45 protein-coding genes, 1 tRNA gene and 1 pseudogene (1 of these 47 running past the window's edge) are annotated in these 57,671 nt (G+C 66.1%); 24 read left to right on the forward strand and 23 right to left on the reverse strand.

Going from position 1 to position 57,671, the window contains the following annotated elements; translation table 11 throughout:
• A pseudogene (locus AC5P6E_RS18200) lies at positions 1-119 on the forward strand (IS110 family transposase); the annotation flags it as partial.
• Positions 120-209: 90 nt separating this feature from the next.
• On the opposite strand, the gene AC5P6E_RS18205 reads toward AC5P6E_RS18200, so the two are convergent.
• Together AC5P6E_RS18205 and rimO are read right to left on the reverse strand one after the other, a co-directional pair.
• Positions 210-1,049 (reverse strand): DUF3025 domain-containing protein, encoded by an 840-nt coding sequence (locus tag AC5P6E_RS18205; RefSeq protein WP_019338603.1) that lies wholly within the window; start codon positions 1,047-1,049, stop codon positions 210-212.
• A complete protein-coding gene (rimO, locus tag AC5P6E_RS18210; RefSeq protein WP_019338604.1) occupies positions 1,046-2,407 on the reverse strand; it encodes a 30S ribosomal protein S12 methylthiotransferase RimO in 1,362 nt (453 codons plus the stop codon). Before rimO ends, AC5P6E_RS18205 begins: the two co-directional genes overlap by 4 nt.
• A gap of 203 nt (positions 2,408-2,610) precedes the next feature.
• Between rimO and AC5P6E_RS18215 the strand changes: the two genes are divergently transcribed.
• Genes AC5P6E_RS18215 through AC5P6E_RS18225 form a run of 3 tightly spaced genes read left to right on the forward strand, consistent with a single transcriptional unit; the run spans position 2,611 to position 3,884 of the window.
• Positions 2,611-3,282, forward strand: coding sequence for a dienelactone hydrolase family protein (locus tag AC5P6E_RS18215; protein ID WP_019338605.1), 672 nt, complete (start codon positions 2,611-2,613; stop codon positions 3,280-3,282).
• Positions 3,279-3,701 (forward strand): HIT domain-containing protein, encoded by a 423-nt coding sequence (locus AC5P6E_RS18220; protein ID WP_010483023.1) that lies wholly within the window; start codon positions 3,279-3,281, stop codon positions 3,699-3,701. Before AC5P6E_RS18215 ends, AC5P6E_RS18220 begins: the two co-directional genes overlap by 4 nt.
• Positions 3,702-3,716: 15 nt before the next feature.
• On the forward strand, positions 3,717-3,884 hold the full coding sequence (locus AC5P6E_RS18225) for a LiaI-LiaF-like domain-containing protein (RefSeq protein WP_005418011.1): 168 nt from the start codon (positions 3,717-3,719) through the stop codon (positions 3,882-3,884).
• Between the two features lie 75 nt (positions 3,885-3,959).
• Here AC5P6E_RS18225 and dcd read toward each other — a convergent pair whose 3' ends face one another.
• A complete protein-coding gene (gene dcd, locus AC5P6E_RS18230) occupies positions 3,960-4,532 on the reverse strand; it encodes a dCTP deaminase (RefSeq protein WP_010483020.1) in 573 nt (190 codons plus the stop codon).
• 77 nt (positions 4,533-4,609) lie between these two features.
• Positions 4,610-5,464 (reverse strand): iron-sulfur cluster carrier protein ApbC, encoded by an 855-nt coding sequence (gene apbC, locus AC5P6E_RS18235; RefSeq protein WP_026347084.1) that lies wholly within the window; start codon positions 5,462-5,464, stop codon positions 4,610-4,612.
• A 214-nt stretch (positions 5,465-5,678) separates the two neighbouring features.
• On the opposite strand from apbC, the gene AC5P6E_RS18240 reads away from it, so the two are divergent.
• From AC5P6E_RS18240 to AC5P6E_RS18275, 8 genes are all read left to right on the forward strand, one after another.
• Entirely contained in the window at positions 5,679-8,468 is a 2,790-nt protein-coding gene (locus AC5P6E_RS18240) for a TonB-dependent receptor plug domain-containing protein (protein ID WP_329835849.1), read from the forward strand.
• Positions 8,469-8,809: 341 nt separating this feature from the next.
• On the forward strand, positions 8,810-11,617 hold the full coding sequence (locus AC5P6E_RS18245) for a TonB-dependent receptor domain-containing protein (RefSeq protein ID WP_329835851.1): 2,808 nt from the start codon (positions 8,810-8,812) through the stop codon (positions 11,615-11,617).
• A 166-nt stretch (positions 11,618-11,783) separates the two neighbouring features.
• Positions 11,784-13,811 carry a prolyl oligopeptidase family serine peptidase gene (locus AC5P6E_RS18250; protein ID WP_019338608.1) on the forward strand — a complete coding sequence of 676 codons (2,028 nt, stop codon included), beginning with the start codon at positions 11,784-11,786 and terminating at the stop codon, positions 13,809-13,811.
• Positions 13,812-13,998: 187 nt separating this feature from the next.
• On the forward strand, positions 13,999-16,866 hold the full coding sequence (locus AC5P6E_RS18255) for a TonB-dependent receptor plug domain-containing protein (RefSeq protein WP_019338609.1): 2,868 nt from the start codon (positions 13,999-14,001) through the stop codon (positions 16,864-16,866).
• A gap of 189 nt (positions 16,867-17,055) precedes the next feature.
• Positions 17,056-19,158 carry a M13 family metallopeptidase gene (locus AC5P6E_RS18260; RefSeq protein ID WP_019338610.1) on the forward strand — a complete coding sequence of 701 codons (2,103 nt, stop codon included), beginning with the start codon at positions 17,056-17,058 and terminating at the stop codon, positions 19,156-19,158.
• A gap of 222 nt (positions 19,159-19,380) precedes the next feature.
• Entirely contained in the window at positions 19,381-21,387 is a 2,007-nt protein-coding gene (locus AC5P6E_RS18265; RefSeq protein WP_010483006.1) for a M13 family metallopeptidase, read from the forward strand.
• A gap of 123 nt (positions 21,388-21,510) precedes the next feature.
• Entirely contained in the window at positions 21,511-22,005 is a 495-nt protein-coding gene (locus AC5P6E_RS18270) for a VOC family protein (RefSeq protein ID WP_010483004.1), read from the forward strand.
• A 76-nt stretch (positions 22,006-22,081) separates the two neighbouring features.
• Positions 22,082-23,665 (forward strand): FAD-dependent oxidoreductase, encoded by a 1,584-nt coding sequence (locus AC5P6E_RS18275; protein WP_019338611.1) that lies wholly within the window; start codon positions 22,082-22,084, stop codon positions 23,663-23,665.
• 104 nt (positions 23,666-23,769) lie between these two features.
• Here the strand turns inward: AC5P6E_RS18275 and AC5P6E_RS18280 are convergent, their stop codons facing one another.
• From AC5P6E_RS18280 to AC5P6E_RS18310, 7 genes are all read right to left on the reverse strand, one after another.
• Complete coding sequence (locus tag AC5P6E_RS18280; protein WP_495231175.1) at positions 23,770-24,444, reverse strand: rhomboid family intramembrane serine protease; 675 nt, start codon at positions 24,442-24,444, stop codon at positions 23,770-23,772.
• A gap of 93 nt (positions 24,445-24,537) precedes the next feature.
• Entirely contained in the window at positions 24,538-24,876 is a 339-nt protein-coding gene (locus AC5P6E_RS18285) for an MGMT family protein (protein ID WP_224329410.1), read from the reverse strand.
• Positions 24,873-25,793: a DMT family transporter gene (locus AC5P6E_RS18290; protein ID WP_029550870.1), complete on the reverse strand. Its 921-nt coding sequence runs from the start codon at positions 25,791-25,793 to the stop codon at positions 24,873-24,875. The genes AC5P6E_RS18285 and AC5P6E_RS18290 overlap by 4 nt, the downstream gene beginning before the upstream one ends.
• A 157-nt stretch (positions 25,794-25,950) precedes the next feature.
• A complete protein-coding gene (gorA, locus tag AC5P6E_RS18295; protein ID WP_010482995.1) occupies positions 25,951-27,309 on the reverse strand; it encodes a glutathione-disulfide reductase in 1,359 nt (452 codons plus the stop codon).
• Complete coding sequence (locus AC5P6E_RS18300) at positions 27,306-28,556, reverse strand: FAD-dependent oxidoreductase (protein WP_019338613.1); 1,251 nt, start codon at positions 28,554-28,556, stop codon at positions 27,306-27,308. The genes gorA and AC5P6E_RS18300 overlap by 4 nt, the downstream gene beginning before the upstream one ends.
• A gap of 3 nt (positions 28,557-28,559) precedes the next feature.
• Positions 28,560-29,804: a DUF418 domain-containing protein gene (locus AC5P6E_RS18305; RefSeq protein ID WP_164192405.1), complete on the reverse strand. Its 1,245-nt coding sequence runs from the start codon at positions 29,802-29,804 to the stop codon at positions 28,560-28,562.
• 99 nt (positions 29,805-29,903) lie between these two features.
• Positions 29,904-30,386: an FKBP-type peptidyl-prolyl cis-trans isomerase gene (locus tag AC5P6E_RS18310; RefSeq protein ID WP_010482989.1), complete on the reverse strand. Its 483-nt coding sequence runs from the start codon at positions 30,384-30,386 to the stop codon at positions 29,904-29,906.
• Between the two features lie 111 nt (positions 30,387-30,497).
• Here AC5P6E_RS18310 and AC5P6E_RS18315 point away from each other — a divergent pair, with 111 nt between their 5' ends.
• A complete protein-coding gene (locus AC5P6E_RS18315) occupies positions 30,498-31,037 on the forward strand; it encodes a C40 family peptidase (protein ID WP_019338616.1) in 540 nt (179 codons plus the stop codon).
• 131 nt (positions 31,038-31,168) lie between these two features.
• Entirely contained in the window at positions 31,169-31,942 is a 774-nt protein-coding gene (locus AC5P6E_RS18320) for a C40 family peptidase (RefSeq protein WP_010482985.1), read from the forward strand.
• Between the two features lie 259 nt (positions 31,943-32,201).
• Here AC5P6E_RS18320 and AC5P6E_RS18325 read toward each other — a convergent pair whose 3' ends face one another.
• Entirely contained in the window at positions 32,202-33,536 is a 1,335-nt protein-coding gene (locus tag AC5P6E_RS18325) for a dicarboxylate/amino acid:cation symporter (RefSeq protein ID WP_019338617.1), read from the reverse strand.
• A 154-nt stretch (positions 33,537-33,690) separates the two neighbouring features.
• On the opposite strand from AC5P6E_RS18325, the gene AC5P6E_RS18330 reads away from it, so the two are divergent.
• The 5 genes from AC5P6E_RS18330 (at position 33,691) to AC5P6E_RS18350 (ending at position 38,938) form a co-directional block, all read left to right on the forward strand.
• A complete protein-coding gene (locus AC5P6E_RS18330; protein ID WP_019338618.1) occupies positions 33,691-35,397 on the forward strand; it encodes an alkaline phosphatase in 1,707 nt (568 codons plus the stop codon).
• On the forward strand, positions 35,394-35,939 hold the full coding sequence (locus AC5P6E_RS18335) for a WG repeat-containing protein (protein WP_019338619.1): 546 nt from the start codon (positions 35,394-35,396) through the stop codon (positions 35,937-35,939). The genes AC5P6E_RS18330 and AC5P6E_RS18335 overlap by 4 nt, the downstream gene beginning before the upstream one ends.
• Before the next feature lie 547 nt (positions 35,940-36,486).
• A complete protein-coding gene (tilS, locus tag AC5P6E_RS18340; protein WP_029550871.1) occupies positions 36,487-37,773 on the forward strand; it encodes a tRNA lysidine(34) synthetase TilS in 1,287 nt (428 codons plus the stop codon).
• Between the two features lie 36 nt (positions 37,774-37,809).
• On the forward strand, positions 37,810-38,070 hold the full coding sequence (locus tag AC5P6E_RS18345) for an exodeoxyribonuclease VII small subunit (RefSeq protein ID WP_019338620.1): 261 nt from the start codon (positions 37,810-37,812) through the stop codon (positions 38,068-38,070).
• Positions 38,060-38,938, forward strand: coding sequence for a polyprenyl synthetase family protein (locus AC5P6E_RS18350; RefSeq protein ID WP_019338621.1), 879 nt, complete (start codon positions 38,060-38,062; stop codon positions 38,936-38,938). Before AC5P6E_RS18345 ends, AC5P6E_RS18350 begins: the two co-directional genes overlap by 11 nt.
• 85 nt (positions 38,939-39,023) lie before the next feature.
• Here AC5P6E_RS18350 and AC5P6E_RS18355 read toward each other — a convergent pair whose 3' ends face one another.
• Positions 39,024-39,395 (reverse strand): DUF4870 domain-containing protein, encoded by a 372-nt coding sequence (locus AC5P6E_RS18355; protein WP_010482972.1) that lies wholly within the window; start codon positions 39,393-39,395, stop codon positions 39,024-39,026.
• An 87-nt stretch (positions 39,396-39,482) separates the two neighbouring features.
• Complete coding sequence (gene pmbA / locus AC5P6E_RS18360; RefSeq protein ID WP_019338622.1) at positions 39,483-40,850, reverse strand: metalloprotease PmbA; 1,368 nt, start codon at positions 40,848-40,850, stop codon at positions 39,483-39,485.
• A 68-nt stretch (positions 40,851-40,918) separates the two neighbouring features.
• On the opposite strand from pmbA, the gene yjgA reads away from it, so the two are divergent.
• Entirely contained in the window at positions 40,919-41,506 is a 588-nt protein-coding gene (yjgA, locus tag AC5P6E_RS18365) for a ribosome biogenesis factor YjgA (protein ID WP_019338623.1), read from the forward strand.
• Positions 41,507-41,547: 41 nt separating this feature from the next.
• On the opposite strand, the gene tldD is transcribed toward yjgA, so the two are convergent.
• From tldD to AC5P6E_RS18385, 4 genes are read right to left on the reverse strand one after another with little or no spacing between them, the layout of a single operon-like run.
• Positions 41,548-42,993, reverse strand: a complete 1,446-nt coding sequence (gene tldD / locus AC5P6E_RS18370; protein ID WP_019338624.1) for a metalloprotease TldD — start codon at positions 42,991-42,993, stop codon at positions 41,548-41,550.
• A gap of 60 nt (positions 42,994-43,053) precedes the next feature.
• Positions 43,054-46,908 carry a YhdP family protein gene (locus AC5P6E_RS18375; protein WP_019338625.1) on the reverse strand — a complete coding sequence of 1,285 codons (3,855 nt, stop codon included), beginning with the start codon at positions 46,906-46,908 and terminating at the stop codon, positions 43,054-43,056.
• A gap of 30 nt (positions 46,909-46,938) precedes the next feature.
• Positions 46,939-48,426 carry a ribonuclease G gene (rng, locus tag AC5P6E_RS18380; RefSeq protein ID WP_010482960.1) on the reverse strand — a complete coding sequence of 496 codons (1,488 nt, stop codon included), beginning with the start codon at positions 48,424-48,426 and terminating at the stop codon, positions 46,939-46,941.
• Positions 48,419-49,027: a Maf family nucleotide pyrophosphatase gene (locus tag AC5P6E_RS18385; RefSeq protein WP_029379848.1), complete on the reverse strand. Its 609-nt coding sequence runs from the start codon at positions 49,025-49,027 to the stop codon at positions 48,419-48,421. The genes rng and AC5P6E_RS18385 overlap by 8 nt, the downstream gene beginning before the upstream one ends.
• Positions 49,028-49,158: 131 nt before the next feature.
• Between AC5P6E_RS18385 and AC5P6E_RS18390 the strand changes: the two genes are divergently transcribed.
• The 4 genes from AC5P6E_RS18390 (at position 49,159) to AC5P6E_RS18405 (ending at position 55,353) form a co-directional block, all read left to right on the forward strand.
• Positions 49,159-49,896 (forward strand): SIMPL domain-containing protein, encoded by a 738-nt coding sequence (locus tag AC5P6E_RS18390; RefSeq protein WP_006382138.1) that lies wholly within the window; start codon positions 49,159-49,161, stop codon positions 49,894-49,896.
• A gap of 217 nt (positions 49,897-50,113) precedes the next feature.
• Entirely contained in the window at positions 50,114-50,764 is a 651-nt protein-coding gene (locus AC5P6E_RS18395) for an energy transducer TonB (RefSeq protein WP_019338627.1), read from the forward strand.
• Between the two features lie 191 nt (positions 50,765-50,955).
• Positions 50,956-53,793 carry a TonB-dependent receptor gene (locus AC5P6E_RS18400; protein ID WP_019338628.1) on the forward strand — a complete coding sequence of 946 codons (2,838 nt, stop codon included), beginning with the start codon at positions 50,956-50,958 and terminating at the stop codon, positions 53,791-53,793.
• A gap of 138 nt (positions 53,794-53,931) precedes the next feature.
• Complete coding sequence (locus AC5P6E_RS18405) at positions 53,932-55,353, forward strand: basic amino acid/polyamine antiporter (protein ID WP_019338629.1); 1,422 nt, start codon at positions 53,932-53,934, stop codon at positions 55,351-55,353.
• A 127-nt stretch (positions 55,354-55,480) separates the two neighbouring features.
• Here AC5P6E_RS18405 and AC5P6E_RS18410 read toward each other — a convergent pair.
• The 5 genes from AC5P6E_RS18410 to holA all read right to left on the reverse strand — a co-directional run.
• Positions 55,481-55,557, reverse strand: a tRNA-Asn gene (locus tag AC5P6E_RS18410).
• Between the two features lie 22 nt (positions 55,558-55,579).
• Entirely contained in the window at positions 55,580-56,050 is a 471-nt protein-coding gene (gene rlmH / locus AC5P6E_RS18415) for a 23S rRNA (pseudouridine(1915)-N(3))-methyltransferase RlmH (RefSeq protein WP_005418108.1), read from the reverse strand.
• A 64-nt stretch (positions 56,051-56,114) separates the two neighbouring features.
• Complete coding sequence (rsfS, locus tag AC5P6E_RS18420; protein WP_005418109.1) at positions 56,115-56,525, reverse strand: ribosome silencing factor; 411 nt, start codon at positions 56,523-56,525, stop codon at positions 56,115-56,117.
• A 58-nt stretch (positions 56,526-56,583) separates the two neighbouring features.
• Positions 56,584-57,249 carry a nicotinate-nucleotide adenylyltransferase gene (nadD, locus tag AC5P6E_RS18425; RefSeq protein ID WP_010482945.1) on the reverse strand — a complete coding sequence of 222 codons (666 nt, stop codon included), beginning with the start codon at positions 57,247-57,249 and terminating at the stop codon, positions 56,584-56,586.
• A 3-nt stretch (positions 57,250-57,252) separates the two neighbouring features.
• Positions 57,253-57,671, reverse strand: partial view of a DNA polymerase III subunit delta gene (gene holA / locus AC5P6E_RS18430; protein ID WP_010482943.1) — the 3' portion only. It continues 619 nt past the right edge of the window; only the last 419 of its 1,038 coding nucleotides appear in the window; its start codon lies off the right edge, out of view; the stop codon is at positions 57,253-57,255.

Below are 57,671 nucleotides of genomic sequence, written 5' to 3' on the forward strand. Positions count from 1 at the left end.
CCGTCTTCAACATTCTGGCAAGGAAGCTGGCCAGGATCGCCTGGGGCGTGTTCAAAAGCGGCCGAGACTTCGATCCGGCCATGCTGAAGGTCGGTCAAGCCTGCTTCCAGCAGGCTTGACCACGAACATAGGATCTCGACTGCCTGCCCTCTGTAGAGCCGAGCCCATGCTCGGCTGATAGGCAAACGCAGCCGAGCATGGGCTCGGCTCTACAACGGCAACCCCACCAGCGGCACCGGATACTGGCGACCGGCACGCAGCGGGCGGAAATAATCGGCATTGCGATAGAAGGCGGAATCCTGCACGCCATGCCAGCCGGGAATACCGGCCAATGGCAGGGGCCGCAGCTGCAGCGGATCGGTCACTGCCCTGCCCTCGGCGATGGCCGCGGTCACTGCGTCAACGCAGGCATCATCGACTTCGTCGCGCACCACCACGCACTTGCCCACCAGCCGGCGGCCCGGCAGCAGCGCCTGCTCCATCAGCGCGTGCCCGAATACCGCAGCGATGGCGATGTCTCCGCTCAGCCAGTGCGCTGGCTCGAACAATGCATGCCAGTCATGCCCATCCCACGCACGCATAAACGAGTCATCGCGCACGCGCACGATCACGCCGGTCTCGTCGAACTGGGTCAATGCGGCCTGCGCACGGTTGCGCTGGCCCGGCGGCATCGCCTCGATATGCCGGCACTGCTGCACATTGAGGGCCTGCTTGAGCTGCGGGTAACGGGCCCACACCAGTGCATTGAACAGGTCGTGCCAGTTGTCGGCGCGGGTGGCGATAAGCCCCTGCGCGATGCGGGCTTCGTAGTGCAGGCCGTCAGCCAGCAGCGCGGCATCCTGCTCGACCAGGTGCTTGCCGGGCAGCGTGAGGCGTGCCTCGAGCGCTGCAATGGACGGCCACTCCGGGCCTTCCAACAGATCACGAACGTCGCGCAATCCGGCAAACACCGGGTGCGCGAACACCTGCGGATCGACCGCCGCACGCGGCGGCGGCACGAAGCGGCGGACACCGCTGCCGTCACCGGCGGCGGTCGTCGCGGTGGTCACAGCATCTTGAGATCGAATGCCGGGCGGGTAGCGGCCGGCAGCGCGTCACCGTACAGGTCGTGCTCGTCGCTCTCGGTGATTTCCACGTCGACGAACTCACCCACGCGCAGCGGCACCTGGTCGGCATTCTGGATGTGCACCAGGCCGTCGATCTCCGGGGCATCGGCCTTGGAGCGGGCCACGGCGATATCGCCTTCGATGGCGTCGACCAGGCACTGCTGCACGGTGCCGATTTTGGCTTCCAGGCGTGCCGCGGAAATCCGCGCCTGCTTTTCCATGAAACGGGCCAGGCGCTCCTGCTTCACTTCCTCCGGTACCGCATCGGGCAGGTCGTTGGCGGTGGCGCCTTCCACCGGCGAATAGGCGAACGCACCGACGCGGTCCAGCTGCGCTTCGTCGAGGAACGACAGCAGCTCTTCGAACTCGGCCTCGGTCTCGCCCGGGAAGCCAACGATGAAGGTCGAACGCACGGTGATGTCCGGGGCGATACGGCGCCAGTTCTGTACGCGCTCCAGGGTCTTCTCGACCGCGCCGGGGCGCTTCATCAGGCGCAGGATGCGCGGGCTGGCATGCTGGAACGGAATGTCCAGGTACGGCAGGATGCGGTTCTCGGCCATCAGCGGCACCACCTCGTCCACGTGCGGGTACGGGTAGACGTAGTGCATGCGCACCCACGCATCCAGCTCGGACAGGCCTTCGCACAGCGCCTTCAGGCGGGTCTGGTAGGCCTTGTTGCGCCACATCTTCTCGGCGTACTTCACGTCCACGCCATAGGCCGAGGTGTCCTGCGAAACCACCAGCAGCTCGCGCACGCCGCCCCGCACCAGGCGCTCGGCTTCGCGCAGCACCTCATCCACCGGGCGCGAGACCAGCTTGCCGCGCATCGACGGAATGATGCAGAAGCTGCACTTGTGGTTGCAGCCTTCGGAAATCTTCAGGTAGGCGTAGTGGCGCGGGGTCAGCTTGATGCCGTAGTCGGGCACCAGGTCCACGAACGGATCGTGCTTGGGCGGCAGCGCTTCATGCACCGCTTCCATCACGCTCTGGTAGTCCTGCGGGCCGGACACCGCCAGCACGTTGGGGTACGCCTCGCGGATCTGCTCCGGGCGCTTGCCCAGGCAGCCGGTGACGATGACCTTGCCGTTCTGGTTCATCGCCTCGCCAATCGCGTCCAGCGATTCGGTCACTGCCGAATCGATGAAACCGCAGGTGTTGACCACCACCACGTCGGCCGAATCGTAGGACGGCACGATGTCGTAGCCTTCCGAGCGGAGCTGGGTAAGGATGCGTTCGGAATCGACAAGGGCCTTCGGGCAGCCAAGGCTGACGAAGCCGACTTTGGGGTTCAGCTGGGACATGGAATCGCGGGACTCTGGGGGCCTGGGCCCCTGCCGTCGTGGCAGGGGTTCCTGGGGGCCGGGGCCTGAAAGGGCGCCAGTATACCGGGGTTGGCGGCCGCGCTCTGAATGGCCAGCCGCCCGATCCCGCACAGCCGCTGACATCGCGCTAACCCACGCTGCACCGACAATGCCGTTCTGTTCCCCACAACGAGATGGAAACGATGGCCGAGTGGATCACCCTGGATACGCATCACGGCCCGGTACGGGCCTGGCAGGCCCTGCCGGAGGGCACCCCGCGTGGCGGGCTGGTGGTGGTGCAGGAAATTTTCGGCGCCAACCCGCACATCCGCGGCGTAGCGGAGCGCTTCGCGGCCGAAGGCTACGCGGTGCTGGCGCCGTCGTTCTTCGACCTGGTCGACGGTGCAGAAGCCGATCCGGATGCCCTGCCCTATGACGCCGAAGGCGTGAAGCAGGGCCTGGAACGGGTGACCGCACTGGGCATGGAGAAGGCGCTGGAGGTCGTGCGTGCAGCCGCCACCCGGCTGGCGCCCCAAGGCAAGGTCGGCACGGTGGGCTACTGCTGGGGCGGCACCGTGGCGATGCTGTCGGCCCTGCGCCTGGGCCTGCCCTCGGTCAGCTATTACGGTGCGCGCAATGTCCAGTTCCTGGATGAGACGCCCAAGGCCCCGGTGATCTTCCACTTCGGCGCCCAGGACAAGAGCATCCCGCCGGAGGCGGTCCAGGCCCATCGCGAGAAGCTGCCGCAGATGGCCACCTTCGTCTATCCGGCCGACCACGCCTTCAACCGGGAGGTCGGACATGCGTATGATCCAGACAGCGCCACCCTGGCGCTGCAACGCACCCTGGACTTCTTCTCGGAGCATCTTGGATGAGCGATTTCGAACTCGATTCACGCCTGGCCACCGATAGCGTGCTGGTGGCCGAAGGACCGTTGTCGCAAGTGCGGCTGATGAACGACGAACGATTCCCCTGGCTGGTGCTGGTACCGCGCTTGGCCGGGGTGACCGAGTGGATCGAGCTGGACGGCGAGCAGCAGGACAAGCTGCGCACCGAGCTCAACCGCGCCTGCAAGGCCCTGAAGGGCGCCGACGGGGTGGAGAAGATCAATATCGGTGCGCTGGGCAACATCGTGCGCCAGCTGCATTTCCATGTGATCGGCCGCCATGACGGCGACCCCGCGTGGCCGGGCCCGGTCTGGGGCAGCGGCCCCGCGCACCGCTACGAGCCGGGTGCGCTGGACCAGCATGTCGCCTACTGGAAGGAACGGCTAGGATATCCAGCCCAGTCCTGAGCGTTTGCCGACCCGATGCGATTCAACCTCGTTGCCGCCGTCCTGCTGATCCTGATCGGCCTGTTCATGCTCGCCAGCAACCTGGGCTGGACGCACCTGAACCTGTCCAAGCTGCTGCTGACCTGGTGGCCGGTGGCATTGGTGGGTGTCGGCATCGCGATGCTGTTCGGTCGCGGGAAATAAAGAAGGCGGCGCATTGCGCCGCCCTCCTTCATGTAGAGCCGAGCCATGCTCGGCTTCACAAATCGCCTGCAATCTTCAGGTCCGCGGCAGCGTCACGCCGGTCTGGCCCTGGTACTTGCCGCCACGATCGCGGTACGACGTCTCGCAGATGTCGTCGGCGGCCGCCTGGAAGAACAGCATCTGCGCTACGCCTTCATTGGCGTAGATGCGCGCCGGCAGCGGCGTGGTGTTGCTGAATTCCAGGGTGACGTGCCCTTCCCATTCCGGTTCCAGCGGGGTCACGTTGACGATGATGCCGCAGCGCGCGTAGGTGCTCTTGCCCAGGCACACCACCAGGGTGTCGCGCGGGATGCGGAAGTACTCCACGGTGCGCGCCAGCGCGAAGCTGTTGGGCGGGATGATGCATTCATCGCCGACGATATCCACGAAGCTGCCCGGATCGAAGTGCTTGGGATCGACGATGGTCGAGTTGATGTTGGTGAACACCTTGAACTCGCGCGAGCAGCGCACGTCGTAGCCGTAGCTGGAGGTACCATAGCTGACGATGCGCTCGCCGTTGGCCTGCTTGACCTGCCCGGCCTCGAACGGCTCGATCATGCCGTGCTGCTCGGACATGCGGCGGATCCAACGGTCACTCTTGATGCTCATGCTTTGTCCTGGGGTGCGAGGGGGCGCGAGGATTCTAGCAGGGGGCCGGGCGTCGCCGGCGGCCCCTGCCCGGGCACTTACAGCAGCGACGACAGGATCGGGATCGAGGCACGCGGACGCTTGCCAACCTCCTCGATCAGGCGCTGCGCGGCATGGCGGTAGGCCTGGGCCGGGACGGAATCCGGCTGGGCCACGGTGATCGGGGTACCGGAATCGCCCTGCTCGCGGATGCCGATCTGCAGCGGCAGCGAACCGAGCAACGGCACGCCGTACTGCGCGGCCATGCGCTCGCCGCCGCCCTCGCCGAACAGGTGCTCGACATGCCCGCAGCTGCTGCAGGTATGCACCGCCATATTCTCGACGATGCCCAGCACCGGCACCTCGACCTTCTCGAACATCTTCAGCGCCTTCTTCGCGTCCAGCGTGGCGATGTCCTGTGGCGTGGTGACGATCACCGCACCGGCCAGCGGGATCTTCTGGGTCAGGGTCAGCTGGATGTCGCCGGTGCCCGGCGGCAGGTCGATCAGCAGGTAGTCCAGGTCGTCCCACAAGGTGTCATTGAACAGCTGGGTCATCGCCGAGGTGGCCATCGGCCCACGCCAGATCATCGGCGTGTCCTCTTCGATCAGGTAGCCGATCGACATGGTGTCGACGCCAAACGCACGCAGCGGCTCGATGCTCTTGTTGTCCGGGCTTTCCGGACGGCCGGACAGGCCCAGCATGGCCGGCACGCTGGGGCCATAGATGTCGGCGTCGAGCACGCCCACGCGCGCGCCGAGCTGCTGCAGCGCCACGGCCAGATTGACCGCGGTGGTCGACTTGCCGACGCCGCCCTTGCCCGAACCAACCGCGATCACATTGCGGATGCGGGCATGCGGCGTGAGTCCCTTCTGGACCTGGCTTGCATGGGGACGGCGGGGAGAACTGTTCACAACGAGCACCGGCGGGGTCAGGGGGAATAACCGAGCATCATACAAGCTGGACGTAACCTGACTGAAATTCAGGATTGCTACAGATTCGTGCACAGATTGTTAAGTTCATGTTACGTTCGACCCGCACTGTTTTGGGCTGCGGAGCTGGCATTTCCAGCCCGCGCGATGGCGCATGCGCAGTGCCGTTTTTGTTTTTGCTCTCCAATGGAACTACATGAACTACGTAAGCAACACCGCACGTCGCAACACGCTCGCCGTCGCCCTGATTTCCGCTCTGATGGCCGCCGCCCCGGCAATGGCCCAGGACAAGGCGACCAACCTGGACAAGATCACCGTCACCGGTTCGCTGATCCCGCAGACCCAGGTTGAAACCCAGACCCCGGTGATGTCCATCACCGCCGAAGACATCCAGACCCGCGGCTTCAGCAGTGTTGCTGAAGTGCTGCAGCAGTCGTCGCTGACCACTGGCGGCCTGCAGGGCGGCCAGACCTCGGGTTCGTTCACCCAGGGCGCCGAAGCCGCCGGCATGTTCGGCCTGAATCCGGGCTACACCAAGTACCTGATCAACGGCCGCCCGATGCTCTCGTATCCGGCGCTGTACAACGGCAGCGAAACCTTCAACAACATCAGCGGCATTCCGATCGACATCGTCGAGCGCATCGAAGTGCTGCCGGGCGGCCAGTCCTCGCTGTACGGCTCGGACGCGATCGCCGGTGTGGTCAACATCATCCTGAAGGAGCGCATGGACGGCGGCACCATGACCCTCCGTGGCGGCACCTACACCGAAGGCGGCGGCAGCAACATCCGCTTCAGCGCTGCCAAGGGCATCAACGCCTTCGACGACCGCTTCCATGCGCTGTTCAACGTGCAGATCGAGAACGGCAGCCCGATCTGGGGCTACCAGCGCGACATCACCCGCCAGAACAACCCGGTCGGCTACACCGCCCAGGTTCCGTCGAACGACTTCGCCGTCATCACCAACGCTGACAACAAGCTGCTGATGATGGACCCGAGCCGTTGCGCCAACGTCGCCGGGCTGTATGACGGCACCACCGTGGTCGGCCAGCGCGCGTCGGGCGAGTCCTGCGGTTCGGTGTACAGCGCCGGCTACAAGACCCTGAAGAACGGCAAGAACAGCGGCCAGTTCTACTCGTCGATGACCTTCGACGTGAACGACAACTTCCAGCTGTTCGCCGACGTGCTGTACAGCAAGGAAAAGACCGAGTTCACCTCCGGCTCGAGCGCCCTGTGGTGGGGCACCAAGTCGGTCATGGGCGGCTTCTACGACCAGGGCCTGGGCAAGGTCGTGAACCTGCAGCGCGCCTTCGCGCCGGAAGAAATCGGCCCGGGCCACTACAACAACATCATGAACTCCGACGAAAGCCGTGCCTACCAGGTCACCCTGGGCGGCAAGGGCATGGTCGGCGACTGGGACTACAGCGCCAGCTTCACCCGTGGCGAGTACCGCCTGAACCAGAACCGCTTCGTGCGCTGGAAGGACAAGATCGAAGACTTCTTCGGCCAGACCGTGCTGGGCCCGCGCCTGGGCACCTCGGCTGGCGGCTTCGGCATCTACAACCCGGACTATGCGGCCTTCTACTCGCCGATCACCCCGGACCAGTTCGCCAGCTTCACCGGCTATGGTACCCACCGCAGCAAGACCTGGCAGAACCTGGGTCGGGTGCAGGTGACCAACGGCTCGCTGTTCAGCCTGCCGGGCGGTGATGCCGGCCTGGCCGTCGTGCTGGAAGGTGGCAGCGAAGGCTGGGATTACTCGCCGGACCAGGCGTTCGTTGATGGCAATGTGTGGGGCACCACCGCCGTCGCCGGCGCCGGCCACCGCAGCAACTACGCGGTCACCAGCGAACTGCGCATGCCGCTGCACGACACCCTGACCGTCAGCGCCTCGGGCCGCTATGACGCCTTCAAGATCGCCGACAAGACCGTCGACAAGGCCACCTACAGCATCGGCCTGGAGTTCCGTCCGATCGAGAGCCTGCTGCTGCGCGGCAAGTACGGTACCGCCTTCCGCGCACCGACCCTGTCCGATGCCTTCCAGGGCATGAGCGGTTCGTACTCGTCCGGCCAGAACGACTACTACCGCTGCAGCCAGATGGGTTACGGCCTGCGTGATGAGGCCTGCTCGTTCTACAAGAACACCTCGGTGTACAGCGAAAAGTCCGGCAACCCGGACCTGAAGCCGATCACCGCCGATGTCTGGAGCGCAGGTGTGGTGTGGGCCCCGGTCAGCAACTTCTCGCTGTCGGCCGACTACTACAACTGGAAGATCAAGAACGAGGTCAAGACCCTGAGCTCGGACCAGCTGCTGCTGGCCGAGTACCAGTGCCACAACGGCCTGCCGAACAACACCTCGGCCAGCTGCGGTGACGTGACCAACTGGATATCCCGCGACGCCGGTGGCAACCTGACCCGCGTATACACGCCGAAGCTCAACGTTGCCAGCCAGAACCTGGAAGCGGTGACCGTGGCGGCCAAGTACCAGCAGGATATCGGCCGCTTCGGCTCGCTGATGTTCTCCGGCAACTACACCAACATGCTGAAGCGTGAAGTGCAGCCGATGCCGGGCGCCGCCAAGCTCGACCTGCTGAGCGACCCGTACAACATGTGGTACTACGACAACTTCGCCAAGGTCCGCGGCGATCTGTCGGTGGCCTGGAACATCGCCAAGTTCACCACCACCGTGTACGCCAACTACGTCGGCAGCACCCCGAACTACCTGGCCTACACCGGCCGCAGCTACGGCTACGTCCACTCCTCCGGCGCCAAGGCCGGCAAGTGGGGTTCGTACACCACGTACAACCTGAGCATGAACTACCAGGCACAGGAAGATCTGGTCCTGTCGCTGATGGTCAACAACGTGTTCAACAAGCTGCCGGAAGGCCAGCGCTACAACTACCCGGGCAACGAATCGACCCCGTTCAATGACGGCTTCTACAGCGTCTACGGCCGCCAGATCTCGGCCCAGGTCAAGTACAACTTCTGATCCCGTCGTTTTCCGGACTCCGTGTCTGGACCAGGCCCCGCTTCGGCGGGGCCTTTTTTTTTGGTTCCAGGAAGCCTTCGGTAAAGCAGTGATGCAGAAGCAGCAAATGCACTACGACAGACTGACCTTCATATCGCCATCTTTTGAAACACACCAAAACAATTGGCGTTAACCATTGATCTGCCGACATTTTTCAGGCCAAACGCCGATTGACGAAATGACGATCGTGTGCACTCTGCGTTAAGTGCGTGTTACGGTCCGGCTGAATGGAATGCAACTGAACAGATCGTTAAACCGACATGGAAGCCGGTCGCCAAGACATCTCACTACGGGGATTTTCCATGTCTCGCCATCGTTCCACACTCTCGCGCCACCCACTGACCCTCGCCCTCCTCGGCACGCTGCTCGCCTCCGGCACGGCCCTGGCGCAAAGCAACAATGCGCCGACCCAGCTTGACCGCGTGACGGTCACCGGGTCGCTGATTCCGCAGACCGAGATCGAGAACCACACGCCGGTCCTGACCGTGACCGCCGAGGACATCCAGACCCGCGGCTTCACCAGCGTTGCCGATGTCCTGCAGCAGTCCTCGCTGTCCACGGGTGGCCTGCAGGGCGGCCAGACCTCGGCCTCGTTCACCCAGGGCGCCGAAGCCGCCGGCATGTTCGGCCTCAGCCCGGGTTACACCAAGTACCTCATCAACGGTCGCCCGATGCTTTCGTATCCGGCGCTGTACAACGGCGGCGATACGTTCAACAACATCAGCGGCATTCCGATCGACATCGTCGAGCGCATCGAGATCCTGCCGGGCGGCCAGTCCTCACTGTATGGCTCCGATGCGATCGCTGGCGTGGTCAACATCATCCTCAAGGAACGCATGGATGGTGGCGTCCTCAACGTACGTGGTGGCGCCTACAGTGAAGGCGGCGGCAACAGCTTCCGCCTCAGCGGCGCCCGCGGCTTCAATGGCGTGGATGATCGCTTCCATGCGCTGGTCAACGTGCAGTATGAGAAGACCAGCCCGATCTGGGGTTACCAGCGCGACCTGACCAAGGTCAACAATCCCGACGGCTACAGCCCGCAGTACGTCTCCAACGATTTCCTGGTGCTGTTGCCGGCCAACAACAACCGTTACGCGATGATGGACCCGAACCTGTGCGCCAATGTGGCCGGGCAGTTCGATGGCACCACGGTGCTCGGCACCCGGCCCACCGGCCAGGCATGTGGCTCCACCTATGGCACCGGCTACAAGACCATCAAGAACGGCAAGGAAAGCGCGCAGATCTACAGTTCTGCCACGTTCGACGTGAATGACAACTTCCAGTTGTTCGGCGATGCGCTGTACAGCCTGGAAGAGGTCAAGTACGCGACGGGTTCCGGCTACACCTGGTGGGGCACCTCGTCCGGCTGGGGCCGCTTCTATGACCAGGCCAGTGGCCAGTACATGAACCTGCAGCGGGTGTTCGCCCCGGAAGACATCGGTGTCGCCGGCTACCGCGACATCATGAACACCGACCGCAACAAGGCCTACCAGGTAACGCTGGGCGGCCGCGGCACGGCCGGCAACTGGGACTACAGCCTCAGCTTCACCCGCGGCGAGTACAAGCTGACCGAGCGCAACTTCGTGCGCTGGAATGACCCGATCAACGATTACTTCGAACAGCGCGTGCTCGGCCCGGTGCTGGGCACCACCAGCACCGGTTACGACATCTACAGCCCGAACTGGGAAGCCTTCTACGCGCCGCTGCCGGCCGGAGACTTCCAGACCTTCACCGGTTACAGCTACAGCCAGAGCCGTACCTGGCAGAACCTGGCCCGTGCACAGGTCACCAACGGCTCACTGTTCAAGCTGCCGGGCGGCGACGCCGGCCTGGCCGTGGTCGTTGAAGGTGGCAGTGAAGGCTGGGACTACAGCCCCGATCCGGGCCTGATGGATGGCAGCGTCTGGGGCACCACGGCGGTCTCCGGTGCCGGCCACCGCAGCAACTATGCGGTGACCGGTGAGCTGCGTCTGCCGCTGCATGACACGCTGACAGTCACCGGCTCCGGCCGCTACGACGCCTTCAAGATCGGCAGCAACACCGTCGACAAGTCCACCTACAGCATCGGCATCGAGTTCCGCCCGATCGAGAGCCTGCTGTTCCGCGGCAAGTACGGCACTGCCTTCCGCGCGCCGACCCTGTCCGACGCATTCCAGGGCCGCAGCGGCTACTATGCCAACGGCTCCACCGACTACTACCGTTGCGGTCAGCTGGGCTACGACCCGGCCAACACCACCGGTTGCCCGTATGACAGCGTCTCGGTATTCGGCACCCGCGCCGGCAATCCGGACCTGGAACCGATCACCGCCGACGTCTGGAACGCAGGTGTTGTGTGGGCACCGATCAACAACCTGTCGCTGTCGGTGGACTACTACAACTGGAAGATCAAGAACGAGGTCGATACGCTCAGCTCCGACCAGCTGCTGCTGGCCGAGTACTACTGCCGTGGCGGCCAGGCCAACAACACCTCGGCCAGCTGCCAGAACGTCGACGACTGGATCACCCGCGATGCGTCCGGCGTGCTGGACGAGATCTACACCCCGAAGATGAACGTCGCCCGCCAGAACCTGGAAGCGCTGACCGCCAGCTTCAAGTACGTGCACGACATGGGCCGCTTCGGTTCGTTGCAGTTCTCGGGCAACTACACCGACATGCTCAAGCGCGAACTGCAGCCGCAGCCGGGCGATGAGTTCCTGGACCTGCTGCGTGACCCGTACGCGATGTGGGTATACGACTCGTACGCCAAGGTGCGCGCCGATGGTTCGGTCGGCTGGGCCAAGGACAAGTGGACCACCACCCTGTATGCCAACTACATCGGCAAGACGCCGAACTACATGGCCTACGTGGGCAATGGCTACGACTACGTCCACAGCTCCGGCTACAAGGCAGGCAAGTGGGGGTCCTACACCACCTACAACCTGAGCGTGAACTATCGCGCGCTGGCCAACCTGACCCTGTCGCTGATGGTCAACAACGTGTTCAACAAGATGCCGGACAACCAGCGCTTCAGCTTCGCCGGGACCAGCGGCCAGCCGTACAACAATTACCTGTACAACGCCTACGGGCGTGCCATCTACGTGCAGGCCAAGTACGAATTCGGCGGCAACTGATCTCCGCCCTCGCCACACCGAAGACCCCGCCCCGGCGGGGTCTTTCTTTGGGCTTACTCCCCCGGCAGGACCGATCCACAGGGCTTTCACGCCAAGTTGACTAGCCCCACGTCTTCGTTCATCTTCAGGTCATGTTGATGTGCCCGCCACAAGGACCCTGCCGACCATGGAACTGCGCTTGACCCCCGCCCGCCTTGGCGCCGCCGCTCTGGCGGCGCTGTGCATTGCCCCTGCCCTCGCAAGCCCTCTGCCAGCCGAGGATTTCGCCAAGATCCCAACCATCCAGTCGGTCACCATGAGCGCCGACGGCAAGCAGTTGGTGGCCATCGTCGCCGCACCTGGTAGCAACAACGGTGATACCGCTCTGGCCAACTGGAACCTGGACAACCTCGGCGCCGGTCCGGTCGCCATCACGCCATCCGGTGACAGGATGAAGTTCATCGCGGCAAGCGCACTGAAGGCGGGACGCAATCTCGTCATCGGACGCCAGGAATGGACAGGCAAACTCGGCGGCTGCGGTGAAGGCAACAGTACGGGAGCCACCAAGACCTTCCTGACCAAGGCCTACCTCACCGACGCCACCCAGACCAAGTTCGACGAGGCTTTCGCCAACAACACCCGCACGCTCGGGGTCAGCCCCGAGACCCTTCGCTGCCTCGAACTTGCGGGTACCGCCTCGCTCGTCCATGGACTGCCGCTGGATGCAGACAGGGTCATCATCAGTCAGCTCAACGAAGCCACACTGCAGGCCAACTACTACCGCTTCAACCTGCGCACCGGCCAGACCGAACTGCTGTTCAAGGGCAGCTCGCGCACATCACCTGGCCTGTTCCACCCCCGGACAGGTGAAGTCCTGACGCAGACCCAGGTCGAATCCGCCGGCTCCGACGATTTCGAACAGCGCATTCTGATCAAGAACAGCGCCGGCCAGTTCGAAGTGCACGCCCCCCTGACCACCCGACTGAGCGAACGCTATACGGTGGAAATCGTCGGCATAGACGATGACAGCGGCAAGCTGTACGTGCTGACCGACCAGTTCTCTGACCTGGTGCAGGCGCGACTGTACGATCCCGCCAAGAAGGAGTTCGACAAGGAGCCCCTGGCCGCCCATCCATCCTTCTCGATCAGTTCACTGATCCTGGGCACGCGCAAGAGCAACTTCAACCAGGTCCTCGGCTTCTATATAGACGGCCCCCAGCGGCAGGCTGTGTACGTGGATCCGCAGATGAAAGCCCTGCAGGAGGGCCTGCAGAAAGCCTATCCCGGCCTGAGCGTCTACATCACCGGTTACAACGACGACCTTTCGCGCGTCCTGTTCACCACGGAGAGCAACCGCAACCCGAAGAGCTACTTCATCCTGGCCGATCGCAAGGATGTCGTGCCGCTCGGCAATGAGCGGCCCTGGGTGGACAGCAAGCAGATTGGCGAACAACGCTGGGTGACCTACACCGCACGCGATGGCCTGCAGATTCCGGCGATTCTGGACCTCCCGCCGGGCTGGAAGCAGGGCGACGGCCCGCTGCCGGCACTCGTGCATCCGCACGGCGGGCCGTGGGCGCGCGACTACACCGGCTGGGATGCATCAGGCTGGGTACCGTTCTTCACTTCGCGAGGCTATGCCGTGTTGCGCCCGCAGTACCGCGGCAGCTCTGGCCTTGGCCGCAAGCTCTGGCTGGCAGGTGACGCCGAGTGGGGCCAGAAGATGCAGGACGACAAGGACGACGGCGCTGCCTGGCTGGTCTCGCAAGGCATCGCCGCCAAGGACCGCATCGCGATCTTCGGCTATTCCTATGGCGGTTTCGCGGCTGCCGCTGCAACGGTCCGGAGCCCATCGCCCTATCAGTGCGCCATCGCGGGTGCCCCGGTCACCGATCTTGGCCGGCTGGGCACCTCCTGGAGCCAGAACCGCCTGCAACGCATCCTGCAGGGGCGCACGGTGAAGGGCATGGACCCGATGCAGAACACCGCGAAGGCCACGATTCCTCTGCTGACGTTTGTCGGCGACCGTGACGTACGCACGCCGTCCTTCCATGCAAGGAACTTCTACAACGGCGTACAGGACAAGGTGCCGGCCCGGTTCGAGCTGATCCCCGACATGCCGCACAGCATGCCCTGGTACCCCGTGCACTTCCGGACGACATTGACGCTCATGGCCGACTACCTGAGCAAGGATTGCGGCCCCGGCGGCCTCTGATCTCTCCCCCGCATCCAGCATCTCCCTCCAAGCCCCTGCCCGCGCGGCAGGGGCTTTTTCATGCGTGAACCCCTGAATTTCCCCTTACTAACAACAAGTTAAGGATCCCTATCATTCATGTTGCATTTACTTTACGCGACACATACACTCCATTAACCGAAGCATAACAAGTGGGGATCAAAACGAAATGCGCACCGCCAACCGCCAAACCAAGCCAAGCCGCGTCCCGTTGACTCTTGCTGTGCTGGCCTGCCTGCAGGTCGCACCGGCTCTGGCCCAGGAATCCACCCAGCAGGAAGCAAAGGCGTCAAGCACCTCCTCGTCATCCCAGCGCGCGACGGATCTTGACAAGATTACTGTCACCGGCTCCCTGATCCGCCGTGCGGACTACGAGACCACCTCGCCGGTGTTCACCATCAACGCCGAAACCAATGCCAAGCAGGGCCAGGTCAACGTGGCCGAGTTCCTGCAGAAGTCGGCCATCGGTTCGGCCGAAACCCAGATCACCCACCAGTTCGGCGGCTTCGTCGTGGACGGCGGTACCGGCGTGCAGACGGTTTCGCTGCGTGGCCTGGGCGCCAACCGCACCCTGGTGCTGCTCGATGGCCAGCGCCCCGGCCCGGCCGGTACCCGTGGTGCTGTCGGCGCCTTCGACCTGAACGTCATTCCCACCGCCATCCTGCAGCGTGCCGAGATCGTGAAGGACGGTTCGTCCTCCATCTATGGTTCCGACGCCGTGGCCGGTGTGGTCAACCTGATCACCAAGAAGAACATCGAGCGCCCGGAGCTGACCGTCACCGGTCGCGTGCCGACCGAAGGCGGCGGCGAAGTGTTCGCTGCCTCGCTGGCCAACGGTTGGAACTTCGAGAAAGGCAGCATCGTGGCTGCGGCAGAGTGGTACAAGCACTACGAACTGAACCGCAACGACCGTGACTACCTGAACTGCAGCAATGATCTGGTCAAGGATGCCGATGGCAACCGCATCGACCGTCAGGATCGCTCGATCACTGCCGGCACCAACCTGGCAAACTGCAACAACCTGCTGCATAACGTCGTCGACGTAGGTGCCATCCGTTATGTTCCTTCACCGGAAGGCAACACCATCGGCCCACTGCCCGGCTATCGCCCGCGTACCACCCGTACCTACGCAGGCGGCGGCCAGGCCTACTATGATGAGCCGCTGAACTTCGCACGCTTTGGTGAAGAGCAGATCATCAACCAGCAGGAGCGCAAGAGCGTCTTCGTAGCCACCGATTTCGCCTTCGACTCCGTCAACTGGAAGACCCAGTGGCTGTTCAACCGTCGCGAGACCGAATCCTTCCGCTGGCGCCAGTTCTTCCCGCGGATCCAGGCACCGGCAGGTTCAGGCTTCACCGGCGTCATCCGTCCGATCATGCCGTTCAAGTCACAGCAGGACGTCACGGTCGACTACTTCTACGGCGCCACCAAGCTCGATGGTCTGTTCAAGGGCACTGACACTTGGGCATGGGAAGTCAATGCCAACTTCAGCCACTCCAAGGGCAAATACGGCAACTTTGGCATCCAGGCCTCCAAGACCGGCGACGTTGACTACACTGACAACGCGCCGACACTGAACTACCTCGATCCGGGCTACCTGAGCGGGGCCAAAGTCGATGAACTCAGTAATCTGCTGGGACAGTGGGATTGGGGTAAGACGATCTACAAGCAGGCCACGATCAATGCCGTCGTCAGCGGCGACCTGTTCGAGCTGCCGGCAGGTGCTGTGGGCGTAGCCGCGGGCTTGGAGTACCGCTACTACTCGATCGATGATCAGCCGGGTGAACTGTCAAAGGCACAGGACCTTTGGGGCTCGAGCTCGGCCAATGTCACCAAGGGCGACGACAGGGTCAAGGAAGCATTTGTTGAATTCGATGTCCCGCTGCTGAAGGGCCTGCCGGCGATTGAGTCGCTGAGCCTGAACGCGTCCGGCCGCGCATTCCAGTACGACTCGGTGGATGGCACCGACGAGGTCTGGAAGGTGGGCCTCAACTGGCAGGTCATTCCGTCGCTGCGGCTGCGCGGCTCGATCGGCACCTCCTACCGTGCTCCGGGCCTGTATGAGCTCTATCTGGGCAACCAGACCGGTTTCCTGGGACAGACCGGCATCGACCCCTGCATCCGCTGGGGTGAGAGCTCCAACACCAACTACCAGCGCAACTGTGCCGCGGCAGGCATTCCTGCCGACTACGCAGGCGCCGGCAGCAGTGCAACTGTGTATTCGGGCGGCGGTGCAGGCCAGCTGATTCCGGAAACCTCCCGTGCCAAGACCGCAGGTATCGTTTTCACCCCCACTTTTGCCAATCTGAGTGTGGCAATCGATTACTTCGATTATCAGGTGAAGAACGAGATCGGCCAGATCACCACGGCTGACATCGTCAAGGGTTGCTATGGCGCTGCGGTGTATCCGAACGCCTTCTGCGGCCTGCTGGTCCGCAACCCCGGTACCGGCGACGAGGCTTGGAACATCACTGATGTGTACAACCAGTACGTCAACATCAATAAGCAGCGCACTCGCGGCTACGACCTGACTGCGAACTTCGACCACGACTTCTCGTTCGGTAAGTTCTCTGCCGAAACCCAGGTCACTTACACCATCGAGGATACCCAGCAGGTCTTCTCCAGCGCCGAAGAAAGTGGCCTTTCGTCCAATGAGCTTCTTGGTGACATCGGGCGTCCGAAGGTTGTGGGCAACCTGGCACTCAGCCTGACCCGTGGAGACTGGACCTTCAACTGGCTGACCACCTACATCCACAAGACCAAGGACATCGACCTGGATCCGGTCTTCATCTACCAGGGCCGTCCGAACTCCTACCGTGACATCGTGGTCGATTCGCGTACTTACCACACCGCATCGGTCAGCTACTCGCAGGCCGACTGGGAAATCCTGGTGGGTGTCAGCAACATCTTCAACAAGACCCCGCCGCTGATCTCCACCGGCGTCAGCGATGCCCGCTACGGCAACATTGCGGCATTCGCGACCCAGTACGACCTGTACGGCCGCACCCCGTTCGTGCGTCTGAAGTACAAGTTCTGATCCACGCCTGATCGCAGCACCCCGACAGACCCGGCTTTTGCCGGGTCTGTCTTTTCCGGGCCACCTAACGCCCCCCTTGCGCCCGCCCATGACCTTCGACACCCTTGCAGGGCAGGCCGGCGGCGTATTGTTCGGCCCACGGCCGTCCCGCGGCCCTTCCCTGACTCACTCGGCCTGGAGGCCATCAAAGTGACCCGTACTCCCAAGATCGTGCTGCTGACCCTGGCCGTTTCGGCCGCGCTGGTCGGCTGCGGCAAGAACGAAACCCCGGCCAAGGACGCCACCGCCTCCACGCCGGCTGCGGCCGAAGCCACCCAGTACACCCTGGACGAGAGCAAGCTGCCGGCCTACAACGCCTTCCAGCCCAGCGATCTGGATACCAGCAAGGACGCCTGCGGCGCCTTCGGCGACTACGTCAACAGCAAGTGGCTGGCCGCCAATGAAATTCCGGGCGACCGCACCAGCTGGGGCGCGTTCACCATCCTCGACGAGCGTTCGGTGGCCGTGCAGCACCAGCTGGCTGAACAGGTCGCGCAGGTCAAGAACCCGAACCACATCGAGAAGATCGTCGGCGACCTGTGGGCCACCGGCATGGACGAGGCCAAGATCAATGCCCAGGGCATCGAGCCGCTGAAGGCCGACCTGACGGCGATCGACGGCCTGCAGGACAAGGCGGCCATCGCCGACTACCTGCGCAGCAGCGCGGCCAAGGGTGACAACGTCCTGTTTGGCTTCGGCGCCGAAGCCGACTTCAAGAACTCGGCCGTCAACCTGGCCTACGCCAGCCAGGGCGGCCTCGGCCTGCCGGACAGCACCTACTACACCGATGCCAAGAACGCCGACAAGCTGAAGGCCTACCAGGCGCACGTCGCCAAGGTGCTGGAGCTGTCCGGCGTCGCCGCTGCCGACGCTGCCAAGCAGGCCGAGGACGTGGTCAAGTTCGAGACCCGCCTGGCCAAGGCCTCCAAGTCGCGCGTCGAGCTGTCGCGCAACGTCGAGCTGTACTACAACCCGGTCACCCTGGCCGACGCCGACAAGCTGACCCCGAACTTCAGCTGGACCGAGTTCTTCAAGTCGCAGGGCGTGGCCGCACCAGAGAAGTTCTCGCTGGCCATGCCGGCCTTCCATGAGGAAGTGAGCAAGGCACTGGGCGACACAGATCCGTCGGTGTGGCGTGCCTACCTGCGCTTCCACACCGTGGACAGCGCCTCGCCGTATCTGGCCGACGCCTTCGTGCAGGAGAACTACGAGTTCTACGGCAAGACCCTCAACGGCCAGAAGGAACAGAAGCCGCGCTGGAAGCGCGTGCTGGGCACCATCGAGAACGATGCCGGCGAAGCCTTCGGCCAGCTGTACGTGAAGGTTGCCTTCTCGCCGGAAGCCAAGGCGAAGATGGAAGAGCTGGTGAAGAACCTGGCCGCCTCGCTAAAGGAACGCATCCAGGGCCTGAGCTGGATGAGCGATGAAACCAAGGCCAAGGCCATCGCCAAGTGGGAAACCTTCACCCCGAAGATCGGTTACCCGGACAAGTGGCGTGACTGGGCGGGCCTGCAGACCCAGCGCGACAGCTACCTGGGCAATGTGCGCGCTGCCAGCGAGTTCAACTACAAGTTCAACCTGTCCAAGATCGGCAAGCCGGTGGACAAGACCGAGTGGGGCATGACCCCGCAGACGGTCAACGCCTACTACAACCCGCTGCAGAACGAGATCGTGTTCCCGGCCGCCATCCTGCAGCCGCCGTTCTTTGACCCGAAGGCCGATGACGCGCTGAACTACGGCGGCATCGGTGCGGTGATCGGCCACGAGATGACCCACGGTTACGACGACCAGGGCGCACGCTTCGGGCCGACCGGCAACATGGAAGACTGGTGGACCGCCGCTGACAAGAAGAACTTCGAAGGCCTGACCGGCAAGCTGGTCAAGCAGTTCGACCAGTACAAGGTCGACGGCCAGGCCGTGAACGGCCACCTGACCCTGGGCGAGAACATCGCCGACCTGGGTGGCCTGGCTACCGCCTACGACGCGCTGCAGAAAGCCTCCGCCGGCAAGGAAGATGCAAAGGTCGATGGCTTCACCCGTGACCAGCGCTTCTTCTTCAACTGGGCTACCGTGTGGCGCACCAAGTACACCCCGGAAAACGCCAAGGTCCGCCTCGCGACCGACCCGCACGCGCCGGCGCAGTTCCGCGCCATGGGTGCGCCGTCGAACCTGCCGACCTTCGCCGCCGCATTCCAGTGCAAGGCCGGTTCGCCGATGGCCCGCACTGGTGAGCAGCAGGTGGTGATCTGGTAAGCCACGGCTGACGCCAAGGCAGACCTGCAGAGGCCCGGGAATTCCCGGGCCTTTGTTTTTCTGGGGTGTCTTTCATCCACGCATGGCGTGGATCTACTGATCCCGGCGCTCCCCGGTAGCTGCCGACCTTGGTCGGCGAATGCACCGCGACGCGTGCATGCCGCGTCGATGCCCGGCTTGCTATAGTGCGCGCGCCCTCAATCCATCACGGATTCGTTCCACATGCCCAACTTCCGTCCGCTTGCCATCGCCCTGGGCATCAGCCTGGCGACCCTGGTCCCGACCCACGACGCGTTCGCTGCCAAGAAAAAGGCCGCGCGTGCCCCGGCTGTCAGTGCCCAGTGCAGCGACTTCTATGACGCCACCAATGCAGGCTGGCTGAAGGCCAACCCGGTGCCGCAGACCGGCGCCACCACCGCGCTGGGCCAGCTTGTCGACCGCAGCCGCCAGCAGCAGCGTGAACTGCTCGACGCCGCGATGAAGGCGCCGCAGGGCAACGTGCAGAAACTGCTGGGTGACTTCTGGGCCAGCGGCCTGGACGAAGCCGCCGTGGAAGCAGACGGCTCCAACCCGATCGCCCCGCTGCTGACCCGCATCAATGCCATCAAGAAGGCCAAGGATGTGCCGGCCTCGATCGCCGCACTGCACCAGGTCGGCATCCCGGTGGCATTCAACTTCGGCCCGGACGTGGACCTGAAGGCGCTGGACCGCCACATCGGCTACTTCATGCAGGGCGGCATGGGCCTGCCGGACCCGGCGTTCTATACCCGCAGCGACGCCGACACCGTGGCGCTGATGGGCCGCTACCGCAACTACGTCAAGCAGATCCTGGCGCTGACCGGCACCCCGGCTGCCAAGCTGGATGCCGAGTCGCAGGCGGTGATCGCGCTGGAAACCGAGCTGGCACGCAATGCGCAGTCGCTGGCAGGCATCAACAACCCGTTCAACAACTACGCGCCGATCTCCACCAAGGAGCTCAACAGCCGCTACCGCAACCTGCAGCTGGATGCCTTCCTGAAGGCACAGGGCGTGGATGACGACCTGGTCTCGCTGGCCGACCCGGGCCTGTTCAAGCAGCTCGACGGCATGGTCACCAAGCTCAAGCCGGACCAGTGGAAGGCCTACCTGCGCTGGCGCGTGGGCGACTCGATGGCACCGTACCTGTCCAAGGCCTATCGCGACGCCGAGTTCGAATTCCGCGGCCGCGTGCTGCGTGGCGAAACCCTGCCGCCGCAGCGCTGGGAAGATGTGCTGGAGGCGATCAACGTGGCCGCCGGCCCGATGGTCGGTCGCGAGTACGCTGCCCGTTACCTGTCCGCCGAAGATCGCCGCCAGGCGGCGTGGATCGTCGACAAGGTGCGCGAAGTGCAGATCGAGGCGGTCAAGAACAGCAGCTGGATGAGCGCCGAAGCCAAGACCGAAGCGCAGGCCAAGCTGGCCGCGCTGAAGATCGAGATCGGCACCCCGCTGCGCGACCTCGACTACAGCGTGCAGCCGATGGGCCGCGGCTCGTTCGGCGGCAACATGCTGATTGCTTCAACCTGGCGCCATCGCGAAGAAATGAAGCGCATCGGCAAGGGCAACGCCGACCGTCGCTGGGACGTGCTGCCGCAGCAGCCGTCGCTGGCCTACGACCTGGCGCAGAACCGCCTGATCGTCACCGCCGCGATCCTGCAGGGCCCGGTGTTCAACGCCAAGGCCGATGCTGCCGACAAGTTCGGCAGCTTCGGTGGCCTGGTCGGCCATGAGCTGACCCGCGCGATCGATGCCAAGGGCGCGCTGGTCGACGCCAAGGGCGAGCTGCGCAGCTGGTGGACCCCGGCCGACAAGACCGCTTGGACCCTGCTCGGCAGCCGCGTGGCCGCGCAGTACAGCGCCTACGACTTCCCGGGCGTGAAGGGTGCCAAGGTCAACGGCACGCTCACCCAGGAAGAGAACCTGGCCGACATCGCTGGCCTGGAACTGGCCTGGGCGGCGTATGTCGCGCAGGAGCCGAAGGCCAAGCAGGCCCAGCAGCAGGGCTTCTTCCGCGCCTGGTCTGCGCTGTGGGCGCAGCAGCTGGCGCCGAACGAGGCCGTGCGCCGCCTGACCGCCGACATCCGTGCACCGGGCCTGTGGCGCAGCAACGGCACGCTGGCCAACCTGCCGGCCTTCGGTGCTACTTTCAGCTGCAAGGCCGGCCAGCCGATGCAGCGCAGCGAAGCGGAACAGATCAAGGTCTGGCGCTGAACCTGCTGCCACACGGATGATGCAGAGGGCGCCTTCGGGCGCCCTTTTTTGCGGGTGCAGCACGATCCCGGGTTAACACCCGGCATGCTATCGCTGCGGCTTCGTCCATCGCGGAGCCCCGACATGGCACACAAGAACACCATCTGTGTCTGGTATGACAACGGCGCGCTCGAGGCCGCCACCTTCTACGCCAGTATCCTGCCCGACAGCGCAGTAATTGCCGTACATCACGCACCGGGCGACTATCCCGACGGCAAGGAAGGCAACGTTCTGACCGTCGAATTCACCGTCTGCGGCATCCCCTGCGTCGGCCTCAACGGCGGCACCGCGTTCAAGCACAACGAAGCCTTCTCCTTCCAGATCCAGACCGAGGACCAGGCCGAGACCGACCGCCTGTGGAACGCGATCGTGGGCAATGGCGGCCAGGAGAGCCAATGCGGCTGGTGCAAGGACCGCTGGGGCATCTCCTGGCAGATCAGCCCGCGCATGTTGATCGAAGCGGTGACCAGCCAGGACAAGGCACTGGCCAAGCGCGCCTTCAACGCGATGATGCCGATGAAGAAGATCGACATCGCCACCATCGAAGCAGCGATCAAAAAAGGGGACGGAGGGGATTAAGTCGTTTTTCCCCATTGCCGGTGACCCCATGCGAATTGCGACTTGATTCCCTCCGTCCCCTTTTCCCGAGGTGCTGATGTCCTGGGATGCAATCATCATCGGCGGTGGCCACAACGGGTTGGTCTGTGCAGCCTATCTGGCACGCGCCGGCAAGCAGGTGCTGGTGCTCGAACGGCGTGGTGTGCTCGGCGGCGCCGCGGTCACCGAGGAGTTCCATCCCGGCTTCCGCAACTCGGTGGCGTCGTACACGGTGTCATTGCTGCAGCCGAAGGTGATCGACGACCTGCAGCTGCATGCGCATGGGCTGCGCATCGTCGCGCGCCCCGTCAACAACTTCCTGCCATTGCCGGACGGCCGCCACCTGTTGTCGGCGCCCGGCCGCACCCAAGCCGAGGTGGCGAAATTTTCCGAGCGGGATGCACAGCGCCTGCCCGCATATGAAGCGCGACTGGAGATTTTCGCCGACGTGCTGCGTGCGTGGGCCCTGCGTACACCACCGGACCTGGGCGTGGCGGGTGGTTGGCGCGCACTACCCGCACTGTGGCAGATGGGAAAGCTCGGCCGCGAACTGGCGGCGTTGGATGCACCACTGCGGCAGGAGCTGCTGGACCTGTTCACGCTGTCGGCGGCGGAGTACCTGGACCGCTGGTTCGAGAGCGAGCCGATCAAGGCGCTGTTCGGCTTCGATGGCATCGTCGGCAACTACGCCAGTCCGTACACGCCGGGCAGTGCCTACGTGTTGCTGCATCACGTGTTCGGCCAGTGCAATGGCGTGAAAGGTGCGTGGGGCCATGCGATCGGTGGCATGGGCGCGATCAGCCAGGCCATCGCCGCCGCTGCACGCGAGGCCGGTGCGGAACTGCGCGTGGATGCCGGCGTGCAACGGGTAGTGACCGAACAGGGCCGCGCCGTGGGGGTGGAACTGGCCAACGGCGAAACCCTGCGTGCACGCGCGGTGGTCGCCAACGTCAATCCGAAGCTGCTGTACGAACAGCTGCTGGAGCCGGCGCAGGTACCGGCTGCCACACGTGAGCGCATGGCGCAGTGGCGCTGTGGCTCGGGTACCTTCCGGATGAACGTGGCGCTGTCGCGGCTGCCGGACTTCCGCGCCCTGCCCGGCCCCGGCCCGCACCTGAGCGCGGGCATCATCCTGGCCCCCAGCCTGGACTACATGGATCGCGCGTGGCTGGATGCGCGGCGCGACGGCTGGTCGCGCGAACCGATCGTGGAGATGCTGATTCCCAGCACACTGGATGACTCACTGGCGCCAGCGGGGCAGCACGTCGCCAGCCTGTTCTGCCAGCACGTGGCGCCGGTGCTGCCCAACGGGCGTCACTGGGATTATTGTCGTGAAGCAGTGGCCGATCTGATGATCGCCACCGTTGAGCGGTATGCACCGGGTTTCGCTGACAGCGTGCTGGGCCGCCAGGTCCTGTCACCGCTTGATCTGGAGCGCACGTTCGGGCTGATCGGGGGCGACATCTTCCACGGTGCGCTCAGTGCCAACCAGTTGTTCTCGGCACGGCCGATGGTTGGCCAGGCCGGCTATCGCGGTGCCCTGCCCGGGTTGTATCTATGCGGGTCGGGTACCCATCCCGGTGGTGGCGTGACCGGCGCGCCAGGTCACAATGCGGCGCAGGTGGTGTTGCAGGATCTCTGAAGGCGTGCCGACCAATGGTCGGCACCTACCGCGTCAAATGATCCTGGCCAAGGTGTGCCAACCAAGGTTGGTACCTACCCGCGTGAAGCGAGGCACATCGCGCCTCACTTCACGCTGCGCAGATGGTTCGGGCGCTTCGGCGGGCCGGGCGGGCGACGCTTGTTGAATGGCGGCTGCCCGCGCCAGTAGCGGATCAGCAGCCAACCGAACAGCATGCCGCCCAGATGCGCGAAGTGGGCCACGCCCGGCTGCCAACCGGTCATGCCCAGCACCAGCTCACCCACACCGAACAGGATCACGAAGGTCCGTGCCTTCATCGGGATCGGCGGGAACAGCAGCATCACCCGCTGGTTCGGGAACAACATGCCGTAGGCCAGCAGCAGGCCGAACACGCCGCCGGAGGCGCCCAGCACCGTGGCCGGATTCTCCAGCAGGGTACCCACCAGCAGCTGGCAGACACCGGCGCCAGCCACGCACACCAGGTAGTACAGCAGGAAGCGCTTTTCGCCCCAGGTCTGCTCCAGCGGCGCGCCGAACATGAAGACCGCCAGCATGTTGAAGAACAGGTGGCCGAAGCTGCCATGCAGGAAGCCATAGGTCAGCAGCTGCCACGGCTGGAAGTTGCCGCCCGGCGAGAACGCATCGAAGCCCTGCTGCAGCGGTTGCAGCATGAACGGCTCGAAGGTCTGCATGCCGAGCAGGAACGGCTGCTGCAGCAGGAACAGGATCGCGTTGGCGATCAGCAGGGCCTCGGTGACGGTAGGCAGTCGCGGGAACATGGGAGCACCGGCATGGAACGGCCTCCATCATAGCCGCAGCACCGTGTGTTGTTGGCGACCGGCAGGCGCAGCCTGTTCAGTCGCCAGCGGTGCTCAGCCCGGGCCCCACACGGCGGCATCCAGCGCCGCGGCCGGATCGGTGGCCGGCATCCGCACCCGGCCGTTCTCCACCACCACGCCCTCGGCACGCAGCCGTTGTGACTGCTCGCGCCAACCAGCCGACCCTTCTTCCATGGCAATGCGCCCGTCCGAACGCAGCACGCGATGCCAGGGCAGGTCGGGATCGTCGTTCTGGCCGAGGATGCGCGCGGTCAAGCGCGCACGCCCCGGCAGGCCGGCACGCATCGCCACTTGGCCATAGCCCATCACCTGCCCCGCCGGGATCGCGCGGATCACCGCCAGGATGCGCGCCCGCGCCTGCTCCGGCGTCAGCGCCGCAGGCGGGTCACCAGCAGTACGCCGATCAGCACCAGCACGGTGCCGGCGATCTGTGCCGGCCCCATCGGTTCGTCGAGCAGCCATAGGCTCATCACGATGGTGGAAACAGGGCCCAGCATACCGACCTGCGCGGCCAGCGACGAACCCACGCGCTGCACCGCCAGCATGATCGCCAGCACGGGCAGTACCGTGCACACGGTGGCATTGACCAGCGACAGCCATTGCACCGGCGCCGGTGCCTGCCACAGCAACGGCAGCGGATGGGTCACCGCGAAATGCAGCAGCACCAGCACGCTGGCCACGCAGCTGGCGTAGGCGGTGAGGCGCACCGCACCGATGCGCGCGACCACCTGGCCACTGCCGAACAGGTACAGCGCGTAGCTGAGCGCACTGCCCAGTACCAGCAGGCTGCCGACGATGATCTGCCCGCCCTCGCGCTGAAGATCGTGGCCGAAGGCGAGCAGCACGCCCAGATAGCTCAGCACCAGCGCACCGATCTGCCAGCGGCCCGGGCGCTGCCGTGCCAGCAGCACGTTGATCAGCAGCACCAGGGTCGGGTTCAAGTAAAGAATCAGCCGCTCCAGGGTCACGCTGATGTACTGCAGGCCCTGGAAATCGAGCAGGCTGGACAGGTAGTAGCCGGTGAAGCCCAGCCACAGCACGCGGGCGCGGTCGGCCCAGGACAGCGGCTCTGCCCGGCGCGCAGCCCACAGTGCCATCAGCACGAACAGCGGCAGCGCCATCAGCATGCGCAGGGCGAGCAGCGTGGTGGCATCGACGCCGTGGCGCAGGCCGAGCTTGACGATGATGGCCTTGCCGGAGGCGGCGATGGCGCCGATCGCGGCCAGGCCGATACCCCCCAGCGCGATGCGCGGGGAAGCGGTGGCGATACGGGAAGCGGGGCTGGACATCAGGACGACGGCGGGCCGCATAGGGCGGCCCGGAAACGCATTGGGGGGGCGCCCAGTATCGCATGGGGGCGCCAGGTGCCCTGTAGAGCCTGCGCTCGGCTGCACCATGTCTGCACGGAATGCAGCCGAGCATAGGCTCGGCTCTACAACTGCGGGCTCAGCGCATCAGCACCACTTCCTCGGCCGAGGTCGGGTGGATCGCCACGGTGTCGTCGAACTGGGCCTTGGTCGCCCCCATCTTCACCGCCACCGCGAAGCCTTGCAGGATCTCGTCGGCTGCTTCGCCCAGCAGATGGATGCCCACCACCCGCTCTTCCGGGCCCACGCAGACCATCTTGAACAGGCTGCGCTGGGTGCCGTTGGCCAGCGCCTGCAGCATCGGGCGGAAACGGCTGTGATACACGCTCACCTGATCGAAACGGGCGCGCGCCTCTTCTTCGCTCATGCCCACCGCGCCCAGCGGTGGATGCGAGAACACCACGCTGGCTACGTTCTCATAGTCCATCTTCGACTGCGGGCGGCCGCCGAACAGGCGATCCATCAGGCGCCGCGATGCAGCCACCGCCACCGGGGTCAGGCCAACCTTGCCTGCGATGTCACCCACCGCATGCACGTTCGGCACGCTGGTGGTCTGCCATTCGTCCACCTCCACCTGCTGGTGCTCACCGATGCCGATGCCCAGCGCTTCCAGGCCCAGGTCGCGACTGTTGCCGCGACGGCCGGTGGCGAAGAACACCGCATCGAATACGCTGTCGAGCGGACCATCATGGCCGAATGCACGCACACGCTCGCCATCGCGCTGCAGTTCGCGCAGGCGATAGCCGAAATGGATGCGCACGCCCTGCTGCTTCAGGTTCTCGGCCAGCTGATCGGTCAGCTCGTAGTCGAAGCGATCCAGCAGCCGCTGGCCGCGCACCAGCAGGCTGACCTTGCTGCCCAGTGCCTGCAGCAGGCCGGCCAGCTCCACCGCAATGTAACCGCCACCGATGATCGCCACCTCGGCCGGTGCCGCGCGCAGATCGAAGAAATCATCGGAGACCAGGCCCAGTTCGGCGCCGGGAATGTCGGGCCGCAGCGGGTGCGCGCCGGTGGCGATCAGGATGTGCTCGGCGCTGTAGCGCACGCCATCGCTGCAGGCCACGGTGTGGGCATCGAGCAGATGACCACGCGCCGGAATGCGCACCACGCCGGTTTCGTCCAGGCGCTTGTGGTAGCTGGTGTGGATGTTGCTGATATAGGCCTGGCGATGGATCACCAGTTCCTTCCACGACAGCGCCGGGCGCGCTTCGACATCGAAGCCCATCGCACTGGCCAGGCCGATGCGCTCGTGCAGGTCGGCCGCCAGCCACATGGCTTTCTTCGGCACGCAGCCGACATTGACGCAGGTTCCGCCCAGTTCGCCAGGCTCCAGCATCGCCACGCGCTTGCCGTGCTGCGCGGCGCGGATCGCGCCAGCCAGGCCGGCGGAACCGCCGCCAAGGACGATCAGGTCGTAATCATAGGGTGCAGTGCTCATCGGAATCGCTCGGGTCGGTAAGGGGCAGGATCGATCGCCGGCGTGCGGCCGCAGACGAGATCGGCGATCAGCTGGCCGGTGCCGGCGCTCATGCTGATGCCGAGCATGCCATGCCCCGCTGCAAGCCAGACGTGAGGATGTGCGGGCGCGCGGCCGATCAACGGCACATCGTCCACGCTCATGGGACGCCAACCGCACCACTGCTCCTGCAGCTGCGCACCACGCGGCGCGCGCAGGTAGTGGTCGGCAGCGTGCTGCAGGGCCTGCAGGCGGGTCGTGCGCAGCTGCGGGTCGGCACCGGCGAATTCCATGGTGCCGCCCAGTCGCAGTGCTTCACGCCAGGCAATCACGAACACGGAATGGTCCTTCAGCACGACTGGGCGCTGCGGCACCTGCGACGGTCGCGACCAGGTCAGCGAATAGCCCTTGCCGGGCTGGATCGGCACGCGCAGATCCAGTTGCCGTGCCCAGCGCGGTGACCACGGCCCGGTCGCCAGCACCAGCTCGCGTGCGTGCAGCGTGCGCTCGCCGACGTGCACGCGCACACCCTGCGCGTCGGCGCTGAAATACCGCATGTCCGAGTGCTCTTCGATCACCACGCCCTGTGCGCGCAGCACGCGCGCCAGTTCGGCGGTGTAGCGGTCCGGACGCAGCTGCGCATCGCCGGGGAAGTGGATCGCACCGGCAAGGCGATCATGGAACGCTGGATTGTCGCGCGCGTAGTCGGCCCCATCGATGCGCACCGTGGCGATGCCCTGCGCGTTCAGCGCCTCACACTCGGCTGCATGGTGATCGAAATTGCGGGCGTCACCGAACACATAGTCCAGACCGCGCGCCTCGAACTCGCAGTCCAGCGCATGCGTCCGCACCCACTGCGCCAGGCGCAGCCGTGAATCATTCAACAGTGCGCCGCGTGCCCGCGTGGAGTGCAGCCAGTCACGCGCGTTGCAGCGCGCCCCGAACTGCAGCAGCCAGCGCCACAATGCAGGGTCGAGGCGTGTACGGACGTACAGCGGCGCACGCGGATCGAGCATCCAGCGCAGCGCCCGTAACGGCACACCAGGCGCTGCCAGCGGTGGCGCGTGGCTGGGGGTGATGGTGCCGCAGTTGCCATGCGAAGTCGCCGCACCCACGCGTCCCCGCTCGATCATACGGACCTGCCGGCCGTTCGCGCACAGCGCAAGCGCGGTGGCCAGGCCGATGGCACCGGCGCCCACCACGATCACATCCTCGCGCGCGCCCTGCATCGATCAGCCCTGCCCGGCCTCGCGCCGCATCGGCGGCCACTGCCGGTAGGTCATCGCACGCCACAGCCATTCCATCGGGCCAAAGCGGAAGCGGCGCAACCAGACGTGTGAAAGAGCCACCTGCACGGCAAACAACAGCAGTGCGAACAGCAGCTGCACGCTGCGTGGCATCATTTCGAACGCGCCCAGGCCGTAGTGGTAGAACAACCAGGTGCACAGCAGCGACTGGCCCAGGTAGTGGGTCAACGCCATGCGCCCGACCGGTGCCAGCCAGGCCAACCGCGCACGCCAATGCACGATCCACGCCAGGTAGCCCAGGCACATCGGCAGGCCACCGATCGTCACCAGTGCCATTGCGGCTGTCACCGGCAGATTGTAGGCACCCGGTGCCAGGTAGGGTTTCCAGGCAACACCGATCAACGTGACCAGCAGGCCCAACGGCAACGCAATCCAGCGCAGCGTCGCGTACAGGCGCGGGAAGCGCTCCGGTGCCGCCAGCGCGCCACTGCCGGCAAACCAGCTGCCGATCAGGAACATACCCAGCACCTCCGGGCCGGTGATCAGCAGCGCGCCCATCGACGTGCCGAACTCGCTCAGCCGCTGCGCATTGGCCTGCATCCAGCTGCCGTGCCCGTACACCAGGCGCTGCAGCTCGATGCTCTGCTGCGCGTCGGCGAGCATCTTCTGTACGTCTTCCGTCGAAGCCATCGACACCATCGCGCCCACCAGCAGCATCATCGCTATACCGCCGAGGTAGACCGTCACGCCCATCCACGGCAGCCAGCTGCGCGGCGCCTCGCGGCAGGCCAGCAGCGGCAACGAGACCAGCGCGTACATCACCAGGATGTCGCCGGACCAGACCAGCAGTGCGTGGCACAGGCCGATCAGCAACAGGCCAGCGCTGCGGCGCAGGTAGAACGGGGTGAAGTCGCGCCCGGCGGCCTCGGCGCGCTGCGCCATCACCGCGAAGCCGGCGCCGAACAGCAGCGAGAACAGGGTGAAGAACTTGCCCTGCACGAACACGTACACAAAGGCATCGGCCCAGTAGTCGATGCCCTGCCAGTGCACGTCGATGCCAGTGAAAGCCAGGTCCAGCGGTCCGCTGAAGGCCTCGATGTTCATCAGCAGGATGCCCAGCAACGCCGCACCGCGCAGCACGTCCAGTATGGCGATGCGTTCGCCGGAAGCCATCGGCTGCAGGGAAGGAGAAGCGGCGTTCACGGGGCATCCGTCAGGCAGGTCCGCCATTATGCCGCCGGCCCACACGCCATGTATGGCCGCGTCGTGTTCCAGAAACGCAACGGCCCGCCGAAGCGGGCCGTTGCTGCCATCACGATCGCGCTGCGATCAGTGGTGGTGGCCGCCGTCGCCGTGGACGTGGCCGTGGTCGATCTCTTCCTTGCCGGCTTCACGCACGTCAACGATTTCGACGTCGAAATGCAGGTCCTTGCCAGCCATCGGGTGGTTCAGGTCGACGTCGACGACGCTCATGCCGACCTTCTGCACGGTCACCGCACGCGGGCCGAAGTTGGTCTGCAGCACGACCTGCTGGCCCGGGGCCAGCTTGGTGTTGCCGAAATGCTTCTTCGGCACGCGCTGGGACAGGCCCTCGCGGCGCTCGCCGTAGGCATCAGCGGCAGTGACGTCGACGCTGAAGGTCGCGCCGGCTTCCTTGTCCATCATGGCGTTTTCCAGGCCCGGGATGATGTTGCCGTGGCCGATCAGGATCGCCAGCGGCTCGCCGCGGTCCTTGGACGATTCGATCGGCTCCTGGCCGACTTCGGAAACGGTGTAGTGGAAGCGGACAACGCGGTCTTTTTCGATCTTCATGCGCAACTCTGTCTGGATCTGCCGAAGGCAGGCGGGTTGGGGCGGGTTGTCGCCCGGCGGGGACGCCGCCATCATGACGGCCAATCCAAGGTGGCGCATTATCCGGAGATCATGCACATCACGCCAGTTTCGTCCGGCCAGCGCCGGTTTCTCGCCCCGGCCCTGCTGCTGGCCCTGACCCTGTTGATGACCGCCTGTGGCGGTGGCAAGGCCACACGCCCGGCCCCGCCCCCGCCCACGGCGAACTGGCCAAAGACCGTGCCGGACAACCCCGAGGCGGCCAACTCGGTGCTGATGCGCGCCATCAGCCTGGTCGGCACGCCCTACCGCTATGGCGGCAACACCCCGGATTCGGGCTTCGACTGCAGCGGCCTGGTCGCCTATGTCTATCGCGAGATGCTGGACCTGCGGCTGCCGCGCACCTCGCGCGACCTGGCGGCGGTACAGGGCCCGAAGATCGACCCGCAGCGCCTGGCCACCGGAGACCTGGTGTTCTTCGGCAGCCGCGGCAGCGTCACCCATGTCGGTATCTATGTGGGTGAAGGGCGCTTCGTGCACGCGCCGAGCACCGGCGGCACGGTACGCCTCGACTCGCTCAGCGGTCCCTACTGGAAGGACCACTACACAGGGGCGAAACGCGTCCTTCGCTAAAATGAACAGGTGATATGTTTAAAACTGTGACGTCCATCACCACGAAACTAACGGTTTACTAACGGAATTTTTAACTTATTGCCGCTTTTACAGGGCATGATGCCCCATCGTTTTTTTCCTGTGACCGACGCGTGACGACTGACGACCTGAAAAGCGAAGGCCAGACTTCCGTATCTTCACGTAGTGCCCGCCCGCTGTTGCTTGGCCTGGCACTCTGTCTGACCAGCCTTCCGGCCTGGTCGCAGACTGCTCCGAATCGTTCCGATGTGACCCCGGCCCCGGTGGCCGAGAGCACCGCCCGACCGGCCACCAAGGCCGAGGCCGCTGCTCCGCAGCGCAGCCGCGTCGATGCCGCCGCCAGTGCCACGCTGGCCGCCCTGCTGCCGCACCTGGCCGCCAATGACACCATTCCGCTGATGGACCGCTCGGCCGTGGTGGCGGGCGATCTCAGCCGCCTGCTCGCCAACTACGACACCAGCAGCGCCGCCAATGGCAGCGTTGTCGGCACCGCCGCCGATAACGGCAAGGTGCAGTCGCTGCTGCGCCGAGCGATGACCCTGCTGGGCACCCCGTACCGTTGGGGTGGCAGCAACCCGGACAGCGGCTTCGACTGCAGCGGCCTGGTCGGCTACGTGTTCCGCTCGGCGCTGGGCATCGAGCTGCCGCGCGTCTCGCGCGAGATGGCCCACGATGACAACGCCGAGCTGATCAACGACCGCACTGCGCTCGCCGCCGGTGACCTGGTGTTCTTCGGCCGCAAGGGCCGCGTCGACCACGTCGGCATCTATGTCGGTGACGGCCGCTTCCTGCACGCACCGAGCTCGGGCAAGGACGTCCGCGTGGACACCCTGCTCAGTGGTTACTGGGGCAACAAGTTCATGCAGGCCCGCCGGGTCGACCTCTGACCCGCTGGCGCTACGGCGCCGCCTGAAAGACAAAAAGCCGCTGCCCCGCAGCGGCTTTTTTGTTTGCGCCCCCGGTAGGTGCCGACCTTGGTCGGCATCGCGCCGCCTGCCCTGGTGGGTGCCGACCGTTTGTCGGCACTGCCTCCATCCACGCATGGCGTGGATCTACCAGGACCCGCCTTGGCCGCCACCGCGCCAACCAGCTCCCAAACAAAAGGCCCGCCGGGTCAGGGCGGGCCTTTTACATCTCCACGCAACCTCAGGCGCGTGGCGGTGTCGGGTCTGGATCGTCCACCCCGACATTGCTGGACGGATTGTCATACACCGCCTGATCGAGCAGCCCGGTCTCCTTGGCCACGATCACCGGCACCAGCATCTGGCCCGTCACGTTCGTCATCGTGCGCATCATGTCCAGGATGCGGTCGATGGCATACAGGTAGCCGATGGTCTCCAGCGGCAGGTTGGCCGCGCTCAGCACCACCGTGGCCATGATCACCGCAGTACCCGGCACGCCGGCGGTACCGAAGCTGCCCAGCACCGAGGCGATCAACACCACCACATACTGTTCCGGGGTCAGCGGCACACCGCTGTACTGCGAGATGAACACCGCGCACAGCGCCGGGTAGATCGCGCCGCAGCCATCCATCTTGATGCTGGCGCCCAGCGGCACCGCGAACGAACCGTAGTCCTTGTTCACACCCAGGTTGTGGGTGATCGAACGCAGCGCCACCGGCATCGCGGCGAAGCTGGACGAGCTGACAAACGCCACCTGCATGCCCGGCGCGGCGCCACGGAAGAACTTCAGTGGGTTCAGGCCGTGCGCCAGCAGCAGCGCGCTGTAGACCACCACGATGTGCAGGGCGCAGGCCACGTACAGGGCCAGCACGAAATGCCCCAGCGGCAGCAGCTTCTCGAAGCCGTAGCTGCCGACCAGGCCAGCGATCAGGCCGAAGGTGCCGATCGGGGTGACTTCCAGCACGAAGCGGGTCACCTGGATCATGATGTCGCTCATCTGGCCGACCAGCTTGCGCGCCTCGGTCACCTTCTCGCCCAGCTTGACGATGGCGAAACCGACCAGACCAGCAAAGAAGATCACCGGCAGGATCGAGCCACGGCCCGCGGCCAGCACGGTTTCACCGGCGGCGTTGACCTTGGTGCCGATGCCGGACAGCGCGTAGAAGACATTGGCCGGCACCACATCCAGCAGCACCTGCACCACGCTGGGCACTTCACGCGGCACGTAGTTGCTGGCCATCGTCAGTTGCAGGCCACCGGCGCCGGGCTGCAGCACGGTGCCCACGCCCAGGCCGACGCACACCGCCAGCGCAGCGGTGATCACGAACCACAGGAAGGTGCGGCCACTGAGCGCGGCGACCGATTTCTGGCCGTGCAGCGACGAGATCGCGTTGATGACCGCGAAGAACACCAGCGGCACCGCGATCATCTTGATCAGGGTGACGTACAGCTCGCCGAGCGGGCCGAACCACGTTTCCGCGGCCGGGCCGAGCGCCCAGCCGGCCAGCGCGCCGAGCACGAAGCCACCGACCACGCGCTGCCAGAATGGAATCCGCAGCCAGGCAGAGACCAGCTTCATAGGCAATCCAGAGGGGAAGGAAGGGATGCTGGCACGATAGCCCAAGGCGGCCCGCAGAACGACCGCCCGGCCGGCAAATCAGTGTGTCATCGGCGTGCCTTGCGAGGGCGGGCATAATGAACGTCCCGTTACAGTTTGTGAGATCCCAGCGTCCATGCGCCGTTCCGTCTCCCTGTTGGCCGCCTGCGCCACCACCCTGCTGCTGGGCGCCTGCGCCAGCACCTCCCCCGCGTCCGCTCCGGCCGGCCTGAAGGTCGCCGTCGATCCCGTTACCCACCCGGCCGGCGAGACGCCGCAGTGGTGGTACCGCAGCGGCGCGGCCCAGGCTGCAGCGAACGGTGCGATGTCCGGCAAGGCCAGGAACGTCATCCTGTTCCTCGGTGACGGCATGAGCCTGACCACGGTGGCCGCCTCGCGCATCTACGAAGGCCAGCAGAAGGGTGGCTCGGGCGAAGAGAACCTGCTGTCCTGGGAACGCTTCCCGGCCACGGCGTTCAGCAAGACCTACAACACCGATTCGCAGACCCCTGATTCGGCCGGCACCATGACCGCCATCACCACCGGCGTGAAGACCCACATGGGCGCGATCGGCGTCAGCGCCGGCAGCCGCACCGACTGCGCCGACAGCCTGTCCAAGGGCCTGCTGACCTGGCTGCAGCTGGCCGACAGCGCCGGCCTGGCCACGGGCGTGGTGTCCACCGCACGCCTGACCCATGCCACCCCGGCCGCCACCTATGCACATTCACCCGAGCGCAACTGGGAAAACGACACCGACCTGACTGAAGCGGCCAAGGCGGCAGGCTGCAAGGACATCGCCCAGCAGCTGCTGTCGACCTCGCGCTATGGCCGCGGCCCGCTGGTCGCCCTCGGCGGTGGCCGCGGAGAATTCACCACCGTGGAAGAGCGCGATCCGGAGTACGACGATAAGGTCGGCCAGCGCCTGGATGGCCGCAGCCTGGTGCAGGAATGGCAGCAGGCCCATCCGCAGGGCGCCTACGTCTGGAACAGCAAGCAGCTGGCCGCCGCCGCCAATGCGCCGGCCATCCTTGGCCTGTTCGAGCCGGACCACATGCGCTACGAGTACGAACGACCGCAGGATCCGGGCGGTGAGCCGAGCCTGGCCGAACTGACGGCTGCGGCGATCAGGAATCTGTCGAAGCACCGGGAAGGCTACGTGCTGATGATCGAAGGCGCGCGCATCGACCACGCCAACCACAGCGGCAACGCCTACCGTGCACTGACCGAGACCGTGGCCCTGTCCGATGCAGTGCGCGTGGCCAACGAACTGACCTCGGCCGACGACACCCTGATCATCGTCACCGCCGACCACTCGCACACGCTGAACTTCGTCGGCTACCCGGCACGCGGCAATCCAATCCTGGGCAAGGTGAAGGACAAGGGTGGCGAAGATGGCGCCGGCAAGCTGGACTACGCGCTGGACGGCACCGGCCAGCCGTACACCACGTTGAGCTACGCCAATGGCCCGGGCCATACCGGCAGCAGCAACCAGCAGCCGGCCGGCCCGAAGCGCTACCCGCACAACCCGAGCAGCTTCGAACCGGCCAACGGCCGCCCGAACCTGCGCGAGGTCGACACCGAGCATCCGGACTACATGCAGGAAGCACTGGTGCCGATGAAGTCCGAGTCGCACGGCGGCGAAGACGTCGGCATCTGGGCACGTGGCCCGGGCAGCAAGGCGATCCGCGGCACGCTGGAACAGAACGCGATCTACCACATGATCGTGCAGGCCACCCCGGCCCTGCGCGAGCGCCTGTGCCAGGCCGGCACCTGCGATGACAAGGGCGTGCCGGTGCAGCTGCCGGCGCCGACGGCCTTCGAACGCAAGGCCGAGGCCAAGTGATCGCACTGCAGGCCCGCCCTGCGCCTGCCAGCGGCCGCTTCGCGCGGTCGCTGGCCCTGCTCGGCGTGCTGGCCAGTGCCAACGCGCTGGCGCAGGCACCGGCGTGCAAGCTGCTGACCGACGAACACGGGTTGTGGCCGCTGCCCAACTGCGAAGTGGTCGACCACCGGCCGAAGATCCAGCCGGACACCCTGAAAGACCTGAACTTTGATGACCACGGCCTGGCCGTGGTGTATGCCGACCAGGGTTTCCACTACGTCGACCGCAAGGGCCGCAGCCTGCCGGTGCTGACCTGGGACAACGGCCCGGAGATGCCGGAAGAAGGCCTGCTGCGCGGCCGCGTCGGTAATCGCGTGGGCTACTTCGATCTGACATTCCGCCAGGTGGTGCCCGGCACCTTCGATTTCGCCTGGCCGTTCCGCGACGGCGTGGCCGAGGTCTGCAACGGCTGCCGTCGCGGCACGCCGGATGCCGACGGCCACACGCCGATGGAAGGCGGAGAGCGGTTCCGGATCGACCGCTCGGGTCGTCGGGTGAAGTAGGTTTTCGGCAGGGCTGCGCCCTGCACCTGCACCTGCAGACGCAACGGCAACGGCAACGGCCGAAGCAACAGCAACAGCGTGCATTCCGTGGGATGGCGGGGCACTGTGGGTTTGCGGGGACGGCGCAAGTACGTCCATGTAGCCTTGGTCGCCGCATCCATGCGGCTCACACCCCGCAAACCCACAGTGCCCCGCCTTCGACAGTTTTCCGGTGGCCAGTAGATCTACGCCATGCGTGGATGAAATCTGTCAGATATCGAATTGAATCCGGGGTCAGATCCGTTTTCCGCAGGAAAACGGATCTGACCCCAAGAGCAATTCCGACAGTTCGCAGGAAACTGTCGAAGGCGGGGTGGGTCCGGTTGCGGGAGTGTCCGCGGCATGGATGCCGCGGCCAAGCCCCCATGGATGGGTTTACGGCGTCTCCCGCAACCGGGCCCACCCCGCCATCCTTCAGGAACCCAGCTTCTGCTGTTGCTGTTGCTGTTGCTCTGGATCGTAGCGGGTGCAGGGCGCAGCCCTGCCGAGCAACCCTATACTTGCCGCCGTGACTGCCTTCCCTGCCCTTGTTCCGCTGGATGCGCCGCTGCTGGTGGGCTACAGCGGTGGTGTCGACTCCACCGTGCTGCTGCACTGGCTGTGGCGCTGCGCCCAGGCTTCCGGCACGGCGCTGCGTGCGGTGCACGTACACCACGGCCTGCAACCAGCAGCCGACGACTGGGTACGGCATTGCCAGCAGCAGTGCGCAGCACTGGGCGTCAAGCTGGCCGTGCGCCACGTACAGATCGACAGAACCACAGGCCTGGGCCTCGAAGGCGCAGCGCGCGAAGCACGACGTGCAGCGTTCACTGCTGAACTGCGCGAAGGCGAAACACTGGCGCTGGCACAGCACCAGGACGATCAGGCCGAGACCTTCCTGCTCCGCGCGCTGCGCGGCTCCGGTGTCGATGGCCTTGCCGCGATGGCCGATGACAGTCAGTTCGGTACGCACCGCCTGTGGCGTCCCTTGCTGCACGTACCGCGCACCGCACTGCTCGACTATGCCCGGCAACACGCGCTGCGTTGGATCGAGGATCCCAGCAACGCCGAAGACCACGCCGATCGCAACTTCCTGCGCCTGCAGGTACTGCCACTGTTGCGCCAGCGCTGGCCGCACGCCGCCGCCGCGTTGGCCGGCAGCGTCCTGCATTGCCGGCAGACCCGCGAACTGCTGGATGAAGAAGACGCCGAGCTGATCACACACCTGGAAGTCGCTCCACGCGTGCTGTCGCTGCAGTTGCTGCGTCAGGTGTCACCGGGACGCGCCGCGCGCGTGCTGCGCGCCTGGGTGATCGGCCATGGTGCCGCCCCACTGCCGGCCACGGTGCTGCAGCAAGGCCTGGACGAACTGCTGCCGGCCGGCAATGATCGCCAGGCGCGGGTGCGCTGGCACGATCATGCCATCCAGCAATGGCGCGAGCATGCCTATCTGCTACCCGCGCAGCTGCCATCGCTGCCCCGCGCGTGGCAGGCCGAATGGGATGGGCATGCTCCCCTGCCGCTGCCCGATGGCGGCCAGCTGCGGCTGCAGGGCGGCGCCGCCTTCGAGCGCCCGCTGCAGGTCCGTGCACGCGTGGGCGGAGAGCGCATCCTGCTGCCAGGTCGCCAGCATTCGCACGCATTGAAGGACTGCCTGCAACGCGAACATCTCGCCCCCTGGCGACGCGCGCAGCTGCCGCTGATCTTTGATGGCCCGCAGTTGCTGGCCGCCGCCGACGTGGTCATCTCCGCGCCACTGCAGGCCTGGTTGCAGGCCCACCAGGCACAGCTGCAGTGGCGTCCCGGCGGCTGGTGAATTGACCCCCGCGCGCGGCCCGTCCACACTTGCCACATGGCCAAGAAGTCCCCCGAAAACGCCTCCCCGGTCGCCCAGTTCGAGCAGTCGCTCGAATCGCTGGAACAGCTGGTGGAGCAGATGGAAACCGGCGAGCTGAGCCTGGAAGCCTCGCTCAGTGCTTACGAACGTGGCGTCGGTCTGTATCGCCAGTGCCAGCAGGCGCTGGAGCAGGCCGAACTGCGCGTGCGCCTGCTCAGCGATCCGGCGCAGCCGGAAGCATCCGAGCCCTTCGATCCGCCCAACCATGACGGCTGAGGTTCTGTTCGCGCGCTGGCGCGACCGTATCGAAAGCCAGCTCGACGCTGCCCTGCCCTCGCCTGCCGAAGCACCGCAGCGCCTGCACCAGGCCATGCGCTATTCGGTGCTGGGCGGTGGCAAGCGCATGCGCCCGCTGCTGGTCTACGCCAGTGGCCACCTGTTCGGTGCACAGCTGGAAAGCCTGGATGCGGCGGCTATGTCCGTCGAACTCATCCACGCCTACTCGCTGGTGCATGACGACCTGCCGGCGATGGATGACGACGCGCTGCGCCGTGGCAAGCCGACCACCCACATCGCCTTCGACGAAGCTACCGCGATCCTCGCCGGCGACGCGCTGCAGACCCGTGCCTTCGGCCTGCTGGCCGATGCACCGCTGCCGGCCACGCTGCGCGTGGCCTGCCTGCAGACCCTGGCCCACGCCTCCGGCGCGTCCGGCATGTGCGGCGGCCAGGCCCTGGATATCGATGCCACCGGCCAGCAGCAGACGCTGGCGGCATTGACCCGCATGCATGCGCTGAAGACCGGCGCGCTGATCCGCGCGGCAGTGCGCATGGGCGCGCTGTGCGGCCAGGCCCACGAACCGCAGCTGGCCCAGCTGGACAGCTTCGCCGATGCACTCGGCCTGGCCTTCCAGGTACGGGACGACATCCTCGATGTCGAGGCCAGTTCCGAGCAGCTGGGCAAGACCGCCGGCAAGGACCAGGCGCAGGACAAGAGCACCTTTCCCGCCCTGCTTGGCATGGACGGCGCAAAGGCCCAGCTGCACGAACTCGCTGCACGCATGCAGTCGATCCTGGCCGGGTATGGCGAGGAAGCCGATGCGCTGCGTGCGCTGGCGACGCTGGCGGTCGAACGCGATCATTGATCGCTCGCCGGGCACCGCCCGTCGCTCCCCGCACATGAAAACGCCCGGCAATGCCGGGCGTTTTCAGTTCCGCATGCAGCCGGTATTACTTGATCAGGCGCAGCGCGAACGGGTAGCGATAGGCTTCGCCGTTGTTGGCCTTGACCGCTGCGATGATGCTGAACACCAGGCTGATGATGCCGACGATCGGGGCCAGGAAGACGCCGATGATCACGATGGTCAGGATCATGCTGATGACCATGGCGATGGTCACGGTGATCTGGAAGTTCAGGGCTTCCTTGGCCTGGTCGGTCACGAAAGCCTTGCCAGCATCGTCCTTGTTGATCAGCCAGATGATCAGTGCGCCGATGAAGCCGGTGAAGATGCCCAGCAGGTGGGCAGCCAGGGCCATGGTGCGCTGGTCGGCCGGCACGTCGGTGGTGGCCGGCGGCGGCGGGACGTTATCGAATTCGCTCACGACAAAACTCCTTTTCATTGGGTGGTCTTGACCCACCAGCACCAAGCTGGTTGCGTCAGGCGGGCATAGCTTACGCCATCGACGCCATCAATCATTACCGGCGATGGTCATCCGCCCCAGCAGGATCGAACCGGTCCGGATGTGCGAGCGCGGGTCGACGTCGCTGCCGACCGCTTCGATGCTGCTGAACATCTCGCGCAGGTTGCCGGCGATGGTGATGCCATCCACCGGGTACTGGATCTCGCCATTCTCGACCCGGAAGCCGCCGGCACCGCGCGAGTAGTCGCCGGTCACCCCGTTCACGCCCTGCCCCATCAGCTCGGTCACCAGCAGGCCATCGCCCATCTGGCGGGCGATCTCCTGCAGGGAGCCCGCGTTGGCGGCCAGTTGCAGGTTGTGCACGCCACCAGCATTGGCGGTGGTCTGCAGGCCCAGCTTGCGCGCCGAGTAGCTGCCCAGCACATAGCGCTGCAGCACGCCGTCACGGACCAGGGCCGAAGCACGGGTGGCCACGCCGTCACCGTCGAAGGCGGCCGAGCGCAGGCCACGGCGCAGGTGGGGCAGTTCCTCGATCTGCATCCAGTCCGGGAACAGCTGCTGGTCAACACTGTCCAGCAGGAAGCTGGCCTGGCGGTACAGGGCACCGCCGGACACCGCCGACAGCAGGTGACCGACCAGGCTGCGCGCGACTTCCGGGGCGAACAGCACCGGCATGCTGCCGGTGGCCATCGAGCGAGGCTGCAGGCGGGCGACGGTACGCTCGGCGGCACGACGACCGACCAGGCCCACCTCCTCCAGGTCCTCGCGGGCCAGCGCACTGGTGTACCAGCCATCGCGCTGCATGCCATCGCCCTGGCCGGCGATCAGCGCACAGCCCACCGAATGATGGGTGCCACGCTCACGGCCGAAAAAGCCATGCGAATTGGCGTACACCGACAGGCTCTGCATGCTCGACACCGAGGCGCCGTCGGAGTTGCGGATCTGCGCATCGGCCTCACGACCTGCGTTCTCGCAGGCCAGGGCCAGGTCCACCGCCTCGTCGGCCTGCAGCGCCCAGGGATGCCAGCTGTCCAGGTCGGGGAAGTCGGTCGCCATCAGCGCCGCCTCGGCCAGGCCGGCGGCCGGGTCGTCCTCGGTATGGCGGGCGATCGCGCAGGCCTGCTCGACCGTGGCGGTGAGGCTGGCCTCGTTCAGGTCGCCGGTGCTGGCGCTGCCCTTGCGTTGGCCGAAATAGACGGTGACGGCGATACCGCGGTCGCGGGTGGACTGCACGGTCTCAACCTCGCCAAGGCGGACATTGACCTCCAGGCCACGGTCCTCGCTGCAGCTGACCTCGGCCTGGCTGGCGCCCAGCGCCCGGGCACGGTCGAGCAGCTGCTGGGAAAGGTCGGCCAGCCGTTCCAGCCGGGCCGGGCTGTCGTCGCCGACAGCGACTTCAGGGGCGATCACGTTCAATGCTTTATCCTGTACGGGTTGGGCCCGGCATCACGCCGGGCGACTTTTTTTGAGATCAGGTAGGAACGATGCGCGGACGCGACGAAGAAACCGGTGAATTCCACGACAAGAGCCGCAGCCAGAACCGGCGCGATGCGCTCGACGTCCTGGCCCTGGGCGAGAAGCTGGTGTCGTTGACCCCGGCCCAGCTGGCGCGCCTGCCGATTCCGGAAGACCTGCTGCCGCATATCGCCGAGTGCAAGCGCATCACCGCCCACATCGCCCACAAGCGCCAGCTGGCGTTCCTGGCCAAGCACATGCGCCGCGAAGAAGACGCCACGCTGGATGCGATCCGCGATGCCCTGGACGCCAACAGCGAAACCGGCCGCCGCGAAGTGGCGATGATGCACCGCGCGGAAGACTGGCGCGAGCGCCTGCTGGCCGAGGGTGACAAGGCACTGGCGGCACTGCTGGACGACTACCCGCAGGCCGACCGCCAGCAGCTGCGCACGCTGGTGCGCAATGCCCAGGCCGAGAAGGCGAAGAACAAGCCGCCGCGCGCCTACCGCGAAATTTTCCAGGTGCTGCGTGCCCTGATGCTGCCGGCCGCGTTGGGCCTGAAGGCCAGCGCCGAAGACGCCGCCCCCATTGAAACCGACGAAGCCGACGAGGACTGAGTCCTCGCCGGCAGGGGCGGTGGCACTGGCCATCGCCCGGCTCAGGCCTGGGTACCGCCGACGGTGATGCCCTCGATCAGCAACGAGGGCTGGCCGACACCCACCGGCACGCTCTGCCCGTCCTTGCCGCAGATACCCACGCCCTCGTCCAGGCCCAGGTCGTTGCCGACCATGCGCACCTTCTGCATGGTTTCCGGACCGTTGCCGATCAGGGTCGCGCCCTTCACCGGCGTGGTGATGCGGCCGTCCTCGATCAGGTAGGCCTCGGTGGCCGAGAACACGTACTTGCCACTGGTGATGTCGACCTGGCCGCCGCCGAAGTTGACCGCGTACAGGCCCTTCTTCACCGAACGGATCATCTCCTGCGGGTCATGCTGGCCGGCGCGCATGTAGGTGTTGGTCATGCGCGGCATGGTCATGTGCGCGAACGATTCGCGGCGACCATTGCCGGTCGGCGCCACGCCCATCAGGCGCGCGTTGAGGCTGTCCTGCATGTAGCCGACCAGGATGCCGTCCTCGATCAGCGTGGTGCACTGGCTGGGATGACCCTCGTCGTCGATGTTCAACGAACCACGGCGTCCATCCAGCGTGCCGTCATCGACGATCGTCACGCCCGGGGCGGCAACGCGCTCGCCGATGCGCCCCGCGTAGACGCTGGTGCCCTTGCGGTTGAAGTCGCCCTCCAGGCCATGGCCGACCGCTTCATGCAGCAGCACACCGGGCCAGCCCGGGCCCAGCACCACCGGCATCACGCCGGCCGGTGCCGGTACCGCTTCAAGATTCACCAGCGCCTGGCGCAGCGCCTCACGGGCGAAGGCTTCCGGGCGGCCGTCGGCGAACAGCTCCTCATAGCCATAGCGACCTCCGCCACCGGCATAGCCGGACTCGCGACGGCCGTTGTGCTCGACGATCACCTGCACGTTCAGGCGCACCAGCGGGCGCACGTCGGCGCCCAGCACGCCGTCGCTGCGGGCGATCAGCACCGTATCGACGCCGCCGGACAGGCTGACCATCACCTGCTTCACGCGCGGGTCGGCAGCACGCAGGTAGCCGTCCAGGCGCTTGAGCACCTCGACCTTGGCCTCGTTGCCGACGCCATCAATCGGGTCCAGCGCCGGGTACAGCGCGCGCGCGTTGCCGCGCAGCAGCGAGCGCCCGGTCTGGGCACCACCTTCACGCGAGATCGCGCGCGCCGACTGCGCCGCCACCCGCAGCGCATCGGCATGGATGTCGTCGGAGTAGGCGAAACCGGTCTTCTCGCCGGAAATCGCCCGCACGCCCACACCCTGCTCGATGGAATGCGCGCCGTCCTTGACGATGCCGTCTTCCACGCTCCAGCTCTCGCGGCGGGCGTGCTGGAAGTAAAGGTCACCAAAGTCCACACCGGGGCCGAGCAGCTGCCCGAAGGTGTGCTCCAGGCCAGCGGTATCCAGGCCGCCAGGGCGCAGCAGGCGGTCTTGGGCAAGCGTCAGGGCGATATCAGTCATGGTTCTCGATCTGGGGATGCGGGGGCGCTCAGGCAAGCCCCGTGAACAGGAAAGCCGCGCTCAACGCGCGCGCGGCAGGCCGGTGACGGTCGGCGGAATGGCCGGCGCCGGTGCCGGCGCGGGTGGCGGAGCCTTGTCGCGGCTGCGCTCGATCACTTCCACCTTCGGTTCCTTCCATGGACCGGTCACCTTGTAGGTACGGGCGCCAATCTCGCCCAATGGTTTGGACAATACCGCATTGGTGGCCGCGCCCAGCGCCGCCCCCACCGGGCCACCGGCCACCGCCCCCACCACGGTCAGCAGATTGCCTGCGCGCGGGTTGACGTCGATGGTCTGGTCGAACTGCTGGTTGCGCAGGTCGGCCTGGCCGCGGATGGTGATGTTGGCTGCCGGGCCTTCGATCAGCACCTTGTCTGTGCGCGCCATGCCCTGGCCGAACTGCATGCTGCCGTCGATCTGGTTGAACGCGAAGCCCTTGGAGAAGAAGTCGCGGAAGTCGAACATCAGGCGCCGCGGCAGCTGGGTCACGCTGAGCAGACCCAGCACGCGGCCGGCGCCCGGCTCCAGCTCCAGCAGCTGGCCGTTGCGTGCGTGCAGGTCCAGGCGGCCCTGCAGGTTGCCCAGCTGGAAGTCCGACGGCCCCCCACTCCACGTGGCCTGCAGCTGCGCCTGGCCGGAACCGCCACGCAGCTGGCCGCCGTAGTCGAGGTTCTGCATCAGTCCGCCCAGGTCCTCGCTGCGCACCTGCGCGGTCAGTTCGGTGCGGGCACCACCGGTGCGGCCCAGCCAGCGACCGCTGATGTCGATCTCCTGGTCGGGCGCACGGAAGCGCAGCTCATCCACGTTCAGGCCATTGGCCAGCGGCCGCGTACGCAGCACCGCCTGGCCCAGCACCACTTTGCCGAACTTCAGGTCGGCGATGTCCAGCGCGAACGGCGGCAGCTTGGCCGGGTCCATGTCGTTGGCGCCTGCCTGTACCCGTGCCGGTGCGGCCGGTACACCTGGAGCCGCCGGCAATGACTGCCAGTGCACGCGGTCGAGCTGGCCACTGATGGTGCCGCCGTCTGCATTGGGGACGGTCAGGCGCCCGGCCAGCGACGGGCCGTCCAGGCGTACATCCAGTGCCTGCGCTCCCGGGCGCAGCTGCAACCGGGTCTGCTCGAACACACCACCGATCAGCATCAGCTTGCCGACCTGCACGTCCACCGCACGCAGCGGCATGCCGTCATCGTCGTTGCCACCACGGGCCAGGCCGATCCACTCCAGCGCATCCAGGGTCGGGCTGCGGCCATTCACGGACAGTCCGCTCGGTGGCGGCTCGCGATCGGCATGGTCGCTGCCCAGCGTCACCTGCACACCCGTCTGGTTGTTGTGGCTGCGCGCAGCCAGCGCCAGGCGCTGGCCGAACGCCACGTCGATGCGGCCGGCCCCCATCGGCAGCTGTGCAGCCACGGTGGTCGCCAACGGCTCGGCAGCCGGTTTGTCCAGCGGCGCCGGCAGGTCCAGCCGGGTCCCGACCAGATCGGAGCTCAACCGCAGCTCGCTGGGCGGCGCAGGCGCCCCCGGAGCGACCTTGGGCAGATTGACCGCGATGGTCCACGGCGAGGTGCCGGCGATGTAGGGCTTCAGCCACGCCATTTCCGGCGCGCGGTCGATCAGCACGCCAGCATCGAGGTTGGCCGACAACTGCGATTCAAAGGCCAGCTTGCTGTCGTGCACGTAGCCACCGGCACGCAGGCTCAGACGACCGTCCTGGCCGAGGTGGCGCACCGCCAGTTCCTCGGCGCCGAAACCGCCGTTGCTGTAGCGCGCCTGCCCGTGCATGTTGTCAAAGGTGAGCTGGAAGCGCTTGTCGACCAGCTTCACGCCGGCCAGATCGACCGTTCCCTGCAGGTGGCCGCCACCTTCATCGTGGTGCAGCGGCTGCAGCAGATCGAAGGTCACATGCGCCGGGCCCGCAGCGGTGAGGTTGTCCAGGGTGTCGCCATAATCCTTGTGCAGCGGGCTCTGCCGCAGCATGGCCAGCAGCCTGCCGGCCTCGCTCTGCGCATCGGCACGCACGTACAGCGGCTGCTGCCCGAAATCCTGGATGCCCGCCTCGAATTTCTGCACCGCCACGCCGGCCAGATCGCCGCGACCGTGCATGTCGAAGCCGGGGCCGATGAAGGCGATATCGGCATCGACCTGGCGCATCAACGGCCAGTCGTGCTGGAAGCGGATGTCACCATTGGTGATATGGCCGGTCGCCTCGAAGCGGCCATCGTTGTTGTCGAACGGCCAGTCGTCCAGGTCGCCACTGACCAGGCCGATGCCGTTGCGCACCTGCCCACCGGCCAGCGCCATGTCCAGCCAGTCGGTGGCGCCCTTGCTCATCTTGGAGTGGATCCAGAAGCGCTTGGCCGCGGTCATCGGCACGTCGTCCAGCTTGGCCGCCAGCTGCAGCCACGGCCGCGTACCGTCGCCCTGGAACCAGACACCACCGCGCACGTCCGCCGCATAATCGGTGCCTTCCACGCGCATCGCTGCCGTGCCGATGCGCCAGCCACCGCCTTCATCGCGCCAGCCCACCACCTGGCCCGCCAGGTGCAGATCGTGGCGCACGCCGAAGCCGGTCGGCCAATCGAACTGCAGCTGGCGTTGCGACTGCAGCTGCAGGCTGAAGCCATCCGCGTCGCCTTCGAAGCGCCCGCCCAGGCCGCGCAGGCCGGGCGAATTGCCCACGCTGGCGAAGCCCAGCGACTGCAGTTCGCCCTGCGCCCACAGCGGGCCATCGCGTTCGCCCGCCAGCTGCAGCTCGCGCACGTCCAGCTGCGGCCTGGACAGGAACAGCCAGCGACGCAGGCCCGGTTCAAGACGATCGCTCAGGGCCAGCGCACGCAGCGCGATGCCGGCCTGCACTTCGCGAGAACTGACCCGCAGCTGCTTGCCGAGCTGCAGCTGCAGGCCATCGAGCTGCTGCTCGCCTTCTTCGGTTTTCAGGCGCAGGCGCGGCACCTGCAATGCCCAGCCATCGGCCTGGCGCTGCCAGCGCAGGCGTGCCTGCAACCGCTGCAGCTGCAGCTGCGGAGCCGCCATCGCGGGCATCGGTGCGCCATCGATGCGGACATCACGCAGGTCCGAATCGGTGGTCACCGCCACCGGCGCGAAATCGCGCAGGGTCAGCCACAGGTTGAGTTCGCCCTTGCCTTCGCGCAGGCGCACACCGCCGGCCGCCAGCAGCGGCGACCAGGCATGAAAATCGACCGGATCGGCGCCCAGCCAGGCCTGGCCGTTGCCGCGCACGCGGTCCACGTCCAGCACCGCCGTCAACGGCAGCGCTTCGGTCTGGGCCCAGGCGCGCACGCCTACACGCAGGCGGTCGCCATTGACCCGCAGGCGCACGTCGATGCGTGGCAGCGTGGTATCGATCCCCAGCCCCGGCGCATGCACGCCCAGGCGGCCCCCGATCACCTGCAGTTCGCCCAGACGGCGCAGCGCATCCAGCGGGTCCCCGCCATTGGCGGCCTGCGGCAGGCCACGCACCGACCAGCGGCCGTCCTCGCCCTGCTGCAGGTCCAGTGCCAGGCCACGCAGGCGCAGTTCGGTCAACGAGCGGCCGGGCAGCAGCCCGCTGTACATCGATACCAGCACCTCGGCCTCGCCGATCGCCAGGCCCTGGCCGGCGCCAATGCGCAGGCCCTTGAGCTGCAGCAGCGGACCACGCCGGGTCCAGGCCGTCTGCAACTGGTCGAAACGCACCGGCTGGCCGGCGCGTTCACTCAACCAGGCGGCAATCCTGTCGGGATGGCGCTCGGCCAGCGGCAGCAGCTGGCTGAGGGTGCCCACCAGCAGTGCGAGCCCGACCAGGCCCACCGCGCAGGCGGCAATGAAATGACGGCGGATCCTTCGCAGTCGCAGGCGCGGCGGCGCGCTCATCGGCCACCGCCGGCCTGCGGCCGGCGAGGATCAGAGCAGAACAACATCGAATTGCTCCTGCAGGTACTGCTCGTCCGCCTGGAAGCGGATGCTCTTGCCGAGGAATTCCTCCAGCTCGGCCACCGCCGCGGATTCCTCGTCGGTGATGCGCGCGACCACCTTGGTCGAGGCGATCACCAGCAGGCGCGCGGCATCGAACTGGCGCACGGCACGGGTGATCTCGCGGAAGATCTCGTAGGTCACCGTCTCGGTGGTCTTGATGCTGCCGCGGCCGCTGCACTGCGGGCAGGTTTCCGACAGCTGGCGCTCCAGGCTTTCCACCGTGCGCTTGCGGGTCATCTCCACCAGGCCCAGCGGCGAGAAGTCGTACACCGTGGTCTTGGCATGGTCACGGGCCAGCGCCTTTTCCAGCGTACGCAATACCTGGCGGCGGTGCTCGGCATCATCCATGTCGATGAAGTCGATGATGATGATGCCGCCCAGGTTGCGCAGGCGCAGCTGCCGTGCCACCGCCTGTGCCGCTTCCAGGTTGGTGCGGAACACCGTCTCTTCCAGGTTGCGCTGGCCGAGGAACGAACCGGTGTTGACGTCGATGGTGGTCATCGCCTCGGTCTGGTCGATCACCAGGTAGCCACCGGATTTCAGCGGCACCTGCTTGTCCAGCGCGCGGCCGATCTCGTCCTCCACCCCGAACATGTCGAAGATCGGGCGATCGCCGCTGTACAGCTCGATCTTCTCCGCCAGCACCGGCATGTACTTGGCAACAAAGGCCTGCAACTGCGCGAAGGTCTCCTTGGAGTCCACCTTCACCTTGTCCACGTCCTTGCGGATCAGGTCGCGTACCGATCGCAGCGGCAGGCTCAGGTCTTCATAGATGTTGCTGCACGAGGCCGCTTCGCGGCCACGACGCTCGACCACGTTCCATACGCGCGACAGGTAGGCGATGTCCTCGGCGATGGCTTCGGCCGGCTGGCCCTCGGCATTGGTACGCACGATGTAGCCGTAGCCCCCGTGCTGCGCCGACAGTTCGGTCACCAGCGCCTTCAGGCGCGCACGCTCGGTTTCATCCTCGATGCGCGCCGACACGCCCACCACCTTGGACTGCGGCAGCAGCACCATGTAGCGCGAGGGAATGCTGATCTGGGTGGTCAGGCGGGCGCCCTTGGTGCCGATCGGATCCTTCACCACCTGCACCACGATGTCCTGGCCGTCGCGCAGCAGCTCGACGATCGGCACGCTGGACGGCGGCGGCAGCGTGGTGTTCTCGGTGTCGGCACTGGCTACCGGCGCCGGCCGCACCACGTCGTTGGCGTGCAGGAACGCGGCACGCTCCAGCCCGACTTCGACGAAGGCCGCCTGCATGCCGGGCATCACCCGCTGTACCTTGCCCTTGTAGATGTTGCCGACCACACCCCGGCGCCAGCCGCGCTCGATGTGCAGTTCCTGCAGCATGCCATTTTCGATCACCGCGACCCGGGTCTCGCGCGGGGTCACATTGACCAGGATTTCCTCAGACATCGGCAGCCTCCCTGGCGGCATCGGCAGTGGGGGCTGGCACGCCACAGCGCGCCAGCAAACGATCGGTGTGCAGCAACGGCAGCCCCATCACCCCGGAGTAACTCCCGGACAGGTGCTCGATCCAGCGCTCGGCCCCGCCCTGGATGGCGTAGGCCCCCGCCTTGTCCAGCGGTTCGCCGGTGGCCACGTAGGCGGCGATGTCGGCGGCGTCGATCGGGGCGAAGGTCACTTCAGAAATGACCAGCTCGCTGTCCAGCCCGTCCGCGCCGACCACCACCACCGCGGTCATCACCTGATGGGTACGCCCGGCAAGACGCGCCAGCATCGCCCGCGCATCGGCGGCGTCGGTGGGCTTTCCGAACACGTCGCCGTCCAGCACCACCTCGGTGTCCGAACCGAGCACCCGCGCCTGCGGGTCATCGGCCAGCACCCGGGCCAGGCCGGCGCGCGCCTTGTCGGCGGCGACCCGGCAGACATACTGTTCGGCGCTTTCAGCGGGCGCGCGCTGCTCGACGACCTCCAGGTCCAAGGCCTGGAAGGGGCGTCCGAGTCGGGCCAGCAGCTGGTTGCGTCGGGGGGAGCGGGAAGCAAGGTAGAGCATCGGCACAGCATAACCTGAGGCTGCCACCTGAATCGTCGGCAACCCGTTCTGGAACGCGCTCAACCCCGAACGGGCTCACAGCGCGTTCATCGCTACGACACCACCCTCAACGGCACAACAAGGAGTTCTCCATGCGCCTGACCGCCACCCCGCTGCTGCTCGCCCTGTCCCTCGCCCTTGGAACCTCGATGACCGCCCATGCTGCCCCGTCGTCGCCGTCGATCGCCGCTCCGGCCGAAGGCACCCTGCTGAACATCTCGGCCAACGCCGAGGCCACCCGCGTGCCGGACGTGGCCACCCTGTCGGCCGGCGTGGTCACCCAGGCCGCCGATGGCAACAGCGCCATGCGCCAGAACGCCCAGCAGATGGACAAGGTACTGGCCGCGATCAAGGCCGCCGGCATCGCCGAGCGCGACGTGCAGACCAGTGGCGTCAGCCTCAACCCGCAGTACCGCTATGCCGACAACGAAGCGCCGAAGATCACCGGCTACCAGGCCAGCAACACGGTCAGCCTGAAGGTGCGCGACATCGCCAAGCTGGGCAAGGTGCTGGACGCACTGGCTGCGCAGGGCGCCAACCAGATCAATGGCCCCAGCTTCGAGATCGACCAGCCGGAACCGGTCTATGACGAAGCCCGCCTGGCTGCACTGAAGAAGGCCCAGGCCCGCGCCCAGACCTATGCAAAGTCGCTGGGCCTGCAGGTGCGCCGCATCGTCAGCATTTCCGAGAACGCCGGCGGCGGCTACCGCCCGATGCCGATGATGCGGGCCATGTCGGCCGGCGCGGCGATGGACAAGGCCACCCCGGTCGCACCGGGTGAATCGACCGTCTCGGTCAACCTGGACGTGGTGTTCGAACTGGGTCGCTGATCCCGTTCGTCATTGCCGGCAAAGGCGGATCCCGCAGGGGATCCGCCTTTTTTCATGTCCGCAGCCGGCACTGGCTGAAGGCCAGCCCAACGATCGCCCCCCTGCCTCTAGGCAGTGGCCGCCATGTCGCGCTACTGATGGACTGCCAGCCGCGTGCGGCAACCCCGCCACGGGCCCTGGTGCGTTGAGGACTTCGTCACTGGCATGGAGGTGGACCATGGTTCGTACGTATCCCGTTGCATCCCCGCAGTTCGACCCCGCCCGCGTTGCCGCCTGGAGCGCGGCCATCGCCCTGCATCTGCTGGCCTTCCTGCTGCTGCTGATCCCGGCGACCTACCAGGCTGTGCAGGTCCCGCGTGACAAGACTGCGGTCAGGCTGATCGAGAAGATCCCGCCACCGCCCACGCCGCCGGTTCCGATCCCGCCGAAAGAGATCGTCCAGGTGGTGCCCAAACCGCGGACGCAGCCGGTGGTACCGCCGCTGCCCGCACCCACCGCGACCGTAGAGGAAACCCAGGGCATCGCACTGCCGGCCGCCGAACCGGCCCCGCCCCAGCTCGCACCGAGCATCGATACCGCCACACCACTGGCCGGCGCCCAGCTGCAATACCGCAGCGCCCCGCCGCCGGCCTACCCGCTGGCGGCACTGCGCAACCGCGAGCAGGGTACGGTGCTGTTGCGGGTAGAGGTGGACACCCACGGGCAGCCGGCGGTGGTCAGCATCGAGCGCAGCAGTGGCTCGCGCAGCCTGGACCAGGCCGCACGCCAGCAGGTGCTCAGGCACTGGCGCTTCGAGCCGGCCCAGCGTGATGGCGTGGCCGTGCCGGCCATCGGCATGGTGCCGGTGCAGTTCTCGCTGCCGGACTGAAGTGATCGCCGGCCCGGCCATCTGCCGGGCCGGCCCTTCCGTCCGGGCGGGCACGGACGGAACAGGATCAACTGTTATTGATTAAGCAAAAATTCACGACTTCGTCACCCGCCGGAAACCTAGATTGGTCCGTCCCGGAATCTACCGGAGACAGCCCTCAACGCTACGGTTTTCCAGTTAGGAGAGAAGCTGTGAAACACCTGATCCAACGGCCCGCCAGCCGCCGCCGCACCACCCTGGCATCGTCCATCACCCATATCCTTACCGGCGGCACCCTGCTGCTGGTTGGCGCCGTGGCTTCCACCTCCGCTTTCGCGCAGGAGAAGGCCACCAACCTGGACCGCATCACGGTCACCGGTTCGAACATCCCGCGCACCAACACTGAAACACCGTCCCCGGTGCAGGTGGTGACCCGCCAGGAAATCGACCGCACCGGCAAGACCACGGTTGCCGAGTACCTGCAGACCATCACCGCCAATGGCGCCGGCTCTATTCCCAAATCGTTCGGCAACGGCTTCGCCGGCGGTGGCGCCGGCATTTCGCTGCGTGGCCTGGGCGCGGGTTCAACCCTTGTCCTGTTGAATGGTCGCCGCATGGCCACCTACGGCCTGGCAGATGACGGCCAGAAGGTCTTCACCGACCTGAGCACCATCCCGCTCGACGCCGTTGAACGCGTGGAAGTGCTGAAGGACGGCGCCTCGGCGATCTATGGCTCCGACGCCATCGCTGGCGTGGTCAACATCATCCTGCGCAGCGACTTCCAGGGCGCGATCCTTCGCGGCTCCTACGGCCTGTCCGGCGACAGCGATGGCGATACCAAGAAAGCGACCCTGACCGCCGGTACCGGCGACATGGCCACCGACGGATGGAACGCCTTCTTCAGCCTGGATGTCGGCAAGAGCGACGCAATCAAGATCAGCGACCGCAAGAACCGCAAGTGGATCGGTACCGGCGACACCCGCCAGTGGGGCTATGGCAACAATGCCCAGTTCCTGGGTGGCGCCTTCCTCAGCGGCAAGACCCGCGGCGGCGTTGGTCCCAATGGCTCGGTGTACGACGACCGCAATGTCACCGACACGAATCCGGCCACCCTCGTGCCACTGCCTGGCTGCCAGGGTCTGACCACCATCGGTGGCCAGACCGACGCTTCGGTCGCCGCGCAGGGCTGCCTGTGGGATCCGGCACAGCTGTATCGCGACATCTCGCCGGAAGAGAAGTACGTCAATGTGTTCGGCCGCGCCAGCTTCGCGTTCGGTGAAGGTGGCGAAATCTACACCGAGATCGGCTACTCGAAGAAGGAAACCACCTTCAGCAACACGCCGTCCGCCGCGTCCGGCGGCTGGGGTTATCCCGGCGGCCCGGTCAACGGCAACAGCGGTCCGGGCGCCGTGGTGCTTGGCCCCAATCATCCTGACCGGCCTGCCGGCCTCGGTACCGGCCCGTTGCGCCTGCGCTACAGCGCTTGGGACGTCGGCCCCCGCGTGACCGACAACACCAACGAGTTCAATCGTTTCCTGGTCGGCGTCAAGGGCAACTGGGGTGACTGGAGCTACGACACCGCCTACCTGCACTCGGGCACCGACCTGGTCAACGAGCGCACCGGCTTCCTGCGCTACAGCGCCGTGAAGTGTGCACTGGGTGACGCGAACTGTGCCGGTGGCGTATGGCGCATCGGCGACAACGCCAACCTGAACTCCCAGGCGCTGTACGACTACATCTCGCCGAAGATCAGCGCACGTGCCAAGTCCAGCCTGGACATGTTCGACTTCACCGTGTCGCGCAGCCTGATGGACCTGAAGGGTGGCCCGCTGGGCCTGGCGATCGGTACTGAGTGGCGCAAGACCAGCAACAGCCTGACCCCGCAGACCTACACCGACACGGGTGACATCATCGGCCTGGGCTACTCGGCCTATGACGGCACGCAGAACGTGTACGCCGGTTACGTCGAACTGTCGGCACCGGTGCTGGAGCAGTTGGAACTGTCCGCTGCACTGCGCTACGACAAGTATGAGAGCGGTGAAGGCAAGGCCACGCCGAAGCTGGGTGTGAAGTGGACGCCGGCCGACTGGATCGCCCTGCGCGCCAGCTACGCCGAAGGCTTCCGTGCGCCGAACCCGGCCGAGAACGGCGATGGTGGCCTGGCCGCCTTCTCCACTGCCTCGGATCCGATCCGTTGCCCGGACGGTGAAAACCCGGCCCCGGGTGCTTCGCCGGACGACTGCGGCTCGCAGTCGGTTGCGATCATCACCCGCCCGAACAAGGACCTGAAGCCGGAAGAGTCGAAGAGCTACTCGGTGGGTATCGTGCTGCAGCCCACCCGCTCCACCTCGTTGACCGTCGATGCCTGGGAAATCAAGCGCACCAACGAGATCGCCCAGGGCGATACCGATGATGCGATCCGGGCTGGCAATGTCCTGCGCGACAACAACCTGCTCAACGGCGTCGCCGGTACCGGCAGCATCCTGGCCGTCAACACCGCCTACATCAACGCCAGTTCCTCGCGCGTTCGCGGTATCGACACCGACATCCGCCAGACCTTCGACATCGGCCCGGGCCAGCTGGAGATGGATCTGCAGTGGAGCCACCTGCTGAAGTTCGAGCGCACCAGCGGTACCAGCACCGATGACTTCCTGGGCACGCACGGCAACTGCGACGTGACCAACTGCATCGGCACGCCGAAGGACCGCATCAACTTCGGTACCACCTGGAAGCAGGGCCCGTGGAGTGTCAGCGGCGTGGCCAACTACATCTCCAGCATGGAAAACACTGACAAGCGCGGCGGCAAGTACCAGTTCTTCTATGCCGATGGATCGCCGGTGAAGAAGATCTCTTCGTTCACCACCTTCGACCTTTCCGGCCGTTGGGCAATCACCGAAGCGTTCGAGCTGAATGCTTCGGTCGAGAACGTCTTCGACCGAATTGCTCCGCTGGATCCGCTGACCTATGGCGGCGTGAACTACAACCCGATGCACTTCAGTGGTGCCATCGGCCGCTACTTCACCGTCGGTGCCAAGTACACCTTCAAGTAATACAGGCAACACGCTTCAACGCAACAACTTCGAAGGCCCGGGCAGCTGCCCGGGCCTTCGTCGTTCTGCCCCTTGCAGGCATGTTCACGGGCACAGGGCTACCGTGTGCACGCGGCATCACCGCCGCAGGGGATCTCCATGGCCGCGACATCGCAGCGCTTGGGCCTGCCCGCGTTGACTGCACTGGTGGTCGGCTCGATGGTCGGCGCCGGTATCTTTTCATTGCCGCAGAACGTAGCGCGCAGCGCCGGTCCGGCCGCCGCGCTGATTGGCTGGGCGGTGAGCGGCGCGGGCATGCTGATGCTGGCCTTCGTGTTCCAGGCGCTGGCCAACCGTCGACCGGATCTCGATACCGGCATCTACGCATACGCGCGCGAGGGCTTCGGCAATTACATCGGCTTCTCCGCTGCGTGGGGTTACTGGGTTGCCTCGGTGCTCGGCAACGCCAGCTTCTTCGTGCTGATCTTCAGCGGCCTTGGCCACTTCATGCCCGTGTTCGGCGAAGGCAATACCCCGGCCGCCGTGACCGCATCGTCATTGCTGTTGTGGACGGTGCACCTGTTGGTGCTGCGTGGCCTGCGCACCGCAGCCATCGTCAACGGCCTGGTGACCGTGGCCAAGCTGCTGCCGATCGCGCTGTTCCTGATCCTGGCCGCCGGCGCGTTCCGCATGGACGTGTTCCGCGCCGATTTCCTCGGCACGCCTGCACTCGGCGACCTTGGCCAGCAGCTGCGCGGCATGATGCTGGTGACCGTGTGGGTGTTCATCGGCATCGAAGGGGCCAGCATCTATTCGCGACGCGCGGCACGCCGCACCGACGTGGGTCGCGCCACGGTGATCGGCTTCCTTGGCGTGTGGCTGCTGCTGGTGCTGGTCAGCCTGTTGTCGATGGGCGTGCTGTCGCAGGCGGAACTGGCCGGACTGCCCAATCCGTCGATGGCCTATGTGCTGCGCGCCATTGTCGGCGAATGGGGCGCGACGGTGATCATCATCGGCTCGATCATCTCCGTTCTCGGTGCATTGTTGGCCTGGGTGCTGCTGTGCGCCGAAGTGCTCTATGCCGCCGCAGGTGACGGCACCATGCCCGCCTTCCTTGGCCGTGAGAACGCGCGCGGCGTGCCGGCCAATGCACTGTGGTTGAGCAACGGCCTGATCCAGTTGTTCCTGCTGCTGGTGCTGGTCAGTTCCGGCAGCTACACCGGGCTGGTGCTGCTGGCCGCATCGATGAGCCTGGTGCCCTACTTCCTGTCCACGGCATTCGGCGTGCAGCTGGCCTGGCGCGGGCAGGCCTATGCCGGTGAGCCGGGTGTGCGCTGGCGTGATTTCGGGGTGGCAGTGCTGGCCAGTGCGTATGCGCTGTGGCTGGTGTATGCCGGTGGCCTGGACAACCTGCTGCTGTCGGTATTGCTGTACGTGCCCGGCGTGGTGTTGTTCGCACTGACCCGGCGCCAACGCGGCGAGCGGGTATTCACGCGTTGGGAATGGGTGCTGTTCGGTGCGATCCTGATCGTGGCGATCGCCACGCTGGTGGCGTTCTGGCGAGGAGCGCTGCCACTGTAGAGCCGAGCCCACGCTCGGCTTCGCACAGGCAGCCGAGCACGGCTCGGCTCCACAACAACAGTCGAGCAAGCTCGACTCCACAAAGACGCAAAAAAAACCTGCATCTCGCGATGCAGGTTTCTCAAGGTGGCGCCCGAAGTTGGACTCGAACCAACGACCCCCTGATTAACAGTCAAGTGCTCTAACCGGCTGAGCTATTCGGGCAGACGACTAGTATAACCACTCTTCACGCGCGATGGTAGGGGTGATTGGCGATCATTGCGGCAGCCCGATACAACTGCTCGGCCACCACCAGGCGTACCAGCATGTGTGGCAGCGTCAGCGGTCCGATCGACCACTTCTCGTCGGCCAGCGCGGAGACTTCCGGCGAATGCCCTTCCGGGCCACCGATCAGGAACGCCAGGTCCCTGCCCTGCCCGCGCCAGTGTTCCAGGCGCTGTGCCAGCTGTTCGGAACTGAGCTGGCGACCCGGCACATCCAGCGCCACTACATAGGCATTCTTCGGCAGCGCAGCGATCACCCGCTTGCCTTCATCTTCAGTGGCGCGGCGCGGATCACGGCCTTTGCCGCGCAGGCCGGGCTCGATTTCCACCAGCTCGAACGGCAGCCAGTGCGACAGCCGCTTCTGGTACTCGGCGAAGCCCTGCGCCACCCAGCTGGGGGCGCGTTCACCGGTGGCGATCAGGCGGGCTTTCATCAACGGTCCTCCAAAACGTCGACGGCGCCATCGGCGCCGTCGAAGGGATGCATCAACGCGTGGCTCAAGCCACTTCGTCGTCGCTGGACGGCGGCTGGTCGCCGACGGTCCACAGGCGCTCGAGGGCGTAGAACTCACGCACGCGCGGCAGCATCACATGGACGATCACGTCGCCCAGATCGACCAGCACCCACTCGGCTTCACGCTCGCCTTCCACGCCCAGCGGCATCACGTCGATGTTCTTGGCGAAGCGCACCACTTCATCGGCAATCGACTTGACGTGGCGGGTCGAGGTGCCCGAAACGACAATCATGTAGTCGGCAACGCTGGACCGGCCGCGCACGTCGATCTCGACCAGGTCCTTGGCCTTCAGGTCTTCGGTGGCTTGGCGGACGCTGGCCAGCAGTTCCGGCACGGACGGCGGCGGGCTGGGCAGATCGACCTTGATGGTCTGGGGCTGGGTCTGGTTGCTCAAAGTGGATCGACTCGATAAACGTGGGGGCGATTATACGGGGATGGCGCCGCTACGCCATTCACGCTGTGGCCGGGCGGTACAGCCCGTGTGCAGCCACATAGTCCGCCACGCCGGGTGGCAGCAGGGCGCGCCAGGGGCCGCCGCCGGCGATCTGCGAACGCACGGCGCTGGCCGATTCCTCGCGCAGCGGGTGGTGCAGGCGCAGGATGCGCCCGGCCGGGCTGGCGAACAGGGCCTGCTCGGTGTCGGCCCAGCGCCCTTCCAGCGCCCGGCCCAGCTCGCCATCCACCGCAGCCTGCAACGGGCTGCCCGGGCGCTCCGCCACCACGAAATGAGCCAGCCCGAACAGCGCCTCCCACTCGTGCCAGCGGGACAGGCCAAGCAGGCTGTCGGCGCCGACCAGCCAGGCCAGCGGCCGGCTCGGACCCAGCTCGCCACGCAGCTCGCGCAGGGTGTCCACGGTGTAGGACGGCCGACCGGGGAAACGCGCTGCACGGTCCAGCTCGCGACGGTCCAGCAGCAGACCCGGTTCGTCGCCGATGGCCAGCGACAGCATGGTGCAGCGCTGCTCGGCCGTGGCGCCTGGCACGGCCCGGTGCGGCGGATCGGCGGCCGGCAGCATGCGCACGGCAACCTGCAGTTCGTCACGGGCAGCCCGCGCGATCGCCAGGTGCCCGAGGTGCACCGGATCAAAGGTGCCCCCGTAATAGATCCGCAGACTCATTGCTCAGGCCCGCGCCAGCAGGCGCACGGCACGCGGTTCGGCCACGGCCACCAGCAGGCGCTCCAGCGCCAGCCAGGCATCACCGTCGGCGCGCCCCTTGGCGATGCGGTCGACCAGCCCGGCTTCGGCCACGAAGCGCTCCCAGCGCTTGCTTTCCGGATGCCGCTGCAGCGCGCGCTTGTACGGCGCCTGCCGCGATTCCCAGATGCCGCGCGATTTCATTTCGGCGGCCAGGTTGCCGCCACGGGCCTGCACCCGGGCCAGGCCTGCACCAGCCAGCAGTTCGCGGATCACCATCGGCATCAGTGCAGCCACCGCCTCACCCTCGCCGCGCAGGCCGGCCAGCATGCGCAGCACCGCCGGCGGTTGCCCGGAGAACGTCGCCTCCACCAGCCGGAACACGTCATAGCGCGCGGCGTCGG

This window comes from Stenotrophomonas sp. YJH_SMC_16 (genome assembly GCF_059367875.1).

Bases quoted from the DNA above. Each gene is read 5' to 3' on its own strand.
- tldD (WP_019338624.1), bottom strand. From the start codon at position 42,993: ATGACTGATATCGCCCTGACGCTTGCCCAAGACCGCCTGCTGCGCCCT.
- AC5P6E_RS18245 (WP_329835851.1), top strand. From the start codon at position 8,810: ATGTCTCGCCATCGTTCCACACTCTCGCGCCACCCACTGACCCTCGCC.
- AC5P6E_RS18300 (WP_019338613.1), bottom strand. From the start codon at position 28,556: ATGCAGGGCGCGCGCGAGGATGTGATCGTGGTGGGCGCCGGTGCCATC.
- AC5P6E_RS18310 (WP_010482989.1), bottom strand. From the start codon at position 30,386: ATGAAGATCGAAAAAGACCGCGTTGTCCGCTTCCACTACACCGTTTCC.
- AC5P6E_RS18345 (WP_019338620.1), top strand. From the start codon at position 37,810: ATGGCCAAGAAGTCCCCCGAAAACGCCTCCCCGGTCGCCCAGTTCGAG.
- AC5P6E_RS18350 (WP_019338621.1), top strand. From the start codon at position 38,060: ATGACGGCTGAGGTTCTGTTCGCGCGCTGGCGCGACCGTATCGAAAGC.
- AC5P6E_RS18225 (WP_005418011.1), top strand. From the start codon at position 3,717: ATGCGATTCAACCTCGTTGCCGCCGTCCTGCTGATCCTGATCGGCCTG.
- nadD (WP_010482945.1), bottom strand. From the start codon at position 57,249: ATGAGTCTGCGGATCTATTACGGGGGCACCTTTGATCCGGTGCACCTC.
- AC5P6E_RS18390 (WP_006382138.1), top strand. From the start codon at position 49,159: ATGCGCCTGACCGCCACCCCGCTGCTGCTCGCCCTGTCCCTCGCCCTT.
- rlmH (WP_005418108.1), bottom strand. From the start codon at position 56,050: ATGAAAGCCCGCCTGATCGCCACCGGTGAACGCGCCCCCAGCTGGGTG.
- AC5P6E_RS18305 (WP_164192405.1), bottom strand. From the start codon at position 29,804: ATGGCGGACCTGCCTGACGGATGCCCCGTGAACGCCGCTTCTCCTTCC.
- rng (WP_010482960.1), bottom strand. From the start codon at position 48,426: ATGTCTGAGGAAATCCTGGTCAATGTGACCCCGCGCGAGACCCGGGTC.
- AC5P6E_RS18250 (WP_019338608.1), top strand. From the start codon at position 11,784: ATGGAACTGCGCTTGACCCCCGCCCGCCTTGGCGCCGCCGCTCTGGCG.
- AC5P6E_RS18240 (WP_329835849.1), top strand. From the start codon at position 5,679: ATGAACTACGTAAGCAACACCGCACGTCGCAACACGCTCGCCGTCGCC.
- AC5P6E_RS18330 (WP_019338618.1), top strand. From the start codon at position 33,691: ATGCGCCGTTCCGTCTCCCTGTTGGCCGCCTGCGCCACCACCCTGCTG.
- AC5P6E_RS18385 (WP_029379848.1), bottom strand. From the start codon at position 49,027: ATGCTCTACCTTGCTTCCCGCTCCCCCCGACGCAACCAGCTGCTGGCC.
- AC5P6E_RS18270 (WP_010483004.1), top strand. From the start codon at position 21,511: ATGGCACACAAGAACACCATCTGTGTCTGGTATGACAACGGCGCGCTC.
- AC5P6E_RS18275 (WP_019338611.1), top strand. From the start codon at position 22,082: ATGTCCTGGGATGCAATCATCATCGGCGGTGGCCACAACGGGTTGGTC.
- AC5P6E_RS18265 (WP_010483006.1), top strand. From the start codon at position 19,381: ATGCCCAACTTCCGTCCGCTTGCCATCGCCCTGGGCATCAGCCTGGCG.
- gorA (WP_010482995.1), bottom strand. From the start codon at position 27,309: ATGAGCACTGCACCCTATGATTACGACCTGATCGTCCTTGGCGGCGGT.
- rimO (WP_019338604.1), bottom strand. From the start codon at position 2,407: ATGTCCCAGCTGAACCCCAAAGTCGGCTTCGTCAGCCTTGGCTGCCCG.
- AC5P6E_RS18220 (WP_010483023.1), top strand. From the start codon at position 3,279: ATGAGCGATTTCGAACTCGATTCACGCCTGGCCACCGATAGCGTGCTG.
- AC5P6E_RS18395 (WP_019338627.1), top strand. From the start codon at position 50,114: ATGGTTCGTACGTATCCCGTTGCATCCCCGCAGTTCGACCCCGCCCGC.
- AC5P6E_RS18290 (WP_029550870.1), bottom strand. From the start codon at position 25,793: ATGTCCAGCCCCGCTTCCCGTATCGCCACCGCTTCCCCGCGCATCGCG.
- AC5P6E_RS18375 (WP_019338625.1), bottom strand. From the start codon at position 46,908: ATGAGCGCGCCGCCGCGCCTGCGACTGCGAAGGATCCGCCGTCATTTC.
- AC5P6E_RS18280 (WP_495231175.1), bottom strand. From the start codon at position 24,444: ATGTTCCCGCGACTGCCTACCGTCACCGAGGCCCTGCTGATCGCCAAC.
- AC5P6E_RS18325 (WP_019338617.1), bottom strand. From the start codon at position 33,536: ATGAAGCTGGTCTCTGCCTGGCTGCGGATTCCATTCTGGCAGCGCGTG.
- AC5P6E_RS18255 (WP_019338609.1), top strand. From the start codon at position 13,999: ATGCGCACCGCCAACCGCCAAACCAAGCCAAGCCGCGTCCCGTTGACT.
- dcd (WP_010483020.1), bottom strand. From the start codon at position 4,532: ATGAGCATCAAGAGTGACCGTTGGATCCGCCGCATGTCCGAGCAGCAC.
- AC5P6E_RS18405 (WP_019338629.1), top strand. From the start codon at position 53,932: ATGGCCGCGACATCGCAGCGCTTGGGCCTGCCCGCGTTGACTGCACTG.
- yjgA (WP_019338623.1), top strand. From the start codon at position 40,919: ATGCGCGGACGCGACGAAGAAACCGGTGAATTCCACGACAAGAGCCGC.
- AC5P6E_RS18215 (WP_019338605.1), top strand. From the start codon at position 2,611: ATGGCCGAGTGGATCACCCTGGATACGCATCACGGCCCGGTACGGGCC.
- AC5P6E_RS18315 (WP_019338616.1), top strand. From the start codon at position 30,498: ATGCACATCACGCCAGTTTCGTCCGGCCAGCGCCGGTTTCTCGCCCCG.